This is a genomic window from Actinoallomurus acanthiterrae (genome assembly GCF_054775715.1).
Window position 1 is genome coordinate 6,056,152 of record NZ_BAAHCO010000001.1, and the last position, 54,795, is coordinate 6,110,946.

Annotated in this window: 54 protein-coding genes and 1 pseudogene (2 of these 55 cut by a window edge); 25 read left to right on the forward strand and 30 right to left on the reverse strand. The window is 72.2% G+C overall.

The genetic code is table 11. The annotated features are described in order from the left end of the window. The 4 genes in view from ACYVF7_RS28755 to ACYVF7_RS28770 are tightly spaced (at most 4 nt apart) and all read right to left on the reverse strand, a layout consistent with a single transcriptional unit that may run on beyond the window. Nucleotides 1–1,789: the 5' portion of a beta-galactosidase gene (locus tag ACYVF7_RS28755; RefSeq protein ID WP_460346891.1), read on the reverse strand. It extends 221 nt beyond the left edge of the window; the window shows 1,789 of its 2,010 coding nt (coding positions 1–1,789); the start codon lies at nucleotides 1,787–1,789; the stop codon falls past the left edge of the window. Next, complete coding sequence (locus ACYVF7_RS28760; protein WP_460346893.1) at nucleotides 1,786–2,631, reverse strand: carbohydrate ABC transporter permease; 846 nt, start codon at nucleotides 2,629–2,631, stop codon at nucleotides 1,786–1,788. Before ACYVF7_RS28760 ends, ACYVF7_RS28755 begins: the two co-directional genes overlap by 4 nt. Further along, a complete protein-coding gene (locus ACYVF7_RS28765; protein ID WP_460346895.1) occupies nucleotides 2,628–3,572 on the reverse strand; it encodes a carbohydrate ABC transporter permease in 945 nt (314 codons plus the stop codon). Before ACYVF7_RS28765 ends, ACYVF7_RS28760 begins: the two co-directional genes overlap by 4 nt. A 4-nt stretch (nucleotides 3,573–3,576) precedes the next feature. Then, nucleotides 3,577–4,908 carry an ABC transporter substrate-binding protein gene (locus ACYVF7_RS28770; protein WP_460346897.1) on the reverse strand — a complete coding sequence of 444 codons (1,332 nt, stop codon included), beginning with the start codon at nucleotides 4,906–4,908 and terminating at the stop codon, nucleotides 3,577–3,579. A gap of 101 nt (nucleotides 4,909–5,009) precedes the next feature. On the opposite strand from ACYVF7_RS28770, the gene gcvPA reads away from it, so the two are divergent. The 8 genes from gcvPA (at nucleotide 5,010) to ACYVF7_RS28810 (ending at nucleotide 12,923) form a co-directional block, all read left to right on the forward strand. Then, nucleotides 5,010–6,371, forward strand: coding sequence for an aminomethyl-transferring glycine dehydrogenase subunit GcvPA (gene gcvPA / locus ACYVF7_RS28775; protein WP_460346899.1), 1,362 nt, complete (start codon nucleotides 5,010–5,012; stop codon nucleotides 6,369–6,371). After that, a complete protein-coding gene (gcvPB, locus tag ACYVF7_RS28780; RefSeq protein ID WP_460346901.1) occupies nucleotides 6,368–7,942 on the forward strand; it encodes an aminomethyl-transferring glycine dehydrogenase subunit GcvPB in 1,575 nt (524 codons plus the stop codon). Before gcvPA ends, gcvPB begins: the two co-directional genes overlap by 4 nt. Beyond that, nucleotides 7,939–9,045 carry an ATP-NAD kinase family protein gene (locus ACYVF7_RS28785; RefSeq protein ID WP_460346903.1) on the forward strand — a complete coding sequence of 369 codons (1,107 nt, stop codon included), beginning with the start codon at nucleotides 7,939–7,941 and terminating at the stop codon, nucleotides 9,043–9,045. The genes gcvPB and ACYVF7_RS28785 overlap by 4 nt, the downstream gene beginning before the upstream one ends. 15 nt (nucleotides 9,046–9,060) lie before the next feature. Further along, nucleotides 9,061–9,822, forward strand: a complete 762-nt coding sequence (locus ACYVF7_RS28790; protein ID WP_460346905.1) for an SDR family NAD(P)-dependent oxidoreductase — start codon at nucleotides 9,061–9,063, stop codon at nucleotides 9,820–9,822. A gap of 45 nt (nucleotides 9,823–9,867) precedes the next feature. Continuing rightward, nucleotides 9,868–10,509, forward strand: coding sequence for a GntR family transcriptional regulator (locus ACYVF7_RS28795; RefSeq protein ID WP_460346908.1), 642 nt, complete (start codon nucleotides 9,868–9,870; stop codon nucleotides 10,507–10,509). Nucleotides 10,510–10,623: 114 nt separating this feature from the next. Then, nucleotides 10,624–11,469 (forward strand): TIGR02452 family protein, encoded by an 846-nt coding sequence (locus ACYVF7_RS28800; RefSeq protein WP_460346910.1) that lies wholly within the window; start codon nucleotides 10,624–10,626, stop codon nucleotides 11,467–11,469. Nucleotides 11,470–11,667: 198 nt separating this feature from the next. After that, nucleotides 11,668–12,543: a LysR family transcriptional regulator gene (locus ACYVF7_RS28805; protein ID WP_460346912.1), complete on the forward strand. Its 876-nt coding sequence runs from the start codon at nucleotides 11,668–11,670 to the stop codon at nucleotides 12,541–12,543. 68 nt (nucleotides 12,544–12,611) lie between these two features. After that, nucleotides 12,612–12,923 carry a YciI family protein gene (locus ACYVF7_RS28810; protein ID WP_460346914.1) on the forward strand — a complete coding sequence of 104 codons (312 nt, stop codon included), beginning with the start codon at nucleotides 12,612–12,614 and terminating at the stop codon, nucleotides 12,921–12,923. Here the strand turns inward: ACYVF7_RS28810 and ACYVF7_RS28815 are convergent. Beyond that, nucleotides 12,911–13,648 (reverse strand): SDR family oxidoreductase, encoded by a 738-nt coding sequence (locus tag ACYVF7_RS28815; RefSeq protein ID WP_460346916.1) that lies wholly within the window; start codon nucleotides 13,646–13,648, stop codon nucleotides 12,911–12,913. The genes ACYVF7_RS28810 and ACYVF7_RS28815 overlap by 13 nt on opposite strands. A 104-nt stretch (nucleotides 13,649–13,752) precedes the next feature. On the opposite strand from ACYVF7_RS28815, the gene ACYVF7_RS28820 reads away from it, so the two are divergent. Then, nucleotides 13,753–14,610: a helix-turn-helix transcriptional regulator gene (locus ACYVF7_RS28820; protein WP_460346918.1), complete on the forward strand. Its 858-nt coding sequence runs from the start codon at nucleotides 13,753–13,755 to the stop codon at nucleotides 14,608–14,610. Nucleotides 14,611–14,745: 135 nt separating this feature from the next. Next, nucleotides 14,746–15,918 (forward strand): FAD-dependent oxidoreductase, encoded by a 1,173-nt coding sequence (locus tag ACYVF7_RS28825; protein ID WP_460346920.1) that lies wholly within the window; start codon nucleotides 14,746–14,748, stop codon nucleotides 15,916–15,918. Between the two features lie 12 nt (nucleotides 15,919–15,930). Here ACYVF7_RS28825 and ACYVF7_RS28830 read toward each other — a convergent pair whose 3' ends face one another. After that, nucleotides 15,931–17,043, reverse strand: a complete 1,113-nt coding sequence (locus ACYVF7_RS28830) for an FAD-dependent oxidoreductase (protein WP_460346922.1) — start codon at nucleotides 17,041–17,043, stop codon at nucleotides 15,931–15,933. 120 nt (nucleotides 17,044–17,163) lie between these two features. Here ACYVF7_RS28830 and ACYVF7_RS28835 point away from each other — a divergent pair, with 120 nt between their 5' ends. Then, on the forward strand, nucleotides 17,164–17,862 hold the full coding sequence (locus tag ACYVF7_RS28835) for a TetR/AcrR family transcriptional regulator (RefSeq protein ID WP_460346924.1): 699 nt from the start codon (nucleotides 17,164–17,166) through the stop codon (nucleotides 17,860–17,862). A gap of 28 nt (nucleotides 17,863–17,890) precedes the next feature. Here the strand turns inward: ACYVF7_RS28835 and ACYVF7_RS28840 are convergent, their stop codons facing one another. The 5 genes from ACYVF7_RS28840 to ACYVF7_RS28860 all read right to left on the reverse strand — a co-directional run bounded on the left by ACYVF7_RS28840 (nucleotide 17,891) and on the right by ACYVF7_RS28860 (nucleotide 23,972). Beyond that, nucleotides 17,891–18,958 (reverse strand): ABC transporter permease, encoded by a 1,068-nt coding sequence (locus ACYVF7_RS28840; RefSeq protein ID WP_460346926.1) that lies wholly within the window; start codon nucleotides 18,956–18,958, stop codon nucleotides 17,891–17,893. After that, nucleotides 18,948–20,516, reverse strand: coding sequence for a sugar ABC transporter ATP-binding protein (locus tag ACYVF7_RS28845; RefSeq protein ID WP_460346928.1), 1,569 nt, complete (start codon nucleotides 20,514–20,516; stop codon nucleotides 18,948–18,950). The genes ACYVF7_RS28840 and ACYVF7_RS28845 overlap by 11 nt, the downstream gene beginning before the upstream one ends. After that, on the reverse strand, nucleotides 20,516–21,553 hold the full coding sequence (locus ACYVF7_RS28850; protein WP_460346929.1) for a substrate-binding domain-containing protein: 1,038 nt from the start codon (nucleotides 21,551–21,553) through the stop codon (nucleotides 20,516–20,518). Before ACYVF7_RS28850 ends, ACYVF7_RS28845 begins: the two co-directional genes overlap by 1 nt. A gap of 363 nt (nucleotides 21,554–21,916) precedes the next feature. Next, a complete protein-coding gene (locus ACYVF7_RS28855; protein WP_460346931.1) occupies nucleotides 21,917–22,483 on the reverse strand; it encodes a methylated-DNA--[protein]-cysteine S-methyltransferase in 567 nt (188 codons plus the stop codon). A gap of 19 nt (nucleotides 22,484–22,502) precedes the next feature. Next, nucleotides 22,503–23,972, reverse strand: a complete 1,470-nt coding sequence (locus ACYVF7_RS28860) for an AlkA N-terminal domain-containing protein (RefSeq protein WP_460346933.1) — start codon at nucleotides 23,970–23,972, stop codon at nucleotides 22,503–22,505. A 297-nt stretch (nucleotides 23,973–24,269) separates the two neighbouring features. Between ACYVF7_RS28860 and ACYVF7_RS28865 the strand changes: the two genes are divergently transcribed. Next, nucleotides 24,270–25,016, forward strand: coding sequence for a DedA family protein (locus ACYVF7_RS28865; protein ID WP_460346935.1), 747 nt, complete (start codon nucleotides 24,270–24,272; stop codon nucleotides 25,014–25,016). A 6-nt stretch (nucleotides 25,017–25,022) separates the two neighbouring features. Here ACYVF7_RS28865 and ACYVF7_RS28870 read toward each other — a convergent pair whose 3' ends face one another. After that, complete coding sequence (locus ACYVF7_RS28870) at nucleotides 25,023–25,505, reverse strand: universal stress protein (protein WP_460346937.1); 483 nt, start codon at nucleotides 25,503–25,505, stop codon at nucleotides 25,023–25,025. Nucleotides 25,506–25,511: 6 nt separating this feature from the next. Next, nucleotides 25,512–26,735: an SLC13 family permease gene (locus ACYVF7_RS28875; protein ID WP_460346939.1), complete on the reverse strand. Its 1,224-nt coding sequence runs from the start codon at nucleotides 26,733–26,735 to the stop codon at nucleotides 25,512–25,514. Between the two features lie 149 nt (nucleotides 26,736–26,884). Here ACYVF7_RS28875 and ACYVF7_RS28880 point away from each other — a divergent pair, with 149 nt between their 5' ends. Next, nucleotides 26,885–27,652, forward strand: a complete 768-nt coding sequence (locus ACYVF7_RS28880; RefSeq protein WP_460346941.1) for an SDR family NAD(P)-dependent oxidoreductase — start codon at nucleotides 26,885–26,887, stop codon at nucleotides 27,650–27,652. An 18-nt stretch (nucleotides 27,653–27,670) separates the two neighbouring features. Here ACYVF7_RS28880 and add read toward each other — a convergent pair whose 3' ends face one another. Together add and ACYVF7_RS28890 are read right to left on the reverse strand one after the other, a co-directional pair. Continuing rightward, nucleotides 27,671–28,603, reverse strand: a complete 933-nt coding sequence (gene add, locus ACYVF7_RS28885; RefSeq protein ID WP_460346943.1) for an adenosine deaminase — start codon at nucleotides 28,601–28,603, stop codon at nucleotides 27,671–27,673. After that, nucleotides 28,600–29,595, reverse strand: coding sequence for a nucleoside hydrolase (locus ACYVF7_RS28890; protein WP_460346945.1), 996 nt, complete (start codon nucleotides 29,593–29,595; stop codon nucleotides 28,600–28,602). Before ACYVF7_RS28890 ends, add begins: the two co-directional genes overlap by 4 nt. 138 nt (nucleotides 29,596–29,733) lie before the next feature. On the opposite strand from ACYVF7_RS28890, the gene ACYVF7_RS28895 reads away from it, so the two are divergent. Beyond that, complete coding sequence (locus ACYVF7_RS28895) at nucleotides 29,734–30,753, forward strand: LacI family DNA-binding transcriptional regulator (RefSeq protein ID WP_460346947.1); 1,020 nt, start codon at nucleotides 29,734–29,736, stop codon at nucleotides 30,751–30,753. Nucleotides 30,754–30,804: 51 nt separating this feature from the next. On the opposite strand, the gene ACYVF7_RS28900 is transcribed toward ACYVF7_RS28895, so the two are convergent. The 3 genes from ACYVF7_RS28900 to ACYVF7_RS28910 all read right to left on the reverse strand — a co-directional run bounded on the left by ACYVF7_RS28900 (nucleotide 30,805) and on the right by ACYVF7_RS28910 (nucleotide 33,701). Next, nucleotides 30,805–31,950, reverse strand: coding sequence for a PucR family transcriptional regulator (locus ACYVF7_RS28900; protein ID WP_460346949.1), 1,146 nt, complete (start codon nucleotides 31,948–31,950; stop codon nucleotides 30,805–30,807). Nucleotides 31,951–32,011: 61 nt separating this feature from the next. Then, complete coding sequence (locus ACYVF7_RS28905; protein ID WP_460346951.1) at nucleotides 32,012–33,205, reverse strand: YncE family protein; 1,194 nt, start codon at nucleotides 33,203–33,205, stop codon at nucleotides 32,012–32,014. A gap of 133 nt (nucleotides 33,206–33,338) precedes the next feature. Next, a complete protein-coding gene (locus ACYVF7_RS28910) occupies nucleotides 33,339–33,701 on the reverse strand; it encodes a winged helix-turn-helix transcriptional regulator (RefSeq protein WP_460346953.1) in 363 nt (120 codons plus the stop codon). A gap of 179 nt (nucleotides 33,702–33,880) precedes the next feature. Between ACYVF7_RS28910 and ACYVF7_RS28915 the strand changes: the two genes are divergently transcribed. The 4 genes from ACYVF7_RS28915 to ACYVF7_RS28930 all read left to right on the forward strand — a co-directional run bounded on the left by ACYVF7_RS28915 (nucleotide 33,881) and on the right by ACYVF7_RS28930 (nucleotide 36,784). Next, nucleotides 33,881–34,033 (forward strand): hypothetical protein, encoded by a 153-nt coding sequence (locus tag ACYVF7_RS28915; RefSeq protein WP_460346955.1) that lies wholly within the window; start codon nucleotides 33,881–33,883, stop codon nucleotides 34,031–34,033. Continuing rightward, complete coding sequence (locus ACYVF7_RS28920; protein ID WP_460346957.1) at nucleotides 34,030–35,055, forward strand: MFS transporter; 1,026 nt, start codon at nucleotides 34,030–34,032, stop codon at nucleotides 35,053–35,055. The genes ACYVF7_RS28915 and ACYVF7_RS28920 overlap by 4 nt, the downstream gene beginning before the upstream one ends. 13 nt (nucleotides 35,056–35,068) lie before the next feature. Then, nucleotides 35,069–35,818: an SDR family NAD(P)-dependent oxidoreductase gene (locus ACYVF7_RS28925; RefSeq protein WP_460346959.1), complete on the forward strand. Its 750-nt coding sequence runs from the start codon at nucleotides 35,069–35,071 to the stop codon at nucleotides 35,816–35,818. Nucleotides 35,819–36,091: 273 nt separating this feature from the next. Next, on the forward strand, nucleotides 36,092–36,784 hold the full coding sequence (locus ACYVF7_RS28930) for a DUF2306 domain-containing protein (RefSeq protein ID WP_460346961.1): 693 nt from the start codon (nucleotides 36,092–36,094) through the stop codon (nucleotides 36,782–36,784). A 27-nt stretch (nucleotides 36,785–36,811) separates the two neighbouring features. On the opposite strand, the gene ACYVF7_RS28935 is transcribed toward ACYVF7_RS28930, so the two are convergent. Next, nucleotides 36,812–37,258 carry a MarR family winged helix-turn-helix transcriptional regulator gene (locus ACYVF7_RS28935; protein ID WP_460346963.1) on the reverse strand — a complete coding sequence of 149 codons (447 nt, stop codon included), beginning with the start codon at nucleotides 37,256–37,258 and terminating at the stop codon, nucleotides 36,812–36,814. Between the two features lie 118 nt (nucleotides 37,259–37,376). Here ACYVF7_RS28935 and ACYVF7_RS28940 point away from each other — a divergent pair, with 118 nt between their 5' ends. Continuing rightward, nucleotides 37,377–38,231, forward strand: coding sequence for an NAD(P)H-binding protein (locus tag ACYVF7_RS28940; RefSeq protein WP_460346965.1), 855 nt, complete (start codon nucleotides 37,377–37,379; stop codon nucleotides 38,229–38,231). Between the two features lie 358 nt (nucleotides 38,232–38,589). On the opposite strand, the gene ACYVF7_RS28945 is transcribed toward ACYVF7_RS28940, so the two are convergent. Further along, a complete protein-coding gene (locus tag ACYVF7_RS28945; RefSeq protein ID WP_460358165.1) occupies nucleotides 38,590–38,985 on the reverse strand; it encodes a RidA family protein in 396 nt (131 codons plus the stop codon). A gap of 128 nt (nucleotides 38,986–39,113) precedes the next feature. On the opposite strand from ACYVF7_RS28945, the gene ACYVF7_RS28950 reads away from it, so the two are divergent. Next, the gene (locus tag ACYVF7_RS28950; protein ID WP_460346967.1) at nucleotides 39,114–40,094 is read left to right on the forward strand and encodes a helix-turn-helix transcriptional regulator; all 981 of its coding nucleotides are present in this window, start codon (nucleotides 39,114–39,116) and stop codon (nucleotides 40,092–40,094) included. 52 nt (nucleotides 40,095–40,146) lie between these two features. Here the strand turns inward: ACYVF7_RS28950 and ACYVF7_RS28955 are convergent, their stop codons facing one another. Further along, a complete protein-coding gene (locus tag ACYVF7_RS28955; protein ID WP_460346969.1) occupies nucleotides 40,147–43,392 on the reverse strand; it encodes a BTAD domain-containing putative transcriptional regulator in 3,246 nt (1,081 codons plus the stop codon). Between the two features lie 72 nt (nucleotides 43,393–43,464). Between ACYVF7_RS28955 and ACYVF7_RS28960 the strand changes: the two genes are divergently transcribed. The 3 genes from ACYVF7_RS28960 (at nucleotide 43,465) to ACYVF7_RS28970 (ending at nucleotide 45,940) form a co-directional block, all read left to right on the forward strand. Continuing rightward, the gene (locus ACYVF7_RS28960; RefSeq protein ID WP_460346971.1) at nucleotides 43,465–44,103 is read left to right on the forward strand and encodes a hemerythrin domain-containing protein; all 639 of its coding nucleotides are present in this window, start codon (nucleotides 43,465–43,467) and stop codon (nucleotides 44,101–44,103) included. A 35-nt stretch (nucleotides 44,104–44,138) separates the two neighbouring features. After that, on the forward strand, nucleotides 44,139–44,567 hold the full coding sequence (locus ACYVF7_RS28965; protein WP_460346973.1) for a DUF4267 domain-containing protein: 429 nt from the start codon (nucleotides 44,139–44,141) through the stop codon (nucleotides 44,565–44,567). 62 nt (nucleotides 44,568–44,629) lie between these two features. Next, on the forward strand, nucleotides 44,630–45,940 hold the full coding sequence (locus ACYVF7_RS28970; protein WP_460346975.1) for an FAD-binding oxidoreductase: 1,311 nt from the start codon (nucleotides 44,630–44,632) through the stop codon (nucleotides 45,938–45,940). Nucleotides 45,941–46,017: 77 nt separating this feature from the next. Here the strand turns inward: ACYVF7_RS28970 and ACYVF7_RS28975 are convergent, their stop codons facing one another. Next, on the reverse strand, nucleotides 46,018–46,767 hold the full coding sequence (locus ACYVF7_RS28975; RefSeq protein WP_460346977.1) for a TetR/AcrR family transcriptional regulator: 750 nt from the start codon (nucleotides 46,765–46,767) through the stop codon (nucleotides 46,018–46,020). Between the two features lie 145 nt (nucleotides 46,768–46,912). Between ACYVF7_RS28975 and ACYVF7_RS28980 the strand changes: the two genes are divergently transcribed. Beyond that, nucleotides 46,913–48,046 carry an FAD-dependent oxidoreductase gene (locus tag ACYVF7_RS28980; protein WP_460346979.1) on the forward strand — a complete coding sequence of 378 codons (1,134 nt, stop codon included), beginning with the start codon at nucleotides 46,913–46,915 and terminating at the stop codon, nucleotides 48,044–48,046. Between the two features lie 7 nt (nucleotides 48,047–48,053). Here the strand turns inward: ACYVF7_RS28980 and ACYVF7_RS28985 are convergent, their stop codons facing one another. Further along, nucleotides 48,054–48,398, reverse strand: a complete 345-nt coding sequence (locus ACYVF7_RS28985; protein WP_460358166.1) for an ArsR/SmtB family transcription factor — start codon at nucleotides 48,396–48,398, stop codon at nucleotides 48,054–48,056. 3 nt (nucleotides 48,399–48,401) lie between these two features. Continuing rightward, nucleotides 48,402–49,138: pseudogene (locus ACYVF7_RS28990) on the reverse strand (DUF5937 family protein); the annotation flags it as partial. A gap of 102 nt (nucleotides 49,139–49,240) precedes the next feature. Here ACYVF7_RS28990 and ACYVF7_RS28995 point away from each other — a divergent pair. After that, nucleotides 49,241–50,455, forward strand: coding sequence for an MFS transporter (locus tag ACYVF7_RS28995; RefSeq protein WP_460346981.1), 1,215 nt, complete (start codon nucleotides 49,241–49,243; stop codon nucleotides 50,453–50,455). A 45-nt stretch (nucleotides 50,456–50,500) separates the two neighbouring features. On the opposite strand, the gene ACYVF7_RS29000 is transcribed toward ACYVF7_RS28995, so the two are convergent. The 6 genes from ACYVF7_RS29000 to ACYVF7_RS29025 all read right to left on the reverse strand — a co-directional run. Beyond that, nucleotides 50,501–50,794: a DUF1330 domain-containing protein gene (locus ACYVF7_RS29000; RefSeq protein ID WP_460346983.1), complete on the reverse strand. Its 294-nt coding sequence runs from the start codon at nucleotides 50,792–50,794 to the stop codon at nucleotides 50,501–50,503. Between the two features lie 33 nt (nucleotides 50,795–50,827). Beyond that, nucleotides 50,828–51,946: an MFS transporter gene (locus tag ACYVF7_RS29005; protein ID WP_460346985.1), complete on the reverse strand. Its 1,119-nt coding sequence runs from the start codon at nucleotides 51,944–51,946 to the stop codon at nucleotides 50,828–50,830. After that, the gene (locus tag ACYVF7_RS29010; RefSeq protein WP_460346987.1) at nucleotides 51,880–52,260 is read right to left on the reverse strand and encodes a hypothetical protein; all 381 of its coding nucleotides are present in this window, start codon (nucleotides 52,258–52,260) and stop codon (nucleotides 51,880–51,882) included. Before ACYVF7_RS29010 ends, ACYVF7_RS29005 begins: the two co-directional genes overlap by 67 nt. Next, a complete protein-coding gene (locus ACYVF7_RS29015) occupies nucleotides 52,257–52,715 on the reverse strand; it encodes a MarR family winged helix-turn-helix transcriptional regulator (RefSeq protein WP_460346989.1) in 459 nt (152 codons plus the stop codon). The genes ACYVF7_RS29010 and ACYVF7_RS29015 overlap by 4 nt, the downstream gene beginning before the upstream one ends. Before the next feature lie 255 nt (nucleotides 52,716–52,970). Then, nucleotides 52,971–54,173 (reverse strand): FAD-dependent oxidoreductase, encoded by a 1,203-nt coding sequence (locus ACYVF7_RS29020; protein WP_460346991.1) that lies wholly within the window; start codon nucleotides 54,171–54,173, stop codon nucleotides 52,971–52,973. A gap of 192 nt (nucleotides 54,174–54,365) precedes the next feature. Beyond that, nucleotides 54,366–54,795, reverse strand: partial view of a PadR family transcriptional regulator gene (locus ACYVF7_RS29025; protein WP_460346993.1) — the 3' portion only. It continues 209 nt past the right edge of the window; 430 of the gene's 639 nt are visible here — the last part of the coding sequence; its start codon lies beyond the right edge, outside the window — the gene reads right to left on this strand; its stop codon occupies nucleotides 54,366–54,368.

Consider the following 54,795-nt stretch of genomic DNA (forward strand, 5'->3'; position numbering starts at 1 on the left):
AGGCGGTGTCGAGGACGATGCCGACGTCCGCGCCGAGATGGCAGCCGAGGTACCAGGCGTGGCCCGAGCCGTAGGCGTTGCGGGTGACCGCCGGGCGGCCGGCCAACGGGCCGGAGGCGTACGCCCCGACGACCTCGGCCGTCGTCGCGGTCAGCCACTCGCTCCACAACGTCGCCGGCACGACACGGTCGCCGAGCGCGACCCCGGCCGTCTCCCCGTCGGCGATCGGCCAGAACTCCTCGACGGCCACGCCGAGCACGTCGCGCAGCGGGCCGGGGCAGCCGCCGTCGTGGATGTGGTCGTGTTCGTCGGCCACGCCGCTGAAGCAGCCGCAGACCAGCCGGCCGCCGTCCTCGACGTAGGCGGCCAGCCACCGCGCGGTCTCCTCGGTCACCAGGTAGAGGTTGGGGGCCAGAACGACGCGGTAGCCGTCCAGCGGTGCCCCCGGCGGCACGAAGGCGACGGTCACGTTGCGGGCATGGACCGGGGCGTACCACGACGCGGTCAGCTCGCGCAGCCGCAGCCGGGCCGAGGGGTGCTCGTCGAGTTCGAGGGCCCACCAGGAGTCCCAGTCCAAGGCGATGGCGACGTCGGCGGTCAGCCGGGTGCCCGCGACCTCGCCGAGACGGGACAGCTCCCGGCCGAGCCGTACGGTGCCGGCCCAGCGCGGCGACGCGACGCCCCGGTGCGGCAGCAGCGCGCTGTGGAACTTCTCCGCGCCCGCCCGCGACGCCCGCCACTGGAAGTGCAGGACGCCGTCGGCGCCGCGCGCGACGGTCTGCAGCGACCACAGGCGTTGCAGCGCCGGGGTCTTCGGGACGTTCACCGGCCGCCAGCTGACCGCCGACGGTGCCTGCTCCATCAGCAGCCACGGCCGTCCGCCCTTGAGCGAGCGCATCAGGTCGTAGTTGAGCGCCGCGCCGACGTGCGCCGCCGGGTCGGCCGGGTCGGGGTAGGCGTCGTCGGACACGAGGTCCTCCTGTGCCGCCCACGCCCAGTAGTCCAGTGCCTTGAACATCGACATGAAGTTCGTGGTCACCGGTATGTCGCCGCGGACCTCGTCCAGCACCGCCTTCTCCGCCCGGTAGCAGGCGAGCAGCGCGTCGGAGCAGAACCGCCGCCAGTCCAGCACCTGGGTCGGGTTGACCGGGCCGGGTGCGGCGCGCGGCGGCTCGATCTCCTCCCACGCGCCGTACTGCTGGGACCAGAAGTCGGTGCCCCACGCGGCGTTCAGCGCCGCCAGGCCGGTGTACCGCTCCCGCAGCCAGCGCCGGAAGTCGGCGGCCGAGACGGGGCAGAAGCACTCGGTCACGTGGTCGCCGTACTCGTTGTGGACGTGCCACAGCGCGAGCGCGGGATGGTCGTGGTACCGCTCGGCGATCGCCCGCGCGAGACGTACGGCGGCCCGCCGGTAGACCGGTGAGGACGGGCAGTAGTGCTGCCGCGAGCCGAATTCCAGGCGAACGCCCTCGGCGGTGACCGGCAGGATCTCCGGGTGCGCGCGGACCAGCCACGCGGGCGGCGACGCGGTCGCGGTGGCCAGGTCGACGCCGATGTCATGCCCGGCGAGCAGGTCCAGCAGCCGGTCGAACCAGCCGAAGTCCCAGCTGCCGGGTCCGGGCTGCAGCCGTGCCCAGGAGAACACCCCGACGGTGACGAGGTTGACGCCGGCCTCCTGCATCAGCCGGACGTCCTGCTCCCACGCCTCCTCCGGCCACTGTTCGGGGTTGTAGTCGCCGCCGTACAGCAGGCCCGGGATCCGGGTCAGGCGGTCGTTCGTCCGCGTCATCCCTTGACCGCCCCTCCGAGCAGCCCGGACACGAACTGCTTCTGGAACACGAAGAAGACGAGCATCAGCGGCAGCGTCGCCAGGAACGAGCCGAGGATCAGCCCGGAGTAGTCGACGTGGCTCTGCCCGACGAGGGTGTACAGCGCGACCGGCGCCGTGTACTTGTCCTCGGTGTTGAGCATCAGCAGCGGCCACAGGAAGGCGTTCCACTGGCTCATGAAGGTGAAGATGGCCAGGGCGCCGAGCTGCGGGCGCACCACCGGCAGCACGACCCGGTAGAAGATCCGCAGGTCACCGGCACCGTCCATGCGGGCCGACTCGATGAGCTCGTCGGGGAAGTCCAGGAACGCCTGGCGCATCAGGAAGATACCGAAGGAGTTGGCCAGGAACGGGATGATGACGGCCTGGTAGGTGTCGATCCAGCCGAGGTTCGACATCATCTGGAACAGCGGCACGAGCAGCACCTGGAACGGGATCATCATGGTCGCCAGCACCAGGCCGAGGAGCAGCCCGCGGCCGCGGAAGCGGTACTTCGCCAGGCCGTACCCGCACATCGCGGAGATCAGCGAGCTGAGCACGGTGTAGACGACCGCGATGCCCAGACTGTTGGCCATCACGCGGGTGAAGCCGATGGAGTGCTGCAGCGACACGAGGTTGTGCAGCAGCCGCCCGCCCGGCAGGAACGGCGGCGGTGAGCGGAACAGCTCGGCGTTGTCCCGGGTGGAGGCCACCACCATCCAGTAGAACGGGATGACGCTGACCACCGCGCCGGCGGTGAGGAACAGGTAGCCGGCCACGCGGCCGAGCAGACGCGGGCGCAGGGTCCGGGTCGGGCTGGTCATCGGCGCGACCGGTCCTTTCCAAGGAAGCGGAACTGGACGAAGGAGATCAGCCCGATCAGCAGGACGACGACCCAGGCGATGGCGGCCGCGTAGCCGAAGTCGAGCTGCTCGAAGCCGACCTTGTACAGGTAGAGGACGGGCGTCATCGTGGCGTTGCCCGGTCCGCCCTTGGTCAGCACGTAGTTCTCGTCGAAGAGCTGCAGGGTGCCGATAGTCGAGGTGACCGAGCAGAAGAGGATCACCGGCCGCAGTTGCGGGACGATCACCCGGGTGAACGTCGTGAACGCGCCCGCGCCGTCGATGGCCGCCGCCTCGTACTGCTCGCGGCCGATGCCCTGCAGCCCGGCCAGCAGGATGATCGCGTTGTATCCGGTCCACCGCCAGGTGATCGAGCCGATCAGCGCGACCCGGGCCCAGCCGGGGCTGTTCAGCCAGTCCGCCCCGGGCAGGCCGACGGCGTGCAGCGTCTGGTTCACCATGCCGCCGTCGGTCTTCAGCAGCACCCGGAACACCACCGAGTAGGCCACCAGCATGGTCACGGCCGGCAGGAAGTAGACGACGCGCCACGTCGACCGGAACCGCAGCCACGACCGGTTCAGCCCGTACGCCAGCAGCAGACCCAAGCCGATCATGATGGGCACCTGCACGATGAGGATCAGCCCGGTGTTGCGCAGTGACGCCCAGAACACCGGGTCGTGCAGCATCCGCCGGTACTGGGCGAGCCCGACCCACGTCTGTACGCCGTCGCGGTCGGCGGTGAAGCTCTGGTAGACGCTCGCCAGCAGCGGATAGGCGAAGAACAGGACGAACAGCGCGGCTGCCGGCCCGGCGAAGATCCACGGAGTGATGCGTGGCAGGCCGCGCCGTCCTCGGCCCCGTCCGGGCCGTGGCCCGGCCGGGGCCGGAGCGCGCACGGCCTCTCGTGTCACGTCGACGGTCACGGCGTTACGCCACCGGTCGGCCGGTCGCGGCGGCGATCTGCCGGGCCGCCGAGTTCAGGGCCTTCTGCGGATCGTCGTGGTGCAGCACGATGCCGGAGATGGTGCCGTTGACGATGTCGGCCGCCTTCGACCCGTCCTTGGTGTACTCCACCGGCGGCACGGTCTTCTCCAGGTCGGCGAAGGTCTTGAAGACCGGCCGGCCTCCGTAGTAGTCCTGCGGGCCGCTGACGTACGGGTCGTTCAGCGCGGGCAGGAAGGCCGGGAAGAGTCCCTCGTTCTTCAGCATGGACGCCTGGTTGGCGCTGTCGGCCAGCGCGAACTCGACGAACGCCCACGCCGCCTGGGGGTTCTTGGTCTGGCCGGCGACCGCGAGGGTCGAGCCGCCGTCGTTGGACGTGCGCACGCCGCCGGGATCGAAGGCGGGCAGCGGGACGACGCCGAACTTCCCCTTGAGCTCCTTCATCTCGTCGGTGAGCGTGCCCGACCACCACACGGCGTACGGGGTGGTGGCGACCTTGCCGGACTTGGTGGCCGCGACCAGGCCGTCCCAGCCCTTCTCGAAGTCGATCAGGCCCTTGTCGGCGAGGGTCTTCAGCAGCGTCGCGGCGCGGACGGCCTGCTGGTCGGCCACGACGACCTTGCCGTCCTTGAAATACCGCTGGCCCTGCTGCTGGAGCATCATCGGGAACGTGCTGTCCTCGGCGGGGTCCATCACGAGCAGCTTCTTGCCGGTCTTCGCCTTGATCTGCTCGCCGGCGCGCACGTAGTCGTCCCAGGTCTGGATGGAGGCCGGGTCGACGCCGGCCTGCTGGAACAGGTCCGTGCGGTAGAACAGCGCGCAGGGGCCGCTGTCCCACGGCAGTGCGAACACCCGGCCTTGCTGGTCGGTGACGTTCGCCCAGGTCGCGGGGGCGAAACTCGACTTGTAGCGACCGGCCAGGGACGTCAGGTCGTACAGCCCGCGCGGGAAGTTGCCGATGTAGCTGGGCAGCTTGTCGCCCTCGACGGTGAGCACGTCGGGGAGGCCCTGACCGGACCGCATGCCGACGGTGATCTTGTCGTAGGCGTTGTCGTAGCCGATGTCGACGACCTTGACCTTGACGCCGGGGTGACGCTGCTCGAAGGCGGGCGCGAGCCGTTTGAGCGCCTTGGCGGCGACGTCCCACGACCACACCGTGACCTCGCCCTTGAGCGCGGCGGCCGAGCCCGACTTCAGCGCGGGGCCCGGCTTGCGGGGCGCCCCTCCGGTGGCGCAGCCGCTCACCGTGAGCAGTGCCGACATCACGCCGGCGAATCCGGCGGTCAACACTGACCGCCGTTTCAGGCTCGTCGCCATCTTGCCTCCCAGGACTGGTATGAAGAATGCTGTATACAGCACACTGCATCATGTGCTTTCGTCAAGAGGGTGCGACGAGAAACTCGAAAGCGAGGGCGCCTGTGAGCGTTCATCCGTACATCCCCAACTCCGTGCCGGCGATCAAAGAGGCGATGCTGGCGGCGGTCGGGGCGGCGAGCACTGAGGAGTTCTACGCCGACGTGCCCGAGAGCATCCGGCTGCGCCGCCCCTTGGACCTGCCCGCCCCGCTGCGTTCGGAGGCGGAGCTGGTCCGGCACGTCGGCGCCCTGCTCGCCCGCAACACCGGCACCCACGAGGCGCTCAGCTTCCTCGGCGCCGGCTGCTACCGGCACCACGTGCCGGCGGTGGTCGACGAGGTGATCAACCGCAGTGAGTTCCTCACCGCCTACGCGGGCGAGCCGTACGAGGACCACGGCCGTTTCCAGGCGCTGTGGGAGTACCAGTCGCTGATGGGCGAGCTGCTGGAGATGGACGTCGTCAACGTGCCGGCCTACGACGGCTTCCAGGCGTCCGCGACCGCGCTGCGGATGGCGGGCCGGATCACCGGGCGCCGCCGCCTGCTGCTCGTCACCGCCCCCGACCCGGACAAGCTCTCCAAGATCGACGACTACGTGCGTCCCGTGCACGACGTGGTCGTCGTCCCCGTCGGCGCCGGCGGCCGCGCCGACCTGGACGCCGTGCGCGCGGAGCTGGCGGCCGGCGACGTCGCGGCGGTGTACGCCGAGGCGCCCTCCTTTCTCGGCATCGTCGACCCCGCGCTACCGGAACTGGGCCGCCTGGCGCACGACGCCGGCGCGCTGTACGTCGTCGGATGCAACCCGATCTCCCTCGGCGTCGTCGCGCCGCCCGCCGCGTACGGCGCCGACATCGCCTGCGGCGACATCCAGCCGCTCGGGCTGCACCTGGCCTACGGCGGCCTGAACGGCGGGTTCATCGCCACGCACGACGAGGAGCGGTTCGTCGCCGAGTTCCCCTCCCGGCTGTTCGGCCTGGCGCCCACCGCCGTCGAGGGCGAGTACGGCTTCGGCGACGTGGCCTACGAACGGACCTCCTTCGCGCTCCGCGAGGAGGGCAAGGAGTGGGTGGGCACCGCCGCCGCGCTCAACGGCATCACCGCCGGGGTGTACCTCGCGCTCATGGGCCCGCAGGGCATGCGCGAGATCGGCCAGACGATCATGGCGAACACGCGGTACGCGATCCGCCGGCTGGCCGAGGTGCCCGGCGTCGAGGTGCCGTACGCCGACGCGCCGCACTTCGCCGACTTCACCGTCCGCTTCGCCGGGGCGCGGACGGCCGCCGAGGTGGGCGACGCGCTGCTGGAACGCGGCATCTTCGGCGGCCGTGTCCTGTCGCCCACCGACGCCCTGTACTGCGTCACCGAGGTTCACGGCAAAGACGACATCGACCGCCTGGCCACCGCCCTGCAGGAGATCTCCAAGTGAACACCGACCACGCCACCGTGACCGCCGCCGACGCGAAAATCGGCCCGAAGCCGCCGCTGCGCCGCTTCCATCAGGCCCGCTGGGACGAGCCGCTGCTGTTCGAGCTGAGCAGCCCCGGCGAGCGCGGCGTGCTGGTGCCCGAGCCGGAGGTTCCCCTCGACGACAGCCTGCCCGAGGGGCTGCGCCGGGTGGCCGCACCTGCCCTGCCGGAGCTGTCCCAGCTGCACGTGCTCCGGCACTACCTGCGGCTGTCGCAGGAGAACCTCGGCGTCGACCTGAACATCGACGTCGGCCAGGGCACCTGCACGATGAAGTACAGCCCGAAGGTCAACGACCGGTTCGTCCGCGACCCGAGGCTCGCCGACCTGCACCCGCTGCAGGACGAGCGGACCGTGCAGGGCGTGCTGGAGATCATCTACCGGCTGGAGCGGCTGCTGCGGGAGATCTCCGGCATGGACCGGGTCTCGCTGCAGCCGGGCGCCGGCTCGGCGGCGATCTACACGAACGTCGCGATGATCCGGGCGTACTTCGCGGCCCGCGGCGAACTCGAGCAGCGGGACGAGGTGATCACCACGATCTTCTCCCACCCGTCGAACGCCGCCTGCGCCAAGACCGCCGGGTTCAAGGTGATCACGCTGTACCCGGACGCCGACGGCTACCCCGACATCGAAGCGCTGAAAGCCGCCGTCGGCCCCCGCACGGCGGCCCTGCTGATCACCAACCCGGAGGACACCGGGATCTTCAATCCGCGGATCGAGGAGTTCGTCAGGATCGTCCACGACGCGGGCGGCCTGTGCGCCTACGACCAGGCCAACGCCAACGGCATCCTCGGCATCACCCGGGCCCGCGACGCCGGCTTCGACCTGTGTCATTTCAACCTGCACAAGACGTTCTCGACGCCGCACGCCTGCGGCGGGCCGGCGGCGGGCGCCTGCGGTGTGAGCGAGGCGCTGGCGCCGTTCCTGCCCACGCCGACCGTGGAGTTCGACGGCACTCGCTACCACCTCGACGACGACCGGCCCGAGTCGGTCGGCAAGATCCGGCCGTTCTACGGCGTGGTCCCGAACCTGGTCCGCGCCTACGCCTGGATCATGTCGCTCGGCGCGGAGGGTCTGCGGGAGGCCGCCGAGGTCGCCGTGCTGAACAACAACTACCTGATGAAGAAGGTCCTGGAGATCCGCGGCGCGTCCGCGCCGTACGCGGCGGGCCGGCGGCGGATCGAGCAGGTCCGCTACAGCTGGGCGGAACTGGCCGAGGAGACCGGCGTGCACACCGAGGACATCGGCTACCGCACCGCCGACTTCGGCACGCACTACTGGACCAGCCACCACCCGTTCGTGGTGCCGGAGCCGATGACGCTCGAGCCCACCGAGTCCTATTCGAAGGCGGACCTGGACGAGTACGCGGCGATCCTGGCCGAGGTCGCCCGCGAGGCGTACGAGGAGCCGGAGACCGTGCGGACCGCTCCGCACAACTCGACCGTGCACCGCGTCCGGGAGGACACGCTGGACGACCCGGAGACCTGGGCGGTCACCTGGCGCGCCTACCGGCGGAAGATCCTGGGCGAATGAGGTTCGGGCTGGTCGTCAACCCGGTCGCCGGGCTCGGCGGCCGGGTCGGCCTCAAGGGCAGCGACGGCGTGGACGTTCAGGAGCGGGCCCGCGCCCTGGGCGCGACGCCCCGGGCGGGCGAGCGGGCCGCCCTCGCGCTGGCCGAGCTGCGCTCGCGGCTCGGTGCCGGCCTGACCGTCCGGACCGCCGCGGGCGCGATGGGCGCCGACGCGGTGACCGCGGCCGGGCTTCGGCCCGAGGTCGCGTACGGGCCGGGCTTCCCCACCACGGCGGCCGACACCAAGGCGGCGGCCGCCGTCCTGGCCGGCGAGGTGGACCTCCTGTTGTTCGCGGGGGGCGACGGCACGGCCCGCGACGTCCTGGACGCGGTCGGCGCGTCGGTGCCGGTCCTCGGCGTGCCGACCGGCGTGAAGATGCACTCGGCGGTGTTCGGTGTCGGCCCGCGTGCCGCCGGCGAGGCGGCCGCTTTGATGGCGGCCGGTGGCACGGCGCTTCGCGACGCCGAGGTGATGGACCTGGACGAGGACGCGGTGCGCGAGGGCCGCGTCTCGGCCCGGCTGTACGGCCACCTGCGGGTGCCGGACGTCCCGGTCCGGATCCAGCAGCGCAAGGTGGGCGGCTCGGTCACCTCGCCGGCGTCCGTCGTCGGGATCGCCGCCGAGCTGCGCCGGCGGCTCGGCCCCGGCGAGCCGCTCGTGCTCGGCCCGGGCGGCACGATGCGCGCCGTCGCCGCCGCGCTCGGCGCCGACGTGCCCGTCATGGGGGTGAACGTGCTGGACCGGGACGGGCGGTTCGTCATCGCGGACGTCTCGGCGGCGAGACTGGAGGAGCTCGTCCGGGCGACGCCCGCGTGGGTGGCCGTGACGCCGATCGGCGGGCAGGGCTTCCTGCTCGGCCGGGGCAACCAGCAGATCTCCCCCGCCGTGCTGCGCGCAGTCGGGGTGGACCGCCTGCTGGTCGTGGCGACCGAGGCCAAGCTCGCCGCCCTGGGTGGCCGGCCCCTGCTCGTCGACACCGGCGATGAGGACCTGGATCGCGAGCTCACGGGCCACCGGCCCGTGCTGACGGGGCACGGGCGCTCCGCCATGTACCCCATCCGTTGAGGAAGGACCTGAAGAATGATCGATCTTGCGGGCAAGCGGGCCGTCGTGACCGGTGCCGCGTCGGGCATCGGCCGGGCCACGGCCGAGCTGCTGGCCGAGCTCGGCGCCGTCGTCGTGCTGGCCGACGTGGACGAGACGGCCGGGGCGGAGGCGGAGAAGGCCGTCATCGCGGCCGGCGGCCGGGCGGTGTTCGTCCGCTGCGACGTGTCCGACGCGGCCGACTGCGAGCGCGTCATCGCGACCGCCCGGGACACCTTCGGCGGCGTCGACGTGCTGTTCAACAACGCCGGGATCATCCGGCGCTCCACCGTGTGCGGGATCACCGAGGACGACTGGGACCGGGTGATGGCCGTGAACGTCAAGTCGATCATGCTGTTGAGCCGGCACGCGATCCCGCTGATGGAGGCCGCCGGCGGCGGAAGCATCATCAACACGGGCTCGGGTTGGGGCATCAGGGGCGGCGCGGACGCCGTATCGTACTGCGCGTCCAAAGGCGCGGTCGTGAACATGACACGCGCGATGGCCATCGACCACGGTCCGGCGAACATCCGGGTCAACTGCGTCTGCCCGGGCGACACCGCCACCGGCATGCTCGCCGAGGAGGCGCGGCAGCTCGGCGGCTCGCTGGAGGCCTTCTACGAGGAGGCCGCCGACCGTCCGCTCGGCCGGATCGGCACGCCCGGCGACATCGCGCGGACCGTGGCGTTCCTGGCGAGCGACGCCGCGTCGTTCGTCAGCGGCGCGGTCATCGCCGTCGACGGGGCCGGAACCGCCTGACCGCTGGACCTGATCGCCGGCCCCCGGAGAAGGGATGATAACCAGATGCCGATCGAGCGCCGTCCGTTGCGCGAACAGATCAAGGACGAGATCCTCGACCGACTGGGGCGGGGTGAGTTCGACCCCGACCAGCCGATCAACGAGACCGTCCTGGCGACGGATCTGGGGGTGAGCCGCACCCCGCTGCGGGAGGCGCTGATCGGCCTGGAACGCGAGGGCGTCATCGTCAGCGAACGCGGCCGCGGGTTCCGGTTCGCCCCGATGAGCGCGCAGGAGTTCCGCGACCTGACCACGATCGTGGCGAGCATGGAGTCCCTGGCGTTGGAGCTGTCCGAGCCGGAGTTCCTCACCTCGATCGCGCCGCGCCTGCTGGAGGAGGCGCGGGCGTTCTCGGCGCCGGAGGCGGAGTACGCCGTGCTCGAGCGTTACGACGACGCCTGGCATGACCTGATGTTGTCCGGCTGCCCCAACGAGCGCCTGATGGACCTGATCACCTCCCTCAAGCTGACCATGCGCCGGTACGAACGCGTCATCATCGGCGACCAGCAGGTGCTGGAGCGGTCGGCGGAGGAACACGAGCGGATCGCCGAGTGCCTCCAGGCCGGCGACATCGACGGCGCGGTGGTCGCGCTGAAGGTCAACTGGAACAGCGGCATGGAGCGCATCCTCGAACGCCTCGACCCCTGACGCTCCGGGAGTCGGCCGACGCGGTCGGTCGGCCCCTCTGACGGTGGTTCTCCGGCCGAGGGGACAGGAAAACGAGTCGATCGCGCCGGCCCGCACAACGTACGATCACGGCCCGTGAGTAGCAGATTGCGCCGGTACGCGGCGGACAACGCGCAGATCGCCGCCGACGGCCGGTACACCATGCCCGACGGCACCGTCGTGGTCGTGGGCCCCGCGCTGGAGGCGGCGACGGCGGGCACGGTGAGTCACCCCGCCGACGAGCGGATAGCGCCCCCTCCCCCGCAGGGCGGGGACCGGACGCGCGTCGAGGTGACCGCCGAGGGCAGCCTGCAGGCGGCCCGGCGGCTCCACCTCACCGGCACCGGCCGGATCGCCGTGCTGAACTTCGCCTCGGCCCGCAACCCCGGCGGCGGCTACCTCGGCGGCGCCCGCGCACAGGAGGAGGACCTGTGCCGTCACTCCCTGCTGTATCCGTGCCTGCTGCGGGCCCCGGACTACTACGAGGCACACCGCGCCTCCACCGACCTGCTCTACAGCCACCGCGTCATCTGGTCGCCCGACGTTCCGGTGCACCGCGGCGACGACGGCGAGCTGCTGGCCGAGCCGTATCCGGTGTCGTTCCTGACCTGTCCCGCCCCCAACGCCGGTGAGGCGGTGCGCCGGGATCCGGCCGTACGGGACCGGCTCCCGCAGGTGCTGCACGAGCGGGCGCGGCGGGTGCTGGCCGTGGCCGCCCACCATGGCGCGCGCCGGCTGGTCCTGGGCGCGTGGGGGTGCGGGGTGTTCCGCAACGATCCGCAGCAGGTCGCCGAGGCGTTCCACGCGCATCTGACGGCGGGCGGGGAGTTCCACGCGGTGTTCGACCACGTGGTCTTCGCGGTCTGGGACCGTAAGCCGGACTCGGCCAACCGCGCGGCGTTCACCGCCCGTTTCGCGGCCGAGACACCGCATCCGGGCTGAGCGCCCCACGACCGCGGTCAGCGCCAGGACGGGTCGGCGTCGGCCGTCGAGTCCAGCGCAGTCAAGGCATCGGCCTCCCCGCGCGCCGCGCCCTGGCTGTGCCGCCTGTCACCAACGTCCCCGGGCAGCGCCCCTAGCGGCAGAAGGCGTCGGCCTGGCTCGGACCTCGGCCGGCGGCCGGTCGGCTACCCTCGCCGCGTGGAGTTGCGGCAGCTCAGGTACTTCTGCGCGGTCGCCGACGAGCGGCATCTGGGGCGCGCCGCCGAGCGGCTGGGCCTGCGCTCGCCGTCGGTGAGCGAGCAGATCCGCGCGCTCGAGCGCGAGCTCGGCACGCGGCTGTTCGACCGGACACCGGGCGGCATGTCGCTCACCCCGGCCGGTGACGCGCTGCTGCCGGAGGCGCGCCGCACCCTCGCCGCGGCCTCACGTGCCGCCCGTGTGGTCCGCGAGGCGGCGGCGCCGGTCCGCGCGTGCGTGATCGGCGTCCCGCCGGGGGTGCCGCCGGATCTGCCGAGCCGGCTCCGGGAGGCGGCCCGTGGTGCTCCGCTGCGGTTCGAGGACCTGCCCAGCGGCGACCAGCCGTCCCGCGTACGGAACGGGGAGCTGGACTGCTGCCTGCTCACGCTTCCCGCCGAGGACACCGGCGGGCTGGTCACCGCGGTGGTCCACGACGAGCCGCTCGGCGTGCTGATGGCCGCCGCGCACCCGCTCTCCGCCCGTACGGTGATCGACTGGGCGGATCTGGGCGGGCAGGAGCTGCTGTGGTTCCGGCGGGGCCTGGCACCCGGCTATCACGACGACGTCCTGGCGGCCTGTCATCGCGCGGGGTGGCGGCCACGGCCGCGGGTCGTACGGGCCCGCCGCGCCATCGTGCTGGCGGAGCTGACCTGCGGTGACCCGATCGTCGCGCTGCGACCGGCCTGGGATGACGGGCCCGGGCTCGTGTGGCGGCCGCTGGCCGCCGAGCCGCCGCGGCTGCGGTACGCCCTGGCGTGGCCAGGTGACGTCCCTCCCTCCGGCGGTGACGTGCCTCACTCCGGACCGGCCGACATCGCCCGCCGCCTGGCCCGTTAGGCGCCGCCTCATCCGCGTGAGGCGGCACCTCGTGGACGCCGCGCGCCGGCGTCGGTTTACCTGGCCGCATGTTCCTGCTGATGCTCAACTACCGCGATGGGGCCCTGGATCGGCTCGACCGGGTCCTGCCCGACCACTACGCGTACGTCGACCGGCACGTCGCGGCCGGCACCTTCCTGCTGACCGGTCGCCGGGTACCCCGCGTCGGAGGGGTCATCCTCGCTCGCGCCGCCTCTCGTACGGCGGTCGAGGAGATCATCGCCGAGGACCCGTTCCTGGAGACCGGCGCGGTCGCCTACGAGGTGATCGAGATCGAGCCGACCCGCTGGGCGCTGCCCGGCCTCGCTCCTTCAGACGGGCCGGGGCGTCACCAGGGGTAGGTCCCGCCGTTCTCGCTCAGGAACACACCCGTCGGGCCGTCGTCGGGCAGGGTGACCTGGCGGGCGATGTGGGCCCCGCCTTCCTCGGCGCTGATGTGACCGGTGTGGCCGTTCAGGTCGGTGGCGCAGAAGCCCGGGGACAGGGCGTTGACCCTGATGCCGGTCTCGCGCAGCGTGTTGGCGTAGATCAGGGTGATCGCGTTCAGGGCGGCCTTGGAGGAGTTGTAGGCGAGCAGGTTCGCGTACCGCCACAGCGGCGAGTCCGGGTCGGTGAGGAACGCGACGGTGCCCAGCCCGCTGGAGACGTTGCCGATGACGGCGTCCGGTGACCTGCGCAGCAGCGGCAGCATCGCGTTCGTGACGGCCACGACCCCGAACACGTTGGTCTCGTAGACCTCGCGCAGCGCCGCGACGGGCAGCTCGGCCGGCGGGTGCGGCCGGTCGCGGCTGATGCCGGCGTTGTTGATCAGGACGTCCAGCCGGTCGTAGGTGTCGGAGATGAACCGGGCCGCCGCCGCGATCGTCTCCGGGTCGGTCACGTCGAGGTGCACGAAGCGGGCGTCGAGGCCCTGCCCGGCCAGTTCGTCTGCGGCCGCGGTGCCGCGTCCGTGGTCGCGGGCGCCGAGCAGGACGGTGTGCCCGGCCCGTGCGAGCTCGCGTGCGGCGGCGAAGCCGATGCCCTTGTTCGCGCCGGTGATCAGAACGATCTTCTTGTGGTCCGTCATGGCCCTCACCCTGGCCGCCGGGCGATGCGGCCGGGAGAGCCTCGCCGAGGCTGGTATCAGCGGTCCCATGGTCGCGGCGTCGCAGGTAGGGCACGCTTGGGAGCGTGAGCGAACTCGACCGAGCGGAGTTGGCCGCGTTCCTGCGGCGCAGTCGCGCCCGGGTCCGCCCGGCCGACGTCGGGCTGGAGAGCGGGCCGCGCCGGCGCACTCCCGGCCTGCGCCGGCAGGAGGTCGCGCAGCTGGCCGGCATGTCGGTGGACTACTACATCCGCCTGGAGCAGGGCCGGGGCCCGCGGCCGTCGCGGCAGATCCTCGCCGCGATCGCCCGGGCGCTGCGGCTGTCCGACGACGAACGCGACCACCTGTACCACCTGGGCGGGGAGGTGCCCGGCCTGCCGCCGGGGCCGGTCCGCGACGTACGGCCCGGGGTGCTGCACCTGCTGGACCGGCTCGACGACACCCCGGCGTTGGTGTGCGACGCCACCTACGAGGTCCTGGCGTGGAACGCGATGGCGGCCGCCCTGCTGGGCGACTTCTCCCGCCTGCCTCCGGGCGAGCGCAACCTGATCTGGCGGTTCTTCACCGACCCTGAGGCCCGCGCCCGGCACGACGAGGAGGGCGCGCGGCGGTTCGCCCGGGAGTCGGTCGCCGATCTGCGCGCGGCGGCGGCCCGTTACCCCCGCGACGCGGGGATCCGCCGCCTGGTCGGGCGGCTCCGTGCGGCCAGCCCGGAGTTCGGCGGGCTGTGGGCCGAGCACGACGTCGAGGTCCGCCGCTCGGCGAGCAAGCGGCTGCGCCATCCCCTCGTCGGGTGGCTGGACCTGGACTGCGAGGCGTTGCACGACCCGCACCGCGATCAGTGGACGATCTTCTACACGGCCGCGCCGGGCACGCCGTCGCATGAGGCGCTGCGCCTGCTCAGAGTGGTCGGCACCCAGGACCTCAGCGTCCGGGAGGCCTGAGTCCCGTCGCGCTGAGGGACCAACGGCGCCCGCGGGTTCGGGTGACGGTATGGCCGGATCGAGCCGGACCCTTGCCTCGCGATCATTCATACTCTACAACGTGTAGTACTACTAGCTGTAGAGGATGTGCTGGGGATGCGGGTTCTCATCGTGGGGGCGGGGATCGCAGGGCTCGCGGCGGCCCGGGGACTGCTCGCCGCCGGGCATGCGGTCACCGTGCTCGAACGGGCGCCCGTCCCGCGCGACGGCGGCTGCGCGATCACGCTCTGGAACAACGGCATGGCGGTTCTGGGCGATCTCGGCGTACGGATCGACGGGGCGGGGCGGCGTATCGGCGCCGTCGACGTCCGGAGCGCCGGAGGGCGCCCGCTGATGGTGCTGGACGCCGAACGGCTGGAGGCCCGGCTGGGCGCTCCGACGATGGTGATCCCCCGCCGGTCGCTGCTCGCCCGGCTCGCCGAGGGACTGCCGGAGGACACCGTCCGGTTCGGCGCCCGCTTCGCCCGCCTCCACGACGACGGCCGGACCGTGCGGGTCGAGACCGAGGACGGCGCGGAGTACTCGGGCGACCTGGTCATCGGCGCGGACGGCAGACGCTCCCGGGTGCGCGCGGCGGTCTTCGGCTCCGGGCCGGGCACGGACGCGGCGCCGACCGGTGCGGCCACCTGGCAGGGCCTGATCCCGGAGCCCTTCGAGCTCGGCTCCCGCGCTCTGCTGTTCCTCGGACGCCAGGGCGACGTCGGGCTGAGCCCGGCGGGCGACGGCCTGCTGCAGTGGCTCATCGACGTCCCGTGGCGGCCCGGCGACGGCTCCGACCGCCCGGACCGCGCGCTCGCCGCGCTCCGGGCGCGGTTCGGGGCGTGGGCCTCCCCCGTCCCCGAGCTGCTGGAGGCCCTGTCGGAGAAGGACATCGAACTCTTCCCGCACCACCGGCACCGTGTTCCGCGCCGATGGGGGCACGGCCGGTGCGCCCTGATCGGCGACGCGGTGCACACGATGCCGCCCATCCTGGCGCAGGGCGCCGGCCAAGCGCTGGAAGACGTCGCGGCGCTGCTGCGCGGCCTCGCGGACGCCGACCCCGCGACAGGCGCCGGCCCGGATCCGGCCGCGGCGCTGCGCTCGTACGGGAAGAGCCGCCGGCGGCAGGCCAGGCTGGCCTCGGCGGCGGCCACCCGGAGCCTCGCGACCGCCGGGCCGCGGACCGTGTTGCAGAGCGAGACCGCGCTGCGTCTGACCGCGGCCATCCCTGACGCCCTGGCGACCTGGTCGTTCGGGAGGCTGATCCGAGGGGTCAGCGACCGGCTCTGAGCCGGTGGCGGGTCAGTTGAACATGGCGACCATGCTGTGGGGTGCGTCATCGCCGAACATGACCTGGTAGATGTCGTCGTCTCCGGCTTCGGCGGCTGCGCGCGTGAACATTGCCTGTTCGTACTCGGCGAGTGCGGCCTCCATGTCGTCGGGGTGCGCGGCGATGGCCTTGCCGAGTTCGGCGCCGTCCTGCATGGCCAGGTTGGCGCCTTCGCCGTTCGGCGGCATGAGGTGGGCGGCGTCGCCGAGCAGTGTCACCCCCGGCGCACGATCCCACCGGTGCCCGACCGGCAGTGTGAAGAGGCGGCGCAGGACCGGCGGGGTGTCGCTGTCGGTGATCAGGGCGGTGAGCTCGGGGGCCCAGCCGTCGAACTCCCCGACGACACGCGCGGTCACGGTCGCGGCATCGTTGAGATCGACATCGGCGAGCCAGTCCTGTGGCTTCAGCAGTTGCGTATACGTGTGAAGGGTCCCGCCGCTCTCCCGGTGAGCCAGGATCCCCTTGCCCGGCGCGAGCGCGAAGAGCGACCCGGCGCCGACCGCCTTCGCGGTGGCGGGATGGCGGGTGTCACCGTCGAACAGGAAGGTCTCGACGACCGCGAAGCCGACGTACTCGGGGGCGGCGTCGGAGAGCGACGGACGAACCCGCGACCACGCGCCGTCCGCGCCGACGAGCAGGCTCGTGACGACGGTGGTGCCGTCGGCGAAGCTCACTTCATGGCGGCCCTCGTCGAGGGCCCGCACGCCGCCGGCCTTGTGCCCCCACCGGACGGTGCCGTGCGGCAGCGAGTCGAGCAGTAGCCGCCGGAGCTCGCCGCGCGGCACCTCGGGACGCTCGCCTGTGCCGTCGTCGGGCCGGTCGAGCAGAACGGTCCCGTTCTGGTCGAGGACCCGATAGGACTCGCGGCCTTCCAGGATGAGCTCGCGAAACCCCTCGGTCAGGCCGGCCGCCTCGAGTGCCGGTTGGCCGTTCCAGGGGTGGATGTCGAGCAGCCCGCCCTGCGTGCGCGCCGTCGGGGAGGCCTCCGCCTCGTAGACCGTGGCCGGGATTCCGTGGACGTGCAGGACGCGGGCGAGCGTGAGGCCGCCGAGTCCGGCGCCGATGATCGTGACGGGAGTGCGCATCGTGGCTCCTTTGGGATCGAGGCCGCCCGGTGAACTCCGGCCGAGCACTCTGGTACGCCGTTCCAACATGGAACGGCGCTCCATGTTGGAACAGCGCTCCAGACATGTCAAGATGGCGGCATGGCAACGCGGACACGCCGGTCACAGCGGCGCACAGAGGCGCTCTCCCGCGAGCGCATCGTCGAGGCCGCCGTCGAGCTGCTCGACGCGGACGGCGAGGGCGGGCTGACGTTCCGGGCGCTGACCGAGCGCCTCGCGACCGGGCCCGGGGCGATCTACTGGCATGTGGCGAACAAGGGCGAGCTGCTCAGTGCCGCCACCGACGCCGTCGTCGCCGCCGCTCTGGCCATCGAGCCCGCCGAGTCTCCGGGCTCGCCGCAGGAGGCGATCCGCGCCGTCGCGCTCGGCCTGTTCGACGCGATCGACGAACACCCGTGGCTCGCCACGCAGCTCGCCGTCCAGCTCTCCCGCAGCCCTGGGGGACCGGTGACGCCGCGGATCTTCGAAAGCGTCGGCCGCCAGGTCCGCGCGCTCGACGTGCCCGAGGCCGGCTGGTTCACGGCGACCTCGGCGCTGGTGCACTACATCCTCGGCGCCGCCGGCCAGAACGCCGCGAACGCCCGCGTTCCCGAGCCCGGTGTGGACCGCGCCGAGTTCCTCGACGCCGTATCGACGGCGTGGGAAGAGCTCGACCCCGACGACTACCCGTTCGCCCGCGCCATCGCGGACCAGCTGCGCGAGCACGACGACCGCGAGCAGTTCCTCGCCGGGATCGATCTCGTCCTCACCGGCATCACCGCTCTGCACCTGCCCGGTTGACAGGCTTGCACCCCGGCACGGTCGATGTTCAGCCGGATGAAGCCGCCCGGCGGGCGTTCAGCTGGTCGAAGCCGACGGCTACGAGGATCAGTACGCCGATGCCGATCTGCAGGTAGAAGGCGTTGATGGCGAGCAGGTTGCCGCCGTTGTTGAGGACGCCCATGATCAGTGCGCCGGTCGCGGCACCGATCGCACTGCCTTTCGCTCCGAACAGGCTCGCGCCGCCGATGACGCAGGCGGCGATCGCGTTGAGTTCGAAGCCGGTACCCGCGGTGGGGATGCCCGCGCCGAGACGGGACGTCAGCAGTATCCCTCCCAGGCCGGCGAGCAGACCGGAGATCGCATACACGGAGATCGTTACCGTGCGGACCGGGACACCGGCCAGACGGGCCGACTCGCGGTTCGAGCCGACGGCGTACACATAGCGTCCGAAGACGGTGCGGGTGAGCAGGAACCAGACGACGACCGTGACGAGCGCGGCGATGATCAGAAGGTTGGGGATGCCGAGGACGGTGCCGTTCGCGATGGTCTGAAAGCCGGTCGGCAGGCCTTGCACGGTGTTGGCATCGGTGATCACCAGGGTCGCGCCCCGGGCGATGCCGAGCATGCCGAGGGTTGCGATGAACGGCGGCAACTTGGCGCGTGTGACGAGCAGGCCGTTGATCGCGCCGAGGACCGTGCCGAGCGCCACTCCCAGCAGCAACGCCACCAGGACAGGCATCCCGCGGACTAGGAGCAGCGCGGTCACGCACCCGGACAGTCCAAGGACCGATCCGACGGACAGGTCGATGCCGGCGGTCAGGATGACCAGCAGTTCGCCGACCGCGATGATGCCGAAGATCGCGACCTGACGGGCGAGATTGGACAGGTTCCCCGCGGTGAGGAACTCATCACTCGTCAGCGTCAGGATGCCGACCGCGACGAGCAGCACGACGAGTCCGCCGCTCTCTCGGCCGGTGATGTCCCCGAGGGTGACGACCCGCCGCCGAGGCCGTGCCGCGGCCGGCGCGGCGCCGCCCGTCCCCGAAACGGCCGATGTCCCGCTCGTGATCGTCGTCGTGGGGATCGGCTCTCGCCAGATCAGTTTAGGAATCACGGTCGGCCTCCTCCGTACCGTCGTCGGCCACCGCATCCGCGGCACCCGCGGTGGCCTTGCCTCCGTCACCGCTGGCCAGATGGAGCACGTCCTCCTCCGAGGCGTACCGGCCCAGCTCACCGGCGATCGCGCCGTCCCGCATGACGAGGATCCGGTCGGCGAGTCCGAGGAGCTCGGGCAGGTACGAGGAGACGATGATGATGCCCAGTCCTTGCGCGGCGAGGTCCCCGATGACCGAGTAGAGCTCGCCCTTGGCGCCGACGTCGATGCCTTTCGTCGGCTCGTCGAACATCAACACCTTCGGTTTGGTGAGCAGCCACCGGGCGAGGAGCACTTTCTGCTGGTTGCCGCCCGAGAGCGTCGACACCGGCTGGTCGTAGGAGCCGGCGCGCAGCCGCAGGCTGTCGAGCAGCCGGTCCGCCTCCTGGCTCTGTTCGCGTCCCGGCAGCAGGCCCCGGCGGGAGTCGCGGCGCAGGCTGGCGATGGTGACGTTCTCCCGGATCGACAGTTCCGGAAGCAGCCCGAGAACCTTGCGATCCTCGGTGAGCAGGCCGATTCCGGCGCTCATCATCGTGCGCGGCCCACCTGGCCGCACGCGCCGTCCCTCGACCTCGACACGCCCCGCGGCGGTCGGGACGGCTCCGAAAACCGACAGCAGCAGGCCGCTGCGGCCGGACCCCAGCAGGCCACCGATGCCGACGATCTCGCCGGCCGCGACGTCGAGGTCGATGCTCGGCGACCGTTCGAAGCGGCGCAGCCCACGGACCCGCAGCATCGGCACTCCCGCGTCCCGGTGGGCCTCGGGGTACAGCGAGCTGACCTCCCGCCCGACCATCGCCGCGATGAGGCGGTCCTCGTCGTAGTCGCCGATCGGCCCGGCCTCGGACAGGCCGCCGTCACGCAGAACGGTCACCCAGTCCCCGATCTCGAACATCTCCTCGAGGCGGTGGGTCACGTAGAGGATCGCGACGCCGCGGTCGCGAAGCCGCAGGATGTGCTCCATGAGATGGGCGGACTCCCCCTCCGTGAGCGCGGTGGTCGGCTCGTCGAACACGATCACCTTGACGGCGTCGGCGGTCAGGACCTTGGCGATCTCCACGAGCTGGCTGGTGGCGGCCGGCAGCCGTTCGACGATCGCGTCCGGGCTGAGGTCCTCGAGTCCGACCTCGTCGAGCGCCGTCCGCGCCCGGCGACGCAGGTCGCCTCTGGCGAGGACGCCCGCACGCGCCGGAAGCCGGCCCATGAACAGGTTCTCCGCCACTGACAGGTGCGGGAGCAGGCTCAGCTCCTGGTAGACGGCCTGGACACCGGCGGCGCGCATGTGCGCCGGTGTCGGCGTGGTGACCGGTTCGCCGTCGATCTCATAGCGACCGCCGTCCCGGCGAAGGGCACCGGTGAGCACCCGGATCAGGGTCGACTTACCGGCGCCGTTCTCCCCTGCCAGGCAGTGCACCTTACCGGGGATCAGCCGCAGCGAGACGTCCGTGAGCGCCTGGACGGGGCCGAACGACTTCGACACGTCGTGCAGCTCGGCCACCGGCGCGGAGATTGCGCTCATCAGCCCACCTTCGCGGTCGGGGGCTCGAGCAGCCGCTTCACGTCGGGCTCACGCATGTTCTTCTTGTCGACCACCACCGCGCCGGGGTCGATGTTGCGCGGCGGGATGCGGTCGACACTGGCCATCGCGGCTCCGAGCACTCCCTGGTAACCGAAGAAGTAGGGGTTCTGAACCACCAGGGCGTCGATCGCTCCGGTGGCCAGCGCGGCGTTCTCCTGGGGGTCGGAGTCGAACGCGACGACCGGGATCCGATCGACAGCGCCGTTGTCCTTGATCGCCCGGGCCGCGCCGACTCCCGACGTGTTGTTGTCGGCGAACACTCCGAGCAGGTTCCGGTTGGCGGTGAGCGCGTCGTTCACCTGCGAGGCGGCGGTGTTGATGTCGTTGTTGTTGAAGCGCTGCAAGGACACCTTGATGCCCGGGCAGTAGGTCGCGAGCCCCTGCTTGAAACCGGTGTCGCGCTCGACGAGCGACTGGATACCGGCCACCGATGATTCGATCATGATGACGCCGGTGGTCTTCTGCTGTGCCCGGAGCAGCTGGCACATGCGCTGCCCGCCCTGCGCGCCGGCCTTGATGTTGTCGGTTCCGATGAAGCCGTCCGACGGTCCGGTGATACGGCTGTCGACGGTGATGACCTTGATTCCCGCCTGACGTGCCCGGCCGATGACGGAGTTCAGCGCACTCGACGAATTGGGCGCGATGACGATCCCCTTGACCCCGCGAGAGATGGAGTTCTCGACCAGCTGGACCTGCTCGTCGATGTTCGTCTCGGATGTCGGCGCGAACGCGCCCACGGTGAGACCGAAGTCGCCGCCCGCCTGCTTGGCGCCGGCCAGCATGACCTGCCAGAAGGAGGAATCACTCGCTTTAATGATGACATCGATCTTCTTACCGCCGACCGCGCCGGCACCCTTGCCACCGCCTGAGGCGTCCGACGAGCTGATCGCCCGGCCGGCCACCACGCCGATGACGAGCGCCACCAAGGCGATGGCCGCGACGAGGGAGAGCGAGAAGACGGTACGCGACCGGGCCATGGCAGCCTCCCGAAAAAACCTCAGATCAGATTCTTGTCGGGGGCACCTCTGGCGGCTGCCGGGAAATTCATAATGAACGGGGAAACGCCGACCGCACGCAGATCATGAATACCGAACCCACCGCGACCGACTCGCGGATAGAAATCCGTAGCCGCATTATCCGCACCTGACCCGTAGGCCTCGTGCGTTCCTCCCGTGACAATTCGAATACTTCCGGTTCCAGGCAGACGCCTGGAAGAGATGTCCTTTTCGAACTCTACCTCTCTGCGCCAGGCACGCGGTCAACTGGCCGAGGTTTCGGGCTGCGCGCCACGCCGTCAGGCCGGGTTTCGCAAATCGCGCCGGCCCGTTCTTCCGCCGGTCTCAGGGAGCCGAGTGGGGGACGCTGAACAGCGGTTCGGGGCCGTGCTGGTCGGGTTCGGAGGGCAGCGGGGCCATCGGCGCGCGATCCTCGGCGCGCTGTTCGAAGGCGAGCAGGTGCCGTTTGCGGGGCAGACCGCCGCCGTACCCGGTCAGGTCGCCGGAGGAGCCGACGACGCGGTGGCAGGGCACGATGATCCCGACGGGGTTCTTGCCGTTGGCCAGGCCGACGGCGCGGGCGGCAGTGGGCCGGCCGAGCCGCTCGGCGAGCTCGCCGTAGGAGACGGTCTCCCCGAAGGGGATCTCCCGCAGCGCCGCCCAGACACGCTGCTGGAACGCCGTGCCGGTCAGCGTGAGCGGCAGGTCGAAGACGGTCCGGCGGCCGTCGAAGTACTCCTCCAGCTGCCGGACGGCCGCGCCGAACGGCGCGGGATCACGCTCGCCGAAGGTGTGCTCCTCGGGCCGGTACCGCTGCCGGTCCATGTACAGGCCGGTCAGGACGCCGTCGGCCGCGACCAGGGTCAGCGGGCCGACGGGACTGTCCATCACCGTGTGCGCCCGGTTCTGCATCAGTGCTCCTTCTCCAAGGTCAGGCGGGCAGCCGGTTGATCGCGTGCTGGCCGGTCGCCCACAGGTACTGCACCGCGTACGCGCGCCAGGGCCGCCAGGCCGCGGCGTGCCGGGTGAGCGCCACGGGGGTGACGGGCAGGCCCAGCTCCCGCGCAGCGGTGCGCACGCCCAGGTCGGTGGGGACGAACGCGTCCGGGTCGCCGAGCGCCCGCATCGCGATCATCTCGATGGTCCACGGGCCGAATCCGGGCAGCGCCGACAGCAGCTCCCGTGCCCTCCCCCAGTCGCTTCCCGCGCCCAGGTCGATCTCTTCGCGGGCCAGCGCGCCGATCAGCGTGGTCAGCGTCGTACGGCGGGTCCGGGGGAACGCCAGGGTCTCCGGGTCCAGCGCCGCCAGGGCGTCCATGCCGGGGAACAGGTGGGTCAGGCCGCCTTCGGGGTCGTCGACGGTCTCGCCGTGGGCGGTGACGAGCCGGGCGGCGTGGGTGCGGGCGGCGGCGGTCGACACCTGCTGGCCGAGCACGGCCCGTACGGCGAACTCGGCGGGGTCGACGGTGCGCGGCACCCGCCGGCCGGGGTCCTTGTCGACGTGCGGGGCCAGCAGCGGGTCGGTGCGCAGCAGGTCGTCGACGGCGACGGGGTCGGCGTCCAGGTCCAGCAGCCACCGGCAGCGGCTGATGGCGATGGACAGGTCCCGCAGGTCGGTCAGGTGCAGGCGGCAGGCGATGTGGTCGGGGGCCGGCCGCAGTGAGACGACGCCGTGGCCGTGGGGCAGGCGCAGGGTGCGCCGGTACGCGCCGTCGCGCCACTCCTCGACACCGGGCACGCCGGTCGCCGCCAGGTGCCCGAACAGGTTGTCGGGGCACAGCGGCGCGCGGAACGGCAGCCGCACCGACAGGGCGCCGGAGGCCGCGGCGGGGTGCCCGCGGGCGACCCGGTCGCGCAGGTCGGTCGGGGACATCGCGAACACCTGCCGCACGGTGTCGTTGAACGACCGTACGCTGGCGAACCCGGCGGCGAACGCGACGTCGCTCATCGGCAGGGAGCTGGTCTCGATCAGCAGCCGGGCCGTCTGGGCGCGCTGGGCGCGGGCGAGCGCGAGCGGACCGGCGCCGAGCTCGGCGAGCAGCTGGCGCTCGATCTGGCGGGTGCTGTACCCGAGCCGGGAGGCCAGGCCCGGCACGCCCTCCCGGTCGATCACCCCGTCGGCGATCAGCCGCATCGCGCGGGCGACCAGGTCGGCGCGCTCGTTCCACTGCGGGGAGCCGGGGCTGGCGTCCGGGCGGCATCGCTTGCACGCCCGGAACCCGGCCTGCTGGGCCGCCGCGGCGCTGGGGAAGAACCGCATGTTCTCCGGCTTCGGCGGCACGACGGGGCAGCTGGGGCGGCAGTAGATCCCGGTGGTGAGCACCGCGCCGAAGAACCAGCCGTCGAACCGCGCGTCCTTGGACTGCACGGCACGGATGCAGCGTTCCACGTCCTCATGCATACGACTAGCATCGCCGGTGGCCGCCGGGTTCTGCTCGCAGGAATCCGACATCAACCTGCGGGCCGCCGGCCGGAGCCCGGCGGATCGGCCGGGGCACAGGGCCGCGCCGGCGGCCTTCGCGCCTGGTCATCGGGCGCGGCACGGCCGCGCACGGTCGCGCGGCTCGGCCGCCCGGAGGTGTCGAGGTTCACCGGCCTGGTCGGCGATCGTGCCGCTGACCGTCACGGGCGTGCTCGGCGCCGAGGCGGGGTGCCGTGGGTGCGCCGGGCTCCGGCGCCGACGGCCTACCATCGGAGGATGTCGGTCACGGGGGGAAGTCCACAGCCCGGTCTGCCCTGGGAGGGGCGGCCGCGGCGCGCGGATCTGATCTGCTGGGCCGGGATCGCGCTGAGCGGCCTGTACGGCCTGGCGCTGATCCCGCTGCGCCCGCTGCTGATCGGCAAGAATCCGGTGCTGCTGGAGTTCCTGACCGGCAGCATGACCTCGATCGTCACCGCGGGGGCGTTCGCCCGGGTCGGGGAGGTGTCCCTGCCCCTGGCGGTCTTCGCCGCCGTGCCCGGCATGATCATGTTCGATCCGTTCTTCTGGTGGGCGGGACGGCTGTGGGGCCGGGGGATGCTCACGATCGCGGCCGGGCGCGGCGCCCGGGGCGCGCGGCTGATGGCCCGCGCCGAGCGTCTGGGTCACCGGCTCGGCTGGGTCGGCGTCGTCCTGGCCTACTACGTGCCGGTCCCGGCGGCGCTGCTGTTCGTCATCGCCGGGTGGACGGGCATGCGCCTGGTGACGTTCGTGCTCCTGGACGCGCTCGCCGCGCTGCTGTGGATCGGCATGCTCATCGGCCTGGGCTACTACCTCGGCCAGGACGCCGTCGACGTCGCCAAGACCATCTCCCACTACGGCACCTGGATCTCGATCGGCCTGATCGTCGCCGTCCTGGCCGTACGGAGTGTGCGCGGACGCCGCGACGCCCGCACCGAACCGGCCGCCGCCGAGGAGGAGACGTCGGGGCCCGCCGATCGGTCCGAGGTCGCCGCGGACGGCTGATCCCCCTCAGTGCGGCGGGGGCGGGATGGAGTCGAGGCCGGGGGGCGGCTCCGGCCACACCAGCAGCACGCGGCAGGGCGCGTGGTCGACGACGAACCTCGTCGGCGGGGCGAGGCTGCGGGGCCCCAGCCGGTCGCGGGCGCCGTCGCGTGCGCAGATGAGCAGGTCGGCGTCCTCGGTGGCCCGTACGACCTCGCGTTCGATCCGGCCGTGGGCGGCCTGCCGCGTCGCGGGGCGCCCGAGCCGGGCGGCGGCGGCCTCCAGGAGGTCCGCGGCGGCGGTCTGGGAGAGCGCCTCGAGCCGGGCGCCGGGGTCGCGGTCGCGGCGGCCCCGGCCGAGCAGGCCGGCGAACGCCTGGTGGGCGGCCGCGGCGATCTCGTCACCGGTCACGTGCAGGAGTGTCAGGTCGGCGTCTTCGGGGGCCAGGTCGCGGGCCGCGTCGACGGCGGCCTCCCAGGTGCCCTCCGCGACCCAGATGATCACTTTCACGGCGGGTCAGCCTCCGATCGTCGCCAGCACCACCCACAGTGCCACGGTCGCGGCCACCAGGGTGGCCGGTACGGTCAGCAGGCCGAGCCGGGTGAAGTCGCCCAGCCCGGGTTCGGCGTCGTGCTCGCGCAGGATCCGCCGCCACAGCAGGGTGGCCAGCGAACCGACGTAGGTCAGGTTCGGGCCGAGGTTGACTCCGATCAGCACCGCCAGCACCGGCCCGGGCCCGCCGGAGGCCACCAGCGGGAGCATCGCCAGCACGGCGGGCAGGTTGTTGATCAGGTTGGCCAGCAGCGCGGCCAGCCCGGCCACCGCCAGCAGCGCGGGCAGGCCCGATCCGTGCGGCAGCACCAGGTCCGCGCCCCGGTCCAGGCCGTTGACCACGACCGCCTTGACCACGATGCCCAGTGCGAGCACGAACAGGCAGAACAGCGGGCCGGCCGCCACCACCAGCTGCCGTGGCGTGGTCCGCCGCTGCCGCAGCGCCCGTACGGCCAGCACGAGCGCGCCGCCGAGGGCGGCCCAGGCCGGGTTCACGCCGGTGAACGACGTCACCGCGAACCCGGTGAGGGTCAGCGCCAGCACCACCACCGTGAACACCGGGATCCGTGGCCGCCCGACCGGCCGCGCCCCTCCCGGCACGACGGCCAGGTCGCCCCGGAAGTACCATCGGAACACCGCGTACTCCACGCCGATGACCGCCAGCCACGGCAGCGCCATCAGGCCGGCGAACCGCGCGAAGGACAGCCCGCTGGCCGCGAACGCCAGCAGGTTCGTCAGGTTCGACACCGGCAGCAGCAGGGACGCGGAGTTGGCCAGGTGGGTGCAGGCGTACACGTGCGGGCGGGACCGCGCCCCGACCCGCGCGGCGGTCGCGAACACCACCGGGGTCAGCAGCACCACCGTCGCGTCCAGGCTCAGCACCGCCGTGATCAGCGACGCGACGGCGAACACCCCGGCCAGCAGCCGCACCGGCCGCCCGTGGCACGCGCGCGCCACCAGGTCGCCGGCCGCGCCGAACAGTCCCTCGTCGTCGCACAGCTGCGCCAGCGCCAGCACCGCGGCCAGGAACCCGATCACCGGGAGCAGGGTGCGGGTCTGCGCCCATGCCTGTGCGGGCGACACCGCGCCGGCGGCCACCAGGACACCGGCCGCGGGCACCGCCGCGACCGCCTCCGGCAGCCCGCGCGGGCGGGCGACGGCGAACACCAGCACCGCCACCAGCAGCACGACGGCGATGACCTCGGCGACGACGGTGTGCAGCGCGCCCTCCCGGTGTGGAACGGTACGGCCCGCCGGCGAACCGCCTCAGTAAGGGGATATCAGCATCTCACCGCTGTTATCACCACAATTCACCCGCCCCGTTAAGGTGGCGGCTCGTGACGAGTTTCCTGGACGACCTGTTCTCCCTTGATACCCGCGTCGCGGTGGTGACCGGCGGCAGCTCCGGCATCGGCCGGGCCATCGCCACCGCCCTGGCCCGAGCCGGGGCACGCGTGGTCCTCATCGCGCGCCGCGAGGCCGAGCTGCGAGAGACGACCGCCGAACTGGAATCCCACGGCCGCCCCGCCGCGTACGTCCCGGCCGACCTGGCCGACCGCGCCCAGGTGAGGCGGGCCGCAGAGGAGGCCGCCCGGCCGTTCGGCGAGCCGGACATCCTCGTCAACTGCGCAGGGATCAACCTGCGGCCTCCGATGGACGACCTGGACGAGGACGCCTGGGACCGGACGATGGCCGTCAACCTCGACGCCCCCCACCTGCTCGGCCGGCGGTTCGGCCCGGGCATGGCGCGGCGCGGCCACGGCCGCATCATCAACATCGCCTCCCAGCAGTCCTTCCGCGCGTTCAGCAACAGCGGCGCCTACGGCGCCTCCAAGGGCGGCCTGGTCGCCCTGACCCGGTCCCAGGCCGAGGCCTGGTCTCCGCACGGCGTGTGCGTCAACGCGCTCGTGCCGGGGCTCGTGGTGACGCCGCTGCTCACGCACATCCCCGCCGAAAAGCAGGTCGCGATGGCCGAGCGCACCCTGATCGGCCGCAACGGCGAGCCCGCCGACTTCGCCGGCGCGGCCGTGTTCCTCGCGAGCGCCGCGTCGGCCTACGTCACCGGCCAGGCGATCTTCGTCGACGGAGGCTTCTCCGCCCACTGACCGGGCGTCCGCCCCCTCTCACAGGGCGCGGAAGGCTGCGCGGCCGGCGTTGTCCTGGCACTCGCGTTCCTGCGCGGCCGTCCACCCGAACACCGCGCGCAGCCTTTCGAACTCTCGGCCCAGGGTGGTGTTCGACACCGTGCGGGCGTCGGTGCTGACGGTGACGGGGATCCCGTGCCGCAGGAGCGTGTCGATGGGATGGGCGGCCGGTGCGCTCACCGCGCCGGTCTGCACGTTCGACGTCGGGCACATCTCCAGCACGATGTCGTCCTCGCGCAGCCGGCTCAGCAGCGCCGGGTCCTCCGCGCTGCGGACGCCGTGGCCGATGCGCTGGGCGCCGAGCACGTCGAGTGCCTCCCACACGCTGTCGGCGCCGGCGGCCTCACCGGCGTGGATCGTCACGGGGAGACCGGCGGCGTGGGCGGCGTCGAAGGCCTCCCGGTGCGGTGCTCCGGGCATCGTCTCGTCCCCGGCGAGGTCCAGGCCCGCGACGACGTCGCGGCGGTCGAGGGCGAGCCGGGCGACCTCGGCGCTGATCTGGGGCGGCTGGTGCCGAAGGCAGCACAGGATCAGGCTCGTGGTCACGCCCCATCGGCGGCTTCCCTCGGCCAGGCCCTCGGCCACGGCGTCCAGGACCTCCTCGGGCCGCAGGCCGGCCCGCTGGTGCAGTTGCGGGGCGAAGCGCACCTCCCCGTGGCCGACACCGTCGCCGGCCCAGTCCTCGACGAGTTCCATCGCCACCTCGTGCAGCGCCTCCGGTCGCTGCAGCACGTCGAGGGCGACATCGATGTACCCGAGGTACTGCGGCAATGTCCGGCACGAGGGCGGGGCCACCGCGAGCGTCTCCACCGGCCCGGGCAGCATCAGGCCCTGGGCGGCGGCCAGCCGGCGGATGGTCGCCGGCCGGACCGAGCCGTCCAGGTGGCAGTGCAGTTCGATTCGCCCGGTCACCGGCCCGCCTCGCACGCCAGGAGGGCCCCTTCCGCGCAGGCCCTGAACAGCATCTCCTTGAACGACGGCGAGTCGACGGCGCGTACGAGGTCCACGTTGGCGGCGGGCGCGTTCGCCCGCCGGTCCACGAGGAGGGCCCCGCGTGCCTCGTCCCCGACCGCCACGGTCGCGTGGACGCGTTCGGTCCGGCGCGTGATCTCCGGGCGCAGGGCGACCGCCATCGCGACGGGGTCGGGAAGGTCGTATCCCTTCAGGCCGGTCACCGTGGCCGCCCACTCGGCGACGCTCCGGTTGATCCGGTGTGCGAAGTCGGCGCGGACGGTGCCCATCGCGAGCAGCCTGGCCTGATCGTCGGCGTCCATCACGGCATACCGCCGGGAGACGTCCCAGCCGACGAACGTGATGGGCCCACCGGCGTCGAGCACGATGGCGGCGGCCTCCGGATCCGCCCATACGTTGAACTCCGCGACCGGACTGACGTTCCCCTGAGCGTCGGCGGCCCCGGCCATGCTGTAGACGTGGCGGAACCTCCGCAGGAGATCACGGTCTCGCATCAGGGCGGCGGCGATGTTCGTCAGGGGTCCCAGCGTGACCAGGGTGAGCTCCCCAGGCCTGGAGTGGGAGAGTTCGAGGAGCCGCTCGACCGCGTGTGCGGACTGCGCGGGCCGCGCCGGATCGGGAAGACCCACGTCTCCCATGCCGTCGACGCCGTGGACGTGTTGGGCGGTCTCCAGCGGACGGCGGAGGGGACGGTCGCAGCCGGGATACACCGGCACGTCGCCTCGTCCCCCGATGTCCAGGGCGATCAGCGCGTTGCGGGTCGCCGTGTCGAGCGGCACGTTCCCGGCCACGGTCGTCACCGCTTCGATCTCCGTCATCGGCTCCGCGCACGCCAGGAGCAGGGCGACGGCGTCGTCCGACGCCGTGTCCGTGTCGATCACCAGGCGAAGGGGGCCGGCCGCCCGTCCCGGCGTGCCGTCATCAGCGTTCATCCGATCTCCTTGTCTAATCGATTAGACACCGTAGAGGAGCGAGAGGTCGAAACGGAAGGGGCGCGGTGGCGGACGCCCGCGCGGGATGCGACGCTGGGACGTCGAGGGCCGGATGAGTGCCGAAAGTCGGAGGGAACGTTGGGTGTCACGCTGGCGGACGTCGCCCGCCGTGCGCAGACGTCGACGGCGGTGGTGAGTTACGTCATCAACAACGGCCCGCGCCCGGTGGCCGCGTCGACGCGCGAACGCGTCCTGCAGGCGATCGCGGAGCTCGGCTATCGCCCCGATCGGGTGGCGCGGGCGCTCCGGGCGAAGCGCAGCGGGGTGATCGGCGTCCTCCTACCGGATACCGCCAACCCGTTCTTCGCGTCGCTGGGCCAGGCGATCGAGGCCGCCGCCTTCGACGCGGGGCGGCTCGTCGTCGTAGGCAACGCCGGCTTCGACCCCGACCGCGAAGAGGCGTACGTGCACGCCTTCCTCGACTCCCGGGCGGAGGGGCTGGTGGTCGTGAGCACCCGGCACAGCCCGCGCGCCGTCGACGCCCTCGCCTCGGCGCCGGTCCCGGCCGTGTACGTCCACCACGCGCCGCCGGGCACCCCCTCGGCCGCGGTCCTGGCGGACAACGACGGCGGCGGGCAGCTGGCGACCACACATCTACTCGACCACGGGCATCAGAGCGTCGCCGTGCTCGCCGGCCCCGACGACGCCGGGCCGCTGGGCGGGCGGGTCGCCGGATGGCGGCGGGCGCTGGCCGAACACGGCGTCCCCGACGACCGGCGGATCGAATCCCGTGGCGCCCTCACCCGGGCCGGCGGCCACGCGAGCATGCGGAGACTCCTCGAGCACGAGGACAGGCCGACCGCGGTCTTCGCCGCCACGGACGAACTCGCCGTCGGCGCTCTGCACGCCGTCGCCGAAGCCGGCCTGCGCGTGCCCGGCGACATCGCGCTGGTCGGCTTCGACGGTGTACCGGAGGCCGAGTTCACCAATCCCTCGCTCACGACGATCGGCGTGCCGGCCGAGCGCATGGCGCGGTCGGCCATCGCGAGCCTCGATCGGGCATGGCAGGGTCAGGAGCGACCGGGCGGCACGGAGATCCTCCCGGTCTCGCTGATCCGGCGCGCCAGCTGCGGTTGCGTGCCGCCGACATCGCGGTGAACGGGCCGGGATCCCGATCCGCGGTCGCCGCGACGCCGGCCGGCCGGGATCTCATCCGCGGTCGCCGCGACGCTGGGCCGGACGATCGCCGAGCCACGTCCGCAGCGCCCACTGCCAGCGGAGCGCGCCGGCCAGGGTCTCCGCCGGAGGCAGCGGCTCGCCGAACGACGTCAGCGCGGCCAGGCGGTGCAGCCGGTGCTTGACGGTGTTCGGGTGGACGTGCAGTGCGGCGGCGGTCCGATCGACGCGCCCGCCGTGCTCCAGGTACGCCAAGGCCGTCTCGGCCAGAAGCCGGTGGAACTCGTCCTCGGCGTCCAGTCCCGGAAGGCGCTCCCGGGCGAGAAGCTCGCCGAGCTTGGTATGGGCGTCCAGGGCCATCGGGACCGCCAGCGCCGTCAGCTCCCACAACCCGTCCAGCCCCCGCCGACGCGCCGACGCCAGTGCGGTACGGCACAGCCGGTACACCTCGGCCAGCTCGCCGGGCGGGACCGCCGGACCGGCCACCACCAGGATCGCGGCACCGGCGGGCGGCCGGGTCGTCACCGCGCACAGCCGCCCGTCGACCAGCCCCGACACGCCGTCCGGGAGGCCGAGGGCGGCTTCCGCGCGCCGCGCCTCCCGGGGGTCGCCGATGTCGGTGACCAGGCAGTGGTAGCCGCGCCGTACGTCCAGGCCGGCGTCGGCGGCGCCCGACACCGGGCCCCCGGCGAGCAGGTCCCGCAGCGCCTGCACGCGGGCGGCGTGCGCGGAGTGCGCCAGGCTCAGCTCAGTCTCCCGGAACGCGTGGATGAGGCGGTTCTGCAGCCCGTTCGCGTACGCGTCGAGCTCCATGAGCTCCTCGATCAGCCCGTCGAGGGACACCCCCGCCGAACGGGCCTCGTTCAGCAGCCGTTTCAGGATGTACGAGCGCGCGGCCTGGAAGCCGTCCAGCAGCGCGGCGAGGGGCACTCCCTGCAGCGCCCGGTCGGTGGCGAGCCGGTCGGCGACCCGGGCGTCGTCCTCGTTCAGTCCCGACTCGTCGATGAACGCCGCCGACACCACCGCCAGCAGCGCCGCGATGTGCCGCCGGACCTCCTGCACCGGCAGCGCCGCGATCGGCGGGGAGTCGGCGCGGGCGGCCTCGACGACGGCTTCGAGGGTGCCCGGGTCGGCGCGCATCTTCTCCATGAGACGGCGGAGGACGGCGCGTTCCGTCATGTTCGTCTCCTGGCACTGGGCGTCACGGGAGCTCCTCCCGTGACGCCCAGTGTGGACCGGATCAGCTCGCCGGGGTCAGGGCCGCGATGGCCTCCGGGGCGGCCTGGCCGATCCGCTCGCGCTGGGGGAAGACTCCGACGGGGACGCGGGCGACCTCCGTCGCCGTCGCGTAGTCGACGACCGACACGGCGTTCGCCTTGCTCAGGGACACGAAGCAGCGTTTGCCGTCGACGCTGCTGGTCCCCCAGTAGGGCAGGCTGTTCGTCGGGTAGGTGACGGTCCCCTTGGTGGACAGGTCGGCGGTGTTCACGATCGCGGTGTAGTCGTCGATCGTGCCGACGTCGCACAGTTTCGCGCCGTCGCCGGACAGCGCCAGGCCGTGGTGCGCGGAGTTCTGCGGGTAGTCGTCCGGCTTGAGCGCCTTGCCGTGGTCGCTGTACGGCATGGTGACCGTCGCGACGATCTTCGACTGGGCCAGGTCGTACTTGATGAAGCCGTTGAGGTAGGACTGCTGGGCGTAGAAGGTGTTGCCGTCCGGCGCGATGAGGTTCGGCCGGATCCCGTGCGGGAACTTCCAGGTCTTGACGACCTTGAGGGTGGCGGTGTCGACCTTCGTCAGCTGGAAGGTGCCCTTGAGTCCCTCGAGCGCCTGCGGCAGGGACGTCACCCCGATGCTGGAGTTGTAGATGTACCGGCCGTCGGCGGTGTAGTCGTTCTGGTGCGGGTAGGTGCCGGTGGCGAACTTCCCGACGACCGCTCCGGTCGCGGTGTCCAGCACCTCGGCGACCTGCGCGGTCGTCGCCGAGATCACGTACCTCGTGCCGTCCGGGGACAGCGCCGCGTGGTCGGCGTGGAAGCCGTCCAGGCGGGTGTGCCACAGCTGGCGTTTCGAGACCAGGTCGTAGGCCGCCGCGTCGTCGAGGTTGCCGCGCGAGACGTACAGCGTCTTCCCGTCCGGGGACAGTTGCACGTCGTCGACGAACCGGTCGCCGCCCTCGATCTGCTTGACCGTCTCGTACCCGGCCCGCTGGATCGGGTCCATCTCGTCGAGCCGCTGCTGCAGGTCGCCGATGACGTCGAACGACCCGAGATTCTGGTACGTGCGCCCGTCGATGAAGCTGACGCTGCCGGTCTGGCTGTTGCCGACCAACAACACGTCCCGCAGTCCGGCAGCGCCGGCCGTGCTCACCGGAACGGACAGCACCGCGGCCGTGGCCGCGCAGATCACCAGGGCCCTGAGTCTCCTGCCGGACATCTCGTCTCCTCACGAACCGCCGTCGTCGGTACGACACCGCGTCCAGTCTGAGTACGGTGCGGGCGGCGGCACAGAGCACCGGGGCCAACGTCGGGAGGCTCCGATGTCGCCCATCGACAACGGGCCGGGCCCGTCAGGCCGAGACCGTGTCGGCGGCGTTCCTGATGGCTTCGAGACGTGTCTTGTGCTCGCAGCCCCAGTCGCCGAGAGGGCGCAGGGCCTCGATGAGGGTCGTGCCGATGGCGGTCAGGGAGTACTCGACCTTCGGCGGGACCACGTTGTGCACCTCGCGGTGCACCACCTCGTCGCGTTCGAGCTCGCGCAGGTGCTGGATCAGCATCTTCTCGCTCACCCCGTCCAGCGAGCGCTTGAGCTCACCGAACCGCTTCGGGCCGCTGCTCAGCGTCCACAGGATGAGCACCTTCCACTTGCCGCCGACCACGTCGATGGCGGCGTCCAGCCCGCCGACGAACGTCTGGCATTTGCGCCCTGACATGCTCACACACCTCCAGGTAAGTACCTGACTAAAAGGTAGGTACTTGCCGCATCGTAACCATCACGCCGATGATCGTCACGTGACGGACGCGCGCTGACCGCGGCGCGGGCGGCCGTCGCCGGCGGCGCACTCCCCCACCCGCCGCCGTGCCATCTCCTGTCGACAGAACGAGTTCTGCCATGCCTGTCTCCGTGTTCTCCCTCATGCTCGTGGTCTTCGGGCTCACGACCGGCGAGTTCGTGATCGCCGGGATCCTGCCCGACGTGGCCGCCGACCTGTCGGTGTCCATCCCGCGGCCGGCCTGCTGGTCACCGCCTACGCCGCCGGAATGATCGTCGGCGGTCCGGTCGTCACCGTGCTCACGGCCCGGGTCGCCCGCAAACCGCTCATCGCCGGCCTCATCGCGGTCTCCGTGCTCGGGAACCTGGGTTCGGCGGCGGCACCGAACCACGCCGTCCTCCTGCTGTCGCGGTTCGTCGCGGGCCTGGTCGTCGCCACGTTCTTCGCGGTCGCCATCGCCACCGTCATCTCCACGGCCCCCGCCGGAAGACAGGCGTCCAGCGTCGCGAAGGTGGCCCTGGGGATGAACCTGGGAATCATCCTCGGCACGCCGATCGGCACGTTCATCGGCCAGCACCTCGGCTGGCGGGTGACCTTCCTCGCGGTCGCGGCGTTCAGCGCGGTCGCCCTGCTGCTCGTGCTGCGGTTCGTTCCCGCCCAGCCGCCGGCCACGACCGGATCGGTCCTGCGTGAGCTCCGGGTGTTCGCGAACCGCGACCTTCAGCTGGCCATCGCCTTGAGCGCGGTGGGCAACGTCGGCGTCGTGACGGTCTTCACCTACATCACGCCCCTGCTCACCGACGTCGGCGGGTTCGCCGCGGACATGGTCCCGGCTCTGCTCCTCGGCTACGGCGCCGGCGCGGTCATCGGGAACTTCGCCGGAGGCCGCCTGGCGGACCGGGCGCTGATGCCGGCACTGGCCGGGCTGCTCGCCGTGCTCGCGGGCGTCCTGACGGTGTTCTGGCTGGTCGGCGACCTCAAGGTGCCCGCCGCGGCCCTGACGTTCCTCATCGGGGGGCTGGCCTTCGCCATCGTCCCCGGGATGCAGACGCGGGTGGTGGCCGCGGCCGGAACGGCGCCCACCCTCGCGGTCGCGGTCAACGCCTCCGGCTTCCAGCTCGCCGCCGCGTTCGCCGGCTGGCTGGGCGGGCGGATCATCGACGGCGGGCCGGGGCTGCGGGCGATCCCTCTCGCCGGCGCGCTCCTCACCGTGGCCGGCCTGGGCATCGCGGCGCTCCTGCTGCGCCGGGACCGCCGCGCGTCCACCGCCCCTGCCGACCGCGTCCCCGCCTGATCAGGAGTTCGCCATGACCCCCCTTTTGGAAGGCAAGGTCGCCCTCGTCACCGGCGGTTCGCGCGGGATCGGCGCCGCGACCGCCCGCGCACTGGCGGCCGACGGCGCGGCGGTGGCGATCAGCTACGTCGCCTCCGGGGAGAAGGCCGGGTCGGTGGTGGCCGATCTGGAACGCTCCGGGGTCCGCGCCGCCGCCTACCGGGCCGACCAGGCCGATCCCCGCCAGGTCGGCGACCTCGTACGGTCCGTGGCGGCCGACTTCGGACGCCTCGACGTCCTGGTGAACAACGCCGCGGCGTACGTCACCGGCAGAGTCGACGAGCCCGACCGCGACGTCGCCGCCTTCGACCGGCAGTTCGCCGTCAACGTCGGCGGCGTCATCGCGGGCATCCGGGCCGCCGCCCAGGTCATCGGGGACGGCGGGCGCATCGTCTCCGTCGGGTCGCACCTCGCCGGCCGCGCCGGGTTCGCGGGCGTCGCCGACTATGCGGCGACCAAGGCCGCGATCGTCGGCTACAGCAAGGCGGCGGCCCGCGACCTGGGCCCTCGGGGCATCACCGTCAACGTCGTCCAGTCCGGGTCCGTCGCCACCGACATGAACCCGGCCGACGGGCCGTTCGCGGACGTGCAGCGGGCGGCCAACGCGATGGGGCGCTTCGGGCGGCCGGAGGAGATCGCGGCGGGGATCGCGTTCCTGGCCGGTCCGGGCGCGTCCTTCGTCACCGGCGCCGTCCTGACCATCGACGGCGGCTACCTGGCCTGATCGGCCTGCCGGTACGGGAGCCACCACCCGCCACAGCGACCGCGCCGTCGAGCGGCTCGGCTCGGCCGCCTGGAAACCGGCCAGGCCGGGTGAGGGACTTCGGCTACGCCGAGGGACGTATGCGGGAAGCCTCCCGCGATACGACGACGGCCGCCGTGACCGCCTCCGACGATGGTGCGACATCACCGTCATCGGAGGGGATCACATGCACACCGACCGCCAGGCGGCCTGACACTGATGCCAGCGTCACCCTCCGCTGACCAAGGGGAGCACATGACAGCCGGACCAGCCGCCGCCACCTCGCGAAGAGCCCGCAAGGTCTGGCTGATGTTCATCGTCGCCACCATCTTCGGCGCGGTCCTTGTCAGCCCCTACCTGCTCCTGAACATCAACGACAGCCGCTTGGACGTCAGCGGCGAAGCCCACTACGCCGTGCTCGTCGCCCACGTCTTCACGGCCTTCATCGCCCTCGTCCTGGGCCCCCTCCAGTTCGTCCCGGCCATCCGGACACGCGGACAGGTCCACCGCACGATCGGCCGCCTCTACCTCCTCGCCGGGGTCCTGCCCTCCGCCGTCGCCGCCGTCCCGGTAGCCCTGCTGTCCGGCCGCCTCATCACCCAGATCGGCCTGACCATCCCGGCCGTCCTCTGGTTCGTCACCGGCGTCCTCGCCTACCGGGCGGCTCGCCGCCACGACTACATCCGTCACCAGAACTGGATGACGCGCAACTACGCCCTGACCTTCCTCGCCGTCACCTCCCGCATCCTGGTCCCGCTCCTCCTCCTCGCCCAGATCCCCTTCACCGCCACCAGCGCGGGCTCCATCGGCGACAACGCCCCATCCATGATCCCCATCGGCCAGGCCCTCGGCTGGATGGTCAACCTCGTCGCAGCGGAAGTCCTCATCAGACGCCGCCGATCACGTTCCGCGAGGAGCGGATGGTGGCTCCCCTATCGAAAGGCCTGATCGCACGGCGCGCCGGTGGCCCGGATGTCAGCCGGCGGAGTCGTTGGGCGGGCCGCCCAGCAGGTCGTTCGCCGACCGGTGGACCTTGGCCAGCGCGCTCATCAGGTGGCGGCGCTCGGTCGCGGTGAGGTCCGCGGTGATCTTCTCCTCCAGGAGCCGGCGTTCGGCCTCGATCGGCTCGCGCAGCGCGTGTCCCGCCTCGGTGAGCCAGAGCCGTACGAGGCGGCTGTCGCGGTCGTCGCGGCGACGGGTGAGCAGCCCGGCCGTGGCCATGCGGGTGGCCATCTTGACGACCGTGGGGGTGGTGACGTTGAGCGCGGCGGCGACCTCACCGGGGGTGCTGCCGTCGTGCTCCCACAGCACCGCGAGCAGGTGATCCTGGCCGAGGTGCAGGCCGTGGCGTCGCAGGGCGGCGTCGGCCGCCGCCCGGACCACTTTGTTCGTCCGGCCGTGCAGGTCCAGGAACTCGGGCATCGGGCCCTCCAGGGCATCGCGGAACGAGCCCGCGGACAGATCGATTGACGGCTAATCATTTCCCGGCTAACGTCTTGCGGCGTAATCGTTAGACGGCAAACGACCTTAGGGAATCCCGATGATACTGGTCACCGGCGCCACCGGAAACGTCGGCCGCGAGCTCGTCCGGCAGCTCGCCGCCGAAGACGCCGAATTCCGCATCCTCGTACGCGACCCCGCCCGCGCCGCCGCGCTGCCCGCCCGCGCCGAGCGCGCCGTCGCGGACCTGGACGACCCGGCGACCCTGACGCCCGCCTTCGCCGGCGTCGACCGGCTGTTCCTGCTCACACCCGGAATCGGGATCGAGCACACCGCCCGCGCCGTCGCCGCCGCCCGGGCGGCCGGAGTGAGCCGCATCGTCCACCTGTCTTCCTTCAACGTCCTCGGCGACCCGATGCCCGCCATGGGCCGCTGGCACCACGAACGAGAGGAGGCGATCCGCGCCTCCGGCATCCCCGCCACCTTCCTGCGGCCCGGCGGCTTCATGACCAACGCCTTCGACTGGCTGCCCACCATCCACGAGGAGGGCTTCATCCTGGACCCGATCGGCCCCGGCCGCTACGCGCCGATCGACCCGGCGGACATCGCGGCGGTCGCGGCCCTCGCCCTCACCGAGGACGGCCACCAGGGCGAGGAGTACGTCCTCACCGGCGAGGAGACCTTCACCGTCACCGAGCAGGCCCGGATCCTGGCGGAGGCGATCGGCCGTCCCCTCGAGGTCCGCGAGATCGCCACGCCGCAGGAGGCCGTACGCGCGCGGTTCCCCCACGGCGCTCCCCCGGCACTCGCCGACGCCATCGTCGAAGGGTTCACCCTCATGCGCGCCGACACCACCGGGCTCCGCACCGACACCGTACGGCGGCTGCTGGGACGCGCACCGGCCACCTTCGCCGACTGGTGCGCCCGTAACGCCGCCGCCTTCACCGTCCGATAGCGGCGGGAAATCCCGGGTGCGGCAGGTCGTGAACAGGGTCATGGTCTGCCCGTACGAGCGCAGCGTGTCGGCGTCGAGATGGCGGCGGGCCAGGAACGCTTCGGTGGCCTCGCCCGCAGGTGGGCATGGTTCGAGCGTCGAACCATCAGGGGTTCGGATCCAGGAGGGCGAGGCCGCGTTCGGTGGTCAGATACAGTACGCGGCGTCCGCTCCGCTCGCCTGCGATGAGGCCCGACGAGCTCGGCGATGCACTTCGCCGACTGGCCATCAGGGTTCGCCAGGCCCGATCTCTCACACAGTGAGAGACCCCCGAGCGACGCTCAACCACTGTCCCCGGTCAGTACGCCTAGCGCCGCCATCACGCTACGGCGGTTCCCTCAAGCTCGATCATCAGGTCGGGGATCGCCAGCCGTGTCACCCCGAGCATCGTGGTGGACGGTGCCACCCCGGCGGCGCCCAACCGCGACGCCAGCACGCCGTAGTGCTCGAAGAGCCGATCGACGTCGGTGGTGTAGACGTTGAGCCGGACGAGGTTCGCGAGGGACATTCCGGCCTCGCCGAGCACGGCCTCCAGGTTGTCGAGGCTCAGCGCCAACTGCGCCGCCATGTCACCGGCATGCTGGGGCTTGCCGTCGCCGCTCATCGCGGTCTGCCCGGAGCAGTACAGGGTCCGGGTGTGCCCGGAGACGATCTCGCCCTGGTTGTACCCCATCTCCACCGACCACGCCCAGGGGTTGACCGCGGTGCGCTCCATTGCCACATCAGCTCCATTCGATTCATCGAGAGTACGTACGCCCATCGGCTCAGCGGCCTGGGTCGTGTTGATGAGCCTGCCAACAAATCACGACATCCTGTGTCGTGTATTTCGGTAGGTTTCGTCGTATGCGCGCCGACCGGTTGGTCTCGCTGGTGCTGCTGCTGCGGCAGCACGGTCGGCTGTCCGCGGCCGCGTTGGCCCGCGAGCTGGAGGTCTCCACCCGCACCGTGCTGCGCGACATCGAGGCGCTGTCCGCGGCCGGCGTCCCCGTCTACGCCGAACGCGGCCGGCACGGCGGTTTCGCGTTGTTGCCCGGTTTCCGGACCGAGCTCACCGGACTGAACCCCGACGAGGCGCTCGCCCTGGTGGTCGCCGGATCGCGGCGCGGCGCGCAGGCGTTCGGTCTCGGGTCGGCGCTGGCTTCGGCCATGCTCAAGGTGGTCGACGCGCGCCCCGAAAGCCATCGAGACATCGCGGCCGGCGCGGCCCAGCGACTGCTCATCGACCCGGAGACCGACCTCCTCTCGCGCCGGCTGGTCGCCGAGGAGGTGCCGGACGCCGTGGTGGCCGAGGTCCGGCGCGCGGTGTTCGCGAGACACAGGCTGCGCATCCACTACGCGGCCGTGGGCCAGAGCCCGAAGTGGCGCACGGTGGACCCGATCGGCCTGGTCACCGTACGCGACCAGGGCTACTTGCTGGCCACGAGGTCCGGCGCGGACCGCACCTACCGGCTGTCCCGGGTCCTGGCCGCCGAGGAACTCGCCGAACCCGCACAGCGACCAGACCGGGTCGATCTGGACCGGGCCTGGCAGGAACGCAGCACACGGTTCCGGACGGGCGGCGACCAGGTCACCGTGCTGGTACGGATGGACCCGGCGCGGCGGGAGGACCTGGTGGGCACCGCGCTGGCCGTCCGCGCCGAAGAAACCGACCCAGACGGCCGGCTGCGGCTGGAGGTGACCTTCCAAGATCCGAGACACGCCGAATGGGCGCTGTGGCACCTCGCCACGAGCGCGGAAGCCCTGGCCCCACAGTGGTTGCGCGCCGCCCTGCGCGACCGCGCCGCCGCGATCGCCACCGCCTACGAGCGCCGGCCTGAGAGCTGATGGGCGATCGCCGAGTTGTCACGCCGATCCACCCCCGCGACGTGGGTAAGGGCTAGGTGGTCGTTCGGGACCGGGCCTCGGCGGCCCAGGAGGGTGCGTTCCATCGGTCGGCGATGGTGGCGGCCTGGGTGAAGTGGGCGGTGGCCTCGTGGTCGCGGCCGAGGAGGACGGCCAGCTCGCCGAGGGTGTGGGCGACCGGGCGCAGCGCCAGCGACAGGCTCGTGGCGCCCGCCGGGGGGCCGTCGCGGTGCGGAAGCAGCGTCGTGTAGATCTCCTCGGCGGCGTCGCGGTCGTTCAGGGCGATGATGGCCATCGCGCGCAACGTTGTGAGGAAGGTGAAGAAGAAGTCGGGGCGGATCGGGCTGGATGACGCGCGGACCTCGCGGGCTTCGGCGTCCAGGCCGTTGGCGTGGAGGGCGAGCGCGAGCAGGTCGGAGACCATGGGGCCGAGCGCGGCGTGGAGGGCGCGCACGTCGTCCAGGTGCGCGCCGAGCGTGCCGTCGTTCAGCCAGATCACGGCCAGGGCGAGTTGGAGAAAGCCCGCGGCGTGCACCGATCCGATGCGCCGCATGCCCTCGTCGGCCTTGAGGTAGAGGAGTTCGGCGTCGGCGATTCGGCCTTCGATGAGCGCCAGGGTCGCCAGCGTGATCTCGGTGACGGCGATCGCCTCGGGCATCCGGTAGGTGCGCGCGAGTTCCAGGGCCTCGGTGGTCACCTGGTGCATGGTCACCGGGTCGTTGGCGGCGGCGGCGACGCCGGCGTGGTTGAGCAGCCCGGTGACGCGGTAGACCGGCAGGTCGTGCTCGGTGCCGATCTCCACGAGCTCCCGGCAGAGCTCGGCGTCGCCGTGGACTTCGGCCAGGATCGCGAGTGCCGCGGCCCGCAGCCGGGGTTCGGTGGCGAGGTCGAGTGCCTCCTGCGCCGCCTCCAGGACGGTCGGGTCGTCCTCGCCGACCAGTTCGTTCGCGTACGCCGACAGGAGCCGGGACCGCACCGGAGGGGTCAGGTCGCGCTTCAGCAGGCGGCTCAGGCGGTCGACGATGGGCCGGTCCACCGTGCCGTACGTACGGGCCTGCCAGGGGGTCGGTTCTGTCCACGCGGTGAATGCGGCGATCATCAGGTCGTCGCGGCCCAGGGACTCCGCGTACTCCACGGCTTCGCGGCGTGTCTCGCGGGCGGCTCCGACGGCTCCCGCCCGGATCTGCGCGCGCAGCAGCCTGCCGAGCAGTTCGACGCGTTCGTCCGGTCCCGTCGAGTTGGTGACGGCGTCGGTGAGGAGGTCGGCCGCCACGTCGTGGGCGTAGCGGGCCTCGGCGAGCTCGGCGGCCTGGACGCAGTAGCCGACGGCCTTCGGTGAGCCGGCGCGCGTGTAGTGGTGGGCCAGCGCCGCGATGTCGTCGGTGCCTTCCAGGGCGTCGGCGATCCGGGCGTGCATCCGGGTGGCACGCAATCTGCTGACGTCGGCGATGAGCGTGTCCCTGACGAGGGCGTGGACGAAGCGGATGAGGCCGGGGCCGGGCTCGTCGAGGAGCCCGGCGATGACGCCCGCGTCCAGCGCGTCCATCACGCCGTCCTCGTCGGCGTCGGCGGCCTTGACGAGGACGTCCACCGAGCTTTCCCGGCCTGCGACCGCGGCGAGCCGGAGGATGGACACGCCTCCCTCGGGCAGGCGCGCGAACCGGCGGCGGAGGACGTCCCGTACGCCCTCGGGGACCTCGGAGAGGGCGACCAGCGCGCCTTCGCCGTTCACCAGCCGGGCGCTTTCGCGCACGTAGAACGGGTTGCCGCCGGTGCGCTCGGCGATCCCGGCGATGGTCTCCTCGTCGGCCTCGCATTCGGTCCGTACGAGCTCCGCGACGGCCTCGTCGGTCAGCCCCGGCAGCGCCAGGCGGAGGGGCGTGGCGCGCGCGAGGGAGGCCAGCGTTTCGGTGAGGTGCCCGCTCTCGTCCGCGCGGTACGCGGCGACGACCAGGATCGGGGCCCGCGTGCCGAGGCCGCCGCCGAGCAGTTCCAGCGTGGCGGCGTCCGCCCAGTGCAGGTCGTCCAGCACGACGGCGACCGGGCGTTCCGTGGCGACCGCCGCGAGCCACTTCCACACGGCCTGGCGCAGCCGGAACCGTCCCGCGGTGGCGTCGGCGGTCACCGGCTCGGTGTCGGTGAGCAGCGGCGCGAGGTCGTCCGCGAACCCGCCCGGGGACGTGGTCGCGGCGACGGCTCTCAGCGCCTCGGTCCAGGCCCACGCGGGCGGCGCGCTGTCGACCTCGGGGCAGCGGCCGACGGCGACCAGCCACCCGTCACGTTCGAGCCGCCTGCCGAGGTGTTCCAGCAGCGTCGACTTGCCGAGCCCGGCCTCGCCGGTGACAAGGGCGATGCGGGCGCCGTCGGTGGCGGCCTCGGCGGCGGCCGTGACCAGTGCCGACAGCTGTGCCTCGCGTCCGACGAACGGCGCCTCGACGATCGGAGCCGGCCGCGGCGGCGGTGCGGCCGGCGGTGGCGGGGGCACGGTCGCGCGCATGACGTCCGTGCGCTGGGTGAGGATCGCCTCCTCCAACGCCGTCAGGTCCGGGCCGGGGTCGAGTCCGAGCTCCTCGGCGAGGATGCCGCGGGCGCGGCGGAGCGTCGCCAGCGCGTCGGCTTGGCGGCCGCTGCTCCACAGCGCCAGGGCGTGCAGCCGCCAGCCCTCCTCGCGGAGGGGCTCGTCGCGGGTGAGCCGCTCGGCCTCGGGAACCACCGCGGCGGGGTCGCCGATTCGCAGACCCGCCGCGACGTGCAGTTCGGTGGCGACCAGGCGCAGCTCGTTCAGCCGGGCCGTCTCGGCGGCGGCCCACGGCTCGTCGGCGACCTCGGCGAACGCCGGTCCCTGCCACAGCCCCAGCGCCTCGGCGAGCCGAGCCTGGGCGGCGCGCGGGTCGGTGTCCGTACGGGCCTGGTCGAGCAGGTCCTCGAACCGCCACGCGTCCACCGACTCCGGTGGCAGCCGCAGCGCATAACCGGGTGCCGCGCTCACCAGCAGCCGGGCCGGTGTGCGCGGCGGGCGTCCGGGCTCCAGCAGCCGGCGCAGGTTGGACACGTACGCCTGCAGGGACATCAGCGCCCGCGCGGGCGGTTCCCCGCGCCACAGATCCTCGATCATCCGGTCGACGGGCACGACCTGCCCGCGCGCCGCCACCAGCAACGCCAGCACGCCCCGCTGCCGAGGCCCGCCGAGGTGAACGGCCTCACCGTTCACCTCGGCCGTGAACGAGCCCAGCACCCGGACGAAGACCATGATCCGCACATCGTACGTGGACTGGTCCAAGTCAACTCCAAGTGCCCTCCAAACGCCCGGGAGCAGCCTGAACACGTCGCAACCGACCAAGGGCGGGAACAGATGAGCGTCAACACCCAGGACATGGAGATCGTCCACCGCGTCTTCCGCCGTGAGTCACGGTTGCTGGTGGAACTCGTCGCGGCCGTCACCCCGGGTGACACCGCTCGCGCCACGGTGATCGCCGACCACTTCCGCGACTACCGGCTGGGCCTGCACAACCATCACGAGGGCGAGGACGAGCTGCTGTGGCCGCCGCTCCTTTCCCGGGTGGACCTGGAGGCCGACGTCGTCCTGCGCATGGAGACCCAGCACGAACGCGTCGCGGCCACCTTGACCAGGCTGGACGCCGCGGTCCCCGCCTGGGAGGCCACCGCGGGCGCCGACGAACGCGACACGCTCGTGGCCGCACTCACCGAGCACCGCGCGGTCCTGCTGGAACACCTCGACGACGAGGAGGCCACCCTCCTCCCGCTCGCGGCCGAGCACGTCACCGAACAGGAGTGGGCCTCCCTCGGCGACCACCTGGTGAACAACACTCCCAAGCTCACCCTGCTCACGCTCTTCGGCGCGGTCCTGGAAGACGCGAACCGGGCCGAGCGCGCCATCGTCCTGCGCGGCCTGCCCACCCCGGTCCGCGTCGTCTGGCACGTCATCGGCCGCCCCCGCTACGCCCGCCACATCCGCCGTGTCCGCGGCTGAACCCTGCCCGGTCTGAACATCAAAGGAGAACAACCATGTCGCTGAAGAAGCTCAACACCGTCCTGGCCACCGCCGTCGTCCTGTTCACCCTCTACCTCGGGTTGTCCTTCGTCCTGCCCCTCGGGACGTCCTTCCCGGGCCTGCCGAACTGGCCCTCTGGCGACAGCGGCTTCCCCGTCGTGAAGGGCAGCCGCGAGATCGCGATGGGCCTGGCCATGGGCGTCCTGCTGGTGACGGGCCACCGCCGCGCCCTGGGCTGGGTCCTGCTGATGGTGGCCGTCGCCCCGTTCGGCGACATGGTCAATGTCCTGGCCCACCACGGCTCCATGGCCGCCGCGTTCGGCATCCACGGCCTGACCGCGGCCCTGATCGCGGCCACCGGCCTGCTGATCCTCCGCGAGACCGGCAAGGCCCGCAAGGCCCAGGAGGCCGCCGCCCCAGCGCCCGCCGCGCAGCCCGCCTGACGTCCGCACGGGCTGCACGGTGTTCCTTCGCATTTTCTGAGAACTCGAAAAGGGAGACGACGATGACGATCAACGATCTGCGCGGTGTCCTCAAGGGGCGCGTGCTCCTGGCCGGTGACGACGGCTTTGAACAGGCGGCCACCGCGTGGAATCTGACCGTCAGGCAGCCGGTGGCGGCCGTGGCGGAGGCCGCGGATGCCGATGACGTGGCGGCGCTCGTGCGTTACGCGCGGCGGGCGGGTATGACGGTGACCACGCAGCCGACCGGGCATGGCGCCTCCGGTGATGTGGAAGGCCTGATCCTGTTGCGTACCGGCCTGCTGAACGAGGTGGAGGTAGGCGCGAAGGAGCGTGTGGTCCGGGTGGGCGCGGGCGTGAAGTGGGGGCAGGTGCTGGCCGCGGCCGGTCCGCTGGGTCTGGCCGGCCTGTCCGGCAGCGCGCCGGGGGTCAGCGTGACCGGCTACACGCTGGGCGGCGGGGTCGGCTGGTTCAGCCGCAGGTACGGCTTCGCCTCCGACAGCGTGCGGGCTTTCGACATCGTGGACGCCGATGGCGAGCCGGGCCGGGTGACCGCCGAGTCCGATCCCGAGCTGTTCTGGGCGCTGCGCGGCGGTGGCGGGGACTTCGCGGTGGTGACCGCCCTCGAGCTCGAGCTGTATCCCGTGCCGGTCCTGTACGGCGGGCGCGTGATCTGGCCGGAGCACCGGACCAGGGAGGTGTTCGACGCGTTCCTGGAGATCACCGCCGAGGCGCCGCGTGAACTCAGTGTCTGGATCAACCGGCTGCAGCCGCCGGGCGCGCCGCCGATGGTGACGCTGGATCTGGCCTACCTGGGTGAGGCGGCTCAGGGGGAGGACCTGCTGGCGCGCATCGACAAGATCGGGGGCGCGATCTCCGACAGCCGCGGCGTCGTCCCGGTCGCCGACCTGGGTGACATCACCGCCGAGCCCACCGATCCGGTGCCGGCCATCGCTCGTGCGGAGCTGCTCACCGGCCTGGACACGGACGCGGTGGAGCTCCTGCTGGCCAAGCCGGTCGAACCGCTCATCAACGTGCAGATCAGGCACCTGGGAGGGGCGCTCGCCGAGCCGGGCGGCAGGGCCGGTGCGAGCGGCGCGGTGGCCGAGCCGTACCTGCTCGGCCTGCTGGGTCTCGGCCTGCCGCACACGGCCGATGCGACGCGCGCCAAACAGGCCGAGGTCGTGGCCGACCTGGGGGCCTACGTCAGCGGCCGCAAGCCGTACACCCTGCTGTCCCCCGGTGACACGGCGGCGAAGTCCTTCTCCGGCAGCGCGCTCGCGCGGCTGCGGGAGATCAAGCGGGCCCGTGACCCGCACAACGTGTTCCGCGCGAACTTCCCGGTGCTCGGATAGGCCGGTTCCCGGCAGGGCGACGGCCCCTCCGCCCACCAGGGCGGCGGGGCCGTCGCCCTGCCGGAGATCATCCGGCTTCATCCGGCGGTGTCGGATGCCGGTGTCGGCCGGCGCGGGGGGAGGTTGTCCATTATCAGGCCGAGGGTGAACTCGAACCGGTCGTGCCCGGTGCCGGAGGTCAGCTCGGCGGCATAGCGCCGGGTCTGCGGAAACGTGTCGGCCGGCAGTGCGGTGAACCGGCGGATCAGCTCCTCGCGGCCGAGGACCCATTCCTGGTCCGGGTGTGTGCGCCGCTGCTGGACCAGCGACTGCTCCAAGGCGTAGGCGCTGACGTAGAGGGACAGAGCATCGAGCACCCAGGCGGCGTTCTGCGGTTCGATTCCGCCGGCGAGCAGGATCGCCAACAGCCCTTCCCTGACCCGCAAGGTGGAGAGGTTGGTCGGGACCACGCCCAGCGCGGCACGGGAGACTCCGGGGTATTTCAGGTACTGGTCGCGGATCTGCGCGTACACGTCGAGGATCTGCTCGCGCCACGTGGCCGGGTCCGGTTCGGGCAGCACGACCTCGGAGCAGAGCCGGCCGACGAGCAGATCGTCGATGTCCTCTTTGCTGACGATGTGCGCGTACAGCGACGACGGCCCGGTGCCGAGCACCGCGGCGACTCGGCGGATGGTCAGTGCGTCGTAGCCCTCGGTGGCCACGACCTGCAGGGCGGCGTCGGTGATCCGGTCGACCGTGATGGGTTTCTTGCGTGATGACGCCGCTGAGGGCTCCCCAGCGGGCTGGGCGTGACGAGCTGCTCGGCGTTGCCGGGGACCGGAGGGCATACCGGTCACTATAGCTTGACACGATCAATGTTCGCTAAGTAGAACTTAGATCGTTCATGCAGAACTAAGTTCGTCTCTGTGTGGGTTCGCGTACCCCTGCTCAGGTCCTGAGCAGGGTTCGGACAGTCTGTTCAGGAGGTGTGTGATGCGAGTTTCCATCGCCGGGGCCGGCCTGGGGGGTCTGTGCCTGGCACAGGCCCTGCGTGGCGCCGGGATCGAGGTCGACGTGTACGAGCGGGACCCAGCGATCACCGCACGATTTCAGGGGTACCGGCTCGTACTGGATCCGGTCGGATTCGAGGCGCTGCGCAGCTGTCTGCCACAGCGTTGGCACCCGCTGCTGGACGCGGTCGTCAGTGACGCCTACGTTGAGCGACTGGCCCTGGACGCCCAGCTGAACAAGATCGGCGAGCTCGGCCCTGCCAAGAGCGGGATCGTGGTCGACCGGCACGTACTCCGGCACCTGCTGCTGACCGGACTCACCGTGCACACCGGGGCCGCGCTGACCGGTTACGACGTGCTGGACGACGGCGGGGTCAAAGCCCGGTTCGCGCAACGCGATCCGGCGACCGCCGATCTGCTCGTCGGGGCGGACGGGGTCGGCTCCGCGGTTCGCCGGGTGCTGACGCCGCAGACCACCCCGACCGACACCGGCGTCCGGTTCGTCATCGGCCGCACGCCGCTGACGGAGCAGTTCGCCGGCCTGTCCCGGGCCTACGGCGGGAAGATCGTCGGGGACGGGGTGAGTCTGCTGCTCGGGGCGATGCGGTTCCCCGTTCCGCCGAAGGAGGCCGCGGAGAAACTCGCACCCGAAGTGACGCTCCCCGACATCCATGACTACGTGCGCTGGGCCATGATCCTCCCGCCGGACGGCTCTCTCGGCACCTTGACGGCACAGGAGGCCGCGCTGTCCAGGATGAACGGCTGGCACCCGGACCTGCAGGCGCTCATCGAGCAGGCCGACCCGGACAACAGCACCCTGCTGTCCATCCAGGTGGTCGAGCCAGGTGAGCGCTGGGCGCCCGGTCCGGTCACGCTGCTCGGTGACGCCATCCACGCCACCTCTCCGACCGGCGGCAACGGCGCGAACACCGCCCTGCGCGATGCCGGCCTGCTGGGCCGCCGCCTGATCGAGGCCGCCGAGGGCCGCCAGGATCTTCTCTCCGCGGTCGACGGCTACGAGCGGCAGATGTTCGAGTACGGGGGCGAGGCCGTACGCCACAGCCTCGCCGCGCTCCCCGCCTACGTCCCGAACCCGGAACGACCCGAGCCGGCATAGGTTCAGATCAGCGCAGTACGGCCGCCAGCAGGTCGGCGCCCAACGCCGCCAGATCGGGCAGATTGAGGGTGTACCGGACGTAACGACCGTGCCGTCGAGCCGTGAGCAGGCCCGCGCGGCGCAGGACGGCGAGGTGGCGGGACACCTCCGGCGGTGAGAGTTCCCAGAAGTGAGCCAGTTCGCCGGTGGTGTGCGGGCCGCGGGCCAGGGTGCGCAGGAGCCGCAGCCGTACCGGATGCGCGAGCGCCTCCAGCCGGAGGGTGACCGTCTCCAGAGAGACCGGTTCCGCCGGACTCGGCTCGGCGACGGGGTACTGCACCACCGGATGCCACCCGGGCGCGTGGACCGCCACCAGGTGCGGGCGGCCGAAGACGCTGGGGATGAAGGTGACCCCGGCGTCACGGGCGGCGGTCGCCTTGTCCTGCACCTTGTCCACGATGATGCAGTCGCCGTCCGGTGCCAGGGTGACCGCGCCGGAGACCGAGGCGAGTGCCGCCCCGATGCCCTGGCGCCTGAGCAGTTCGTTCTTCAGGCGCAGATCGGTGGCGAGCTGCGCCGTGACGCCCGCCCAGGCGTCGTCGAAGAAGGCTCCGGCGCATTCTTCGAGGGTGTGGCGCACCCGCGCCCGCACCGCGGCCGGGTCCGCGAGCAGCCGTTCCGCGAAGGCCTCCTGCAGCGCGCCGCGGGCCTGGGCCACGTCCAGCGCCCGCTCGCGCGCGGTCGTGTCGGTGAGCGGCGACGCCCCGGGGAAATGGACCCGGCTGCTGCCGCAGGTGGTGACGAGCGCGGCGGTCACGTACGTCTCGTCGTCGATCCGGTCCACGTCGTCCAGTTCCTCGGCGAGGGTGGGCCGGGGCCGGGCGGGGATCAGGAAGTCGGCCTGTGAGGAACGCCAGAGGAACTCCGCCTCCCTGAGCCGCTCGGCCAGCTCCGGCCGCAGCCCGGCCCAGACGTCGCCGCCCAGCCGGCGAACTGCGGATGGTGACCGGGTTCGGCCAGCACGTGCAGCATCGCGGTCAGCTCGGCCAGCGGGGAGGCGGCGAACCGCACTCGCCCGGACGGCAGGCCGCTGATGTCGATCCTCAGCGTCATCCGCCCATCATCACCGGCCGGGCGACCTGGCGACGGTGTCGATTGACGATGTGCGTCAACCGACGTGCCCTGCCCCGGCGGCCGAACGCACCGTCTGACGCCATGGCAACCATCACCAGAAAGCCCCGCGCCCTCGTCCGTGCCTCCGGAGGCCCCCGCTATGCCGTCGCCCTGGCCGTGGACGCGCTGGGCACCGGCCTGCTGCGGCCCTTTCTGCTGCTCTACGGCGTGACGGTACTGAGGCTGTCCGCGCCGGTCACCGGCACCACCATGACGGCCGGCATCGTCGCGGGTCTGGTGTGCATGCCCGCGGTGGGCCGATGGCTGGACCGGGGCGCGCGTAGCACGGTCGTGGCGGCGTCGATGCTGGTGCGGGTGCTGGGCGTGGCGCTGCTGCTGGCCGCCCCAGCGGGGCACGTCTGGCTGTTCGCGATGGCGGCACTCTTCCTCGGCATCGGCAACCAGGCATGGCCGGCCGCCCACGCCGCGCTCGTGGCCACGGTCGCCGACGGCCGAGAACGCGACACCGCCCTCGCAGGGGCCCGCGCCCTGCGCAACGCCGCCCTGGGCGTCGGAGGACTCCTTGCCGCCGTGTGCCTGGCGGGCGGCACCACCGCGCTGCGGGCGCTGGCAGTTGTCACCGCGCTCGCCTACCTTGCCGCGGCCGCCTTGGCGTGGTCGGTCCACGTGCACGCGCATCCGGCGGAGGCCGCCCCGGCCAGGGGCCTGGACGAGGAGCCCGCACCCGGGATGCTCGCGCTGCTCGCCGCCAACGTGGTCTACGTCTTCTGCCTCAACGTCCCCGAGATCGCGCTCCCTCTGGTCCTGGTGACGCAGTTCCACGCGTCCCCGGTGTGGCCGGCAGCCGTCTTCGTGGCGAACACGGCGCTGGTCGTCACCCTGCAGGTGCCGGTCACCGTCCTGATGTCCCGCTTCTCCCGGCGGACCGGGCTGGCGTTCTCTGGCGTGGTGCTGGCCGCGTCCTACCTCGGCTTTCTCGCGGCCACCTCACTGGGGCACGGCTGGGGTGTCCCGGCCGTCGCCGCGGTCTCCGTGGTCTGCACCATCGGCGAGATCATCTACGCCGGCAGCGCCACCGCGCTCGTCACCGCCCTCGCCCCGGCCCATGTCCTGGGACGCGCCCTGGCCCGCTTCCAGCTCTCCACGGGCTTCGGTCTCGCCGTCTCCCCGGCGGTCATCACCGCTCTCGAGCCCCACGGCCCGGCCGCCCTCTGGGGCAGCCTCGCCGCTGCGACGCTCCTCTCCGCCTCCGCCGTTCGGAGGGTGTCCTCGGCCGCCGCCGAGGGGTGGAAATAGCGCCGTACGTTCTCCGGCTTCAGTGAAGATCCGACTGGACCTCGGTCAGTCGAGGCCTTCGACGATGCGGAAGTCGCGCTCGACGCCGTCGGCAAGTGCGGCCAGCGCCTCCTGGTAGGCCGCACTCTCGTGCGCCGCGACGGCCTGCTCGAAGCTGTCGAACTCGATCAGGACGGTGCGCTCGGCGATTCCGGCGTCATGCGCCACGACCCGACCGCCACGGACGAGGACCCGACCGCCCCCGGCCTCGACGGCCAGGCGGGCCAGCTTGTTGTAAGCAGCCAGCTTCTCAGGGTCTGAAATGGTGCGGTAGGCGCTGACCCAGTAGCCCTTGGGCATGGAACCTCCAGTGTTGGGATGAGTGCATCTGACTTACGGGTTGGTCTCGGACGAGCGTCGGCGGGCGAGAGCGAGGCTGGTCATTGTCGTGATCGCCATCGCGGCGATGCCGATCAGCGCCGCGGTGGTGTAGGCGCTGTCGTCGGGGAAGAGGTGGCCGGGGCCGGTGCCCGCGGCGAGGATCAGGCCGCCGATGGCGCTGCCCAGGGAGTAGCCGACGCTGCGGACGACGTAGTTGAAGCTCATGGCGCTCGACGTCTCGCTCTTGGGGGTGACGGCCAGGATGACGCCGGGCATGGCGGCCGAGAAGCCGCCGACGCCGAAGCCGAGCACGCCCATCGCCGCGAACAGTTCGGCCAGGTCCGACCGGGCCGCCGCGAACAGGGCGAACCCGCCGCCGACCACGACGGCGCTGCCGGCCAGGAGCAGGGGGTCGGCGATCCGCGTCCGGACCCGCGGCGTGAGCTTGCCGGCGACGAACCCCAGCACCGAGAACGGGATGAGGACCAGCCCGGCGACGAAGGTCGTCAGCCCGAAGCCGTAGCCGGCGCCGTGCGGCGTCTGCGCGTACCGGGTGATGAGCGTGAGCAGGAGGTACATGCCGATCCCGCCGACGAACATGGCGAGGTTCGCCCCGGCGACCGCCGGGTGCCGCACCGCCCGCACATCGACCAGGGGCGTCGTGCTGCGCAGCTCGATGACGGCCCAGACGCAGAGCAGCACCACCGCGACGACGGCGAGGCCCGCCGCCACGGCGAGGTGCCGGCTCCACAGATTCCGTTCGCCAGCGAGGAACAGCACCAGGAGCAGCGCAGCGGCCAGGACGACCGCGCCTGCCACGTCCACGTGGGCGGAGCGGCCTTCGGGGGCTTCGGGCATGGAGCGCCACGCGGTCAGGAGGGCGGCGGCGGTGACGACCAGGCCGAGGCCGTAGGCGGCCCGTACCCCGCCGAGCTCGGCGAGCAGTGCGGCCAGCGGGTAGCCGACGCCGGCCCCGATGATCGAGACCACCGAGATCAGGGCGATCACGGCCGCGCTGCGCTCCTCGGGGAGGTGGTCCCGGGCCACGCCCATCATCAGCGCCGTCAGCCCGAGCCCGACGCCCTGGGCCGCCCTGCCGGCCAGCAGCCACGCGAACGGCAGCGGCAGCACGGTGAGCGCGCTGCCGGCGACGACGACCGCCAGCGTGGCGAGGATCGTGGCCCGCCGGTGCGGGCCGGCTCGAGCCGGCCCAGGACCGGCGTGGCGACGGCGCCGCTGAGCAGCGCGACGGTCAGCGTCCATTGCGCGCTGCCGAGCGAGACGTGGAACGAGGTCGCCACGCTGGTGATGAGCGGCGTCCCGAGGCTGGCGACCGCCGCCACGACCAGAGCGATGAACATCAGGGCGGGGACCAGCAGCCGCGCCTCGGAACGCGCCACCGGGAACGCCTTCACCGCGGCCCCGCCGACCGGCTGCCCGGTCACTGCTTCGGCCCTTCGCGGTCCTGGCTTTCGAGCTCTGCCAGATGCTTCAGCGCCGGAAGGGCCGCCACCAGCGCCTCGACCTCGTCGCCGGTGAGCTCGCCGATCAACCGCTCGAACGCGTGGACGCCCGCCTGGCGCCGCGCCCGGACATAGGAGGTGCCGGCCTCGGTCAGGCACACCAGCGTGACCCGCTTGTCGGACGCGTCGCCCCGCCGCTCGACCAGGCCGGACTCCTCCATCACCCGGACCAGGGCGGTCATCGCGGGCTGGGTGACGCCCTCGACCGCGGCCAGATCGGTGATGCGCCGCGGGCCGGTCCGGTCCAGGGTGGCCAGGGTGGCGGCGGACGTCAGGCTCATGTCCCGGGGCAGGCGTCTCGCGGCCCTGGTGGCCAGGCCGTAGAGGGCTTCCCCGATGGCGGCGGACGCGCCAGGAGCGGTGTCTTGACGACGCATGCTCGAAGCATAGCATCTTTATATTCATAGTTTATGGAAATGGTCGACTGGCGCGGGCGGCCTCGATTCGCATCCGCGACGGCGGCCGGCCATGCACACCGGACCGGGCTGCTACGCCAAGTGGGGCCGATCTGCCAGTTCCGCCACGCCAAGCTCCAAGACCGCCTCGCGCACACGTACCGCCAGGACACGTGAGTATTCGCAACGCCGGGCCTCTCTCGGCTCCGCGCCGGACGCGGAGCCGAGAGAAGCCGATCAGCGTTCGTGCGGGGGGACCGGTTCCACGGGGGCGTTCCAGTCGATCCGGTGGCGGTACACCGGGCCGGTGGTCTTCTCCGGGTTCATGACCGTCCTGGTCAGGATGGGCATGAGCAGCGGCATCATCGCCTGGGCCACCGGGCCGGGCGCCTTGGCGTGGTTGATCTTCGCGGCGCGTGCGGCGATCGTCTCCACGCGGTCGCGGCGCAGGTGCTCGTAGGCGGCGAAGGCGCTTGGCGCGTCGGGCAGGTCGCGCAGGCAGCGGGCGAGTTCGACGGCGCTCTCGATGGCCAGGGACGCGCCCTGGCCGGAGCTGTTGGACGGGGCGTGCACCGCGTCGCCGACCAGGACCATCCGGCCGCGGTGCCAGTGCGGGACCTTCGGCATGATCTGCAGCGCCCCGATGACCTGCAGCCGGTCCGCGCCGGTGCGCTCGACCAGCCGCCGGCCGGGGTCGTCGTCGCCGTACGCGTCGTGGAGCCGGCGCAGCCATTCCGCGGCCGGCACCGCGCGGGCCTCGGCGATGGGCAGGGGTGTGCGCCATGGCAGGTTGGCGCCCCATTCCGCGCCGCCGCCGGGGAGGGGCCGGTAGATGTAGTACGCGCGTTTGCCGAAGGCGAAGGTGATGCTGCCGGGGCCGCCGGGCACATCGCAGTCCACGACGGCCTCGAAGCCGAGCATTCCGGTGTAGTCCGGGCCGGGCGCGTCCGGGTCGATGAGCCCGCGGACGGTCGAGCGGACGCCGTCGGCGCCGATGAGGACGTCGGCGGTGGCGGTGGTGCCGTCGGCGAACCGCGCGGTCACTCCCGAGGGGGTCTCGTCGGCGCCGGTGAGGCGTTTGCCGTGGACGACCGGGACGCCGTGCGCGACGGCGTGGTCGTGCAGGGCCCGGTGCAGGTCGGCGCGCCAGATCAGATGCAGGGGCGAAGGCCAGGGCATGTCGAAGCGCCGCTTGGCGCCCATCGCCATGATCCCCCGGTGCAGCGGACGGCCGGCGGCCAGGACGGCCTCGTCGGCTCCGACGGTCCGGAGCGCGGCGACGCCGTTCGGCGCCAGGGCGAGTGAGCCGCCGACGCCGTCCGCCGTGCTCGGGTACGCCTCGTACACGGTGGCCTCGATGCCTGCCTTGCGCAGCGCCACCGCCGCGACCGGCCCGGCGATGCCGCCGCCGATGACCAGTGCGGTCTTAATTCTCGTCATGGTTCCTCCATGCCGGGGACCGGCCGATCCCGGTCTCCGGCTGATCGATCCGGATCTCGTGCGTCCGAACCGGCTCCCACGGAGGAACCCGACTATCCTTTCGAGTGCCACCTCGTGGCCGGGCTCTGCGTGGGTTTCGGTTCGAGGCTGACGGCCCCGGCGCGGTGTTGCCGCACCTCGCCGGGGCCGTTCCTATGTCGTGGTGTCGCTCTCCTCCCCCGCCTGGAGCGGTATACCGCCGGTCTCGTGCCAGGCCCGCCACTCCGGCAGGCCCGGGAACGTCCCGGACCTCAGCTCCTCCAGCAGCGAGCGGACCCAGGCGGTCTCCGCCTCCCGGACGGCCAGCTCGTACTCCCCCTCGACCAGGAACAGCCGCGGAACCTCCCGGGCGTAGCGCGCCAGCGCCTCGCGCCGCTCGGTGAGCTCCTCCTCCAGCAGCGCGAGGCGGCGTTCGAGCAGACGCGCGGCCTCGTCCGGCGGCAGGACCGCCAGCACCGACAGACCGGCGGTGAACCGCAGTTGCTCCGGCTCCGGGGTGGAGACCAGCTCACGCACCCAGTCGGCCAGCTCCTCCCGGCCGGCTTCGGTGATCCGGTAGACGGTGCGCTCGGGGCGGCCGCCC

Coding starts and splice junctions, on each gene's coding strand:
- ACYVF7_RS28760 (WP_460346893.1), bottom strand. CDS start 2,631: ATGACCAGCCCGACCCGGACCCTGCGCCCGCGTCTGCTCGGCCGCGTG.
- ACYVF7_RS28770 (WP_460346897.1), bottom strand. CDS start 4,908: ATGGCGACGAGCCTGAAACGGCGGTCAGTGTTGACCGCCGGATTCGCC.
- ACYVF7_RS28785 (WP_460346903.1), top strand. CDS start 7,939: ATGAGGTTCGGGCTGGTCGTCAACCCGGTCGCCGGGCTCGGCGGCCGG.
- ACYVF7_RS28790 (WP_460346905.1), top strand. CDS start 9,061: ATGATCGATCTTGCGGGCAAGCGGGCCGTCGTGACCGGTGCCGCGTCG.
- ACYVF7_RS28795 (WP_460346908.1), top strand. CDS start 9,868: ATGCCGATCGAGCGCCGTCCGTTGCGCGAACAGATCAAGGACGAGATC.
- ACYVF7_RS28810 (WP_460346914.1), top strand. CDS start 12,612: ATGTTCCTGCTGATGCTCAACTACCGCGATGGGGCCCTGGATCGGCTC.
- ACYVF7_RS28815 (WP_460346916.1), bottom strand. CDS start 13,648: ATGACGGACCACAAGAAGATCGTTCTGATCACCGGCGCGAACAAGGGC.
- ACYVF7_RS28825 (WP_460346920.1), top strand. CDS start 14,746: ATGCGGGTTCTCATCGTGGGGGCGGGGATCGCAGGGCTCGCGGCGGCC.
- ACYVF7_RS28830 (WP_460346922.1), bottom strand. CDS start 17,043: ATGCGCACTCCCGTCACGATCATCGGCGCCGGACTCGGCGGCCTCACG.
- ACYVF7_RS28835 (WP_460346924.1), top strand. CDS start 17,164: ATGGCAACGCGGACACGCCGGTCACAGCGGCGCACAGAGGCGCTCTCC.
- ACYVF7_RS28845 (WP_460346928.1), bottom strand. CDS start 20,516: ATGAGCGCAATCTCCGCGCCGGTGGCCGAGCTGCACGACGTGTCGAAG.
- ACYVF7_RS28850 (WP_460346929.1), bottom strand. CDS start 21,553: ATGGCCCGGTCGCGTACCGTCTTCTCGCTCTCCCTCGTCGCGGCCATC.
- ACYVF7_RS28855 (WP_460346931.1), bottom strand. CDS start 22,483: ATGCAGAACCGGGCGCACACGGTGATGGACAGTCCCGTCGGCCCGCTG.
- ACYVF7_RS28860 (WP_460346933.1), bottom strand. CDS start 23,972: ATGCATGAGGACGTGGAACGCTGCATCCGTGCCGTGCAGTCCAAGGAC.
- ACYVF7_RS28865 (WP_460346935.1), top strand. CDS start 24,270: ATGTCGGTCACGGGGGGAAGTCCACAGCCCGGTCTGCCCTGGGAGGGG.
- ACYVF7_RS28890 (WP_460346945.1), bottom strand. CDS start 29,595: ATGAACGCTGATGACGGCACGCCGGGACGGGCGGCCGGCCCCCTTCGC.
- ACYVF7_RS28900 (WP_460346949.1), bottom strand. CDS start 31,950: ATGACGGAACGCGCCGTCCTCCGCCGTCTCATGGAGAAGATGCGCGCC.
- ACYVF7_RS28905 (WP_460346951.1), bottom strand. CDS start 33,205: ATGTCCGGCAGGAGACTCAGGGCCCTGGTGATCTGCGCGGCCACGGCC.
- ACYVF7_RS28910 (WP_460346953.1), bottom strand. CDS start 33,701: ATGTCAGGGCGCAAATGCCAGACGTTCGTCGGCGGGCTGGACGCCGCC.
- ACYVF7_RS28915 (WP_460346955.1), top strand. CDS start 33,881: ATGCCTGTCTCCGTGTTCTCCCTCATGCTCGTGGTCTTCGGGCTCACG.
- ACYVF7_RS28920 (WP_460346957.1), top strand. CDS start 34,030: ATGATCGTCGGCGGTCCGGTCGTCACCGTGCTCACGGCCCGGGTCGCC.
- ACYVF7_RS28925 (WP_460346959.1), top strand. CDS start 35,069: ATGACCCCCCTTTTGGAAGGCAAGGTCGCCCTCGTCACCGGCGGTTCG.
- ACYVF7_RS28930 (WP_460346961.1), top strand. CDS start 36,092: ATGACAGCCGGACCAGCCGCCGCCACCTCGCGAAGAGCCCGCAAGGTC.
- ACYVF7_RS28935 (WP_460346963.1), bottom strand. CDS start 37,258: ATGCCCGAGTTCCTGGACCTGCACGGCCGGACGAACAAAGTGGTCCGG.
- ACYVF7_RS28940 (WP_460346965.1), top strand. CDS start 37,377: ATGATACTGGTCACCGGCGCCACCGGAAACGTCGGCCGCGAGCTCGTC.
- ACYVF7_RS28945 (WP_460358165.1), bottom strand. CDS start 38,985: ATGGAGCGCACCGCGGTCAACCCCTGGGCGTGGTCGGTGGAGATGGGG.
- ACYVF7_RS28950 (WP_460346967.1), top strand. CDS start 39,114: ATGCGCGCCGACCGGTTGGTCTCGCTGGTGCTGCTGCTGCGGCAGCAC.
- ACYVF7_RS28960 (WP_460346971.1), top strand. CDS start 43,465: ATGAGCGTCAACACCCAGGACATGGAGATCGTCCACCGCGTCTTCCGC.
- ACYVF7_RS28965 (WP_460346973.1), top strand. CDS start 44,139: ATGTCGCTGAAGAAGCTCAACACCGTCCTGGCCACCGCCGTCGTCCTG.
- ACYVF7_RS28970 (WP_460346975.1), top strand. CDS start 44,630: ATGACGATCAACGATCTGCGCGGTGTCCTCAAGGGGCGCGTGCTCCTG.
- ACYVF7_RS28975 (WP_460346977.1), bottom strand. CDS start 46,767: ATGCCCTCCGGTCCCCGGCAACGCCGAGCAGCTCGTCACGCCCAGCCC.
- ACYVF7_RS28980 (WP_460346979.1), top strand. CDS start 46,913: ATGCGAGTTTCCATCGCCGGGGCCGGCCTGGGGGGTCTGTGCCTGGCA.
- ACYVF7_RS28995 (WP_460346981.1), top strand. CDS start 49,241: ATGGCAACCATCACCAGAAAGCCCCGCGCCCTCGTCCGTGCCTCCGGA.
- ACYVF7_RS29000 (WP_460346983.1), bottom strand. CDS start 50,794: ATGCCCAAGGGCTACTGGGTCAGCGCCTACCGCACCATTTCAGACCCT.
- ACYVF7_RS29015 (WP_460346989.1), bottom strand. CDS start 52,715: ATGCGTCGTCAAGACACCGCTCCTGGCGCGTCCGCCGCCATCGGGGAA.
- ACYVF7_RS29020 (WP_460346991.1), bottom strand. CDS start 54,173: ATGACGAGAATTAAGACCGCACTGGTCATCGGCGGCGGCATCGCCGGG.